At 41.4% G+C, this 57,671-nt stretch carries 53 protein-coding genes, 1 tRNA gene and 1 pseudogene (2 of these 55 cut by a window edge); 32 read left to right on the top strand and 23 right to left on the bottom strand.

Annotation, left to right across the window (positions count from 1 at the left end; genetic code table 11):
- The 7 genes in view from ABEB05_RS11895 to ABEB05_RS11865 are tightly spaced (at most 58 nt apart) and all read left to right on the top strand, a layout consistent with a single transcriptional unit that may run on beyond the window.
- Positions 1-272, top strand: partial view of a flagellar basal body L-ring protein FlgH gene (locus ABEB05_RS11895; RefSeq protein WP_265790408.1) — the final stretch only. It extends 337 nt beyond the left edge of the window; only the last 272 of its 609 coding nucleotides appear in the window; its start codon lies off the left edge, out of view; its stop codon occupies positions 270-272.
- A 21-nt stretch (positions 273-293) separates the two neighbouring features.
- Positions 294-1,430: a flagellar basal body P-ring protein FlgI gene (gene flgI, locus ABEB05_RS11890; protein WP_265790407.1), complete on the top strand. Its 1,137-nt coding sequence runs from the start codon at positions 294-296 to the stop codon at positions 1,428-1,430.
- A gap of 58 nt (positions 1,431-1,488) precedes the next feature.
- Complete coding sequence (locus ABEB05_RS11885; protein ID WP_265790406.1) at positions 1,489-1,785, top strand: hypothetical protein; 297 nt, start codon at positions 1,489-1,491, stop codon at positions 1,783-1,785.
- 29 nt (positions 1,786-1,814) lie between these two features.
- Positions 1,815-2,330 (top strand): hypothetical protein, encoded by a 516-nt coding sequence (locus tag ABEB05_RS11880; protein ID WP_265790404.1) that lies wholly within the window; start codon positions 1,815-1,817, stop codon positions 2,328-2,330.
- Between the two features lie 3 nt (positions 2,331-2,333).
- Positions 2,334-3,704 (top strand): flagellar hook-associated protein FlgK, encoded by a 1,371-nt coding sequence (gene flgK, locus ABEB05_RS11875; RefSeq protein WP_265790403.1) that lies wholly within the window; start codon positions 2,334-2,336, stop codon positions 3,702-3,704.
- Positions 3,705-3,711: 7 nt separating this feature from the next.
- Positions 3,712-4,596, top strand: coding sequence for a flagellin N-terminal helical domain-containing protein (locus ABEB05_RS11870; protein WP_265790402.1), 885 nt, complete (start codon positions 3,712-3,714; stop codon positions 4,594-4,596).
- Positions 4,597-4,631: 35 nt separating this feature from the next.
- Positions 4,632-5,984, top strand: coding sequence for a tetratricopeptide repeat protein (locus ABEB05_RS11865; RefSeq protein WP_265790401.1), 1,353 nt, complete (start codon positions 4,632-4,634; stop codon positions 5,982-5,984).
- 33 nt (positions 5,985-6,017) lie between these two features.
- Here ABEB05_RS11865 and ABEB05_RS11860 read toward each other — a convergent pair whose 3' ends face one another.
- The 5 genes from ABEB05_RS11860 to ABEB05_RS11840 all read right to left on the bottom strand — a co-directional run bounded on the left by ABEB05_RS11860 (position 6,018) and on the right by ABEB05_RS11840 (position 10,358).
- Positions 6,018-7,454, bottom strand: coding sequence for a sigma-54-dependent transcriptional regulator (locus ABEB05_RS11860; RefSeq protein ID WP_265790400.1), 1,437 nt, complete (start codon positions 7,452-7,454; stop codon positions 6,018-6,020).
- A 404-nt stretch (positions 7,455-7,858) separates the two neighbouring features.
- The gene (locus tag ABEB05_RS11855; RefSeq protein ID WP_265790398.1) at positions 7,859-8,206 is read right to left on the bottom strand and encodes a hypothetical protein; all 348 of its coding nucleotides are present in this window, start codon (positions 8,204-8,206) and stop codon (positions 7,859-7,861) included.
- Between the two features lie 44 nt (positions 8,207-8,250).
- On the bottom strand, positions 8,251-8,589 hold the full coding sequence (locus tag ABEB05_RS11850; protein WP_265790397.1) for a hypothetical protein: 339 nt from the start codon (positions 8,587-8,589) through the stop codon (positions 8,251-8,253).
- A 13-nt stretch (positions 8,590-8,602) separates the two neighbouring features.
- Positions 8,603-10,000: a flagellar filament capping protein FliD gene (fliD, locus tag ABEB05_RS11845; RefSeq protein WP_265790395.1), complete on the bottom strand. Its 1,398-nt coding sequence runs from the start codon at positions 9,998-10,000 to the stop codon at positions 8,603-8,605.
- Between the two features lie 31 nt (positions 10,001-10,031).
- Positions 10,032-10,358 carry a flagellar protein FliS gene (locus ABEB05_RS11840; RefSeq protein ID WP_265790394.1) on the bottom strand — a complete coding sequence of 109 codons (327 nt, stop codon included), beginning with the start codon at positions 10,356-10,358 and terminating at the stop codon, positions 10,032-10,034.
- 445 nt (positions 10,359-10,803) lie between these two features.
- Between ABEB05_RS11840 and ABEB05_RS11835 the strand changes: the two genes are divergently transcribed.
- The 16 genes from ABEB05_RS11835 to ABEB05_RS11760 all read left to right on the top strand — a co-directional run bounded on the left by ABEB05_RS11835 (position 10,804) and on the right by ABEB05_RS11760 (position 30,890).
- Positions 10,804-15,846, top strand: a complete 5,043-nt coding sequence (locus ABEB05_RS11835) for an FkbM family methyltransferase (protein ID WP_265790393.1) — start codon at positions 10,804-10,806, stop codon at positions 15,844-15,846.
- A gap of 3 nt (positions 15,847-15,849) precedes the next feature.
- The gene (gene rfbA / locus ABEB05_RS11830) at positions 15,850-16,734 is read left to right on the top strand and encodes a glucose-1-phosphate thymidylyltransferase RfbA (protein ID WP_265790392.1); all 885 of its coding nucleotides are present in this window, start codon (positions 15,850-15,852) and stop codon (positions 16,732-16,734) included.
- Positions 16,721-17,131 (top strand): sugar 3,4-ketoisomerase, encoded by a 411-nt coding sequence (locus ABEB05_RS11825; protein ID WP_425558411.1) that lies wholly within the window; start codon positions 16,721-16,723, stop codon positions 17,129-17,131. Before rfbA ends, ABEB05_RS11825 begins: the two co-directional genes overlap by 14 nt.
- Entirely contained in the window at positions 17,121-17,567 is a 447-nt protein-coding gene (locus ABEB05_RS11820; RefSeq protein WP_265790388.1) for a sugar 3,4-ketoisomerase, read from the top strand. Before ABEB05_RS11825 ends, ABEB05_RS11820 begins: the two co-directional genes overlap by 11 nt.
- Complete coding sequence (locus ABEB05_RS11815) at positions 17,545-18,405, top strand: class I SAM-dependent methyltransferase (RefSeq protein ID WP_265790387.1); 861 nt, start codon at positions 17,545-17,547, stop codon at positions 18,403-18,405. The genes ABEB05_RS11820 and ABEB05_RS11815 overlap by 23 nt, the downstream gene beginning before the upstream one ends.
- Before the next feature lie 2 nt (positions 18,406-18,407).
- Complete coding sequence (locus ABEB05_RS11810) at positions 18,408-18,980, top strand: acyltransferase (protein ID WP_265790386.1); 573 nt, start codon at positions 18,408-18,410, stop codon at positions 18,978-18,980.
- Positions 18,977-20,098 carry a DegT/DnrJ/EryC1/StrS family aminotransferase gene (locus tag ABEB05_RS11805; protein ID WP_265790385.1) on the top strand — a complete coding sequence of 374 codons (1,122 nt, stop codon included), beginning with the start codon at positions 18,977-18,979 and terminating at the stop codon, positions 20,096-20,098. The genes ABEB05_RS11810 and ABEB05_RS11805 overlap by 4 nt, the downstream gene beginning before the upstream one ends.
- A gap of 5 nt (positions 20,099-20,103) precedes the next feature.
- Positions 20,104-21,372 carry a CDP-glycerol glycerophosphotransferase family protein gene (locus ABEB05_RS11800; RefSeq protein WP_265790384.1) on the top strand — a complete coding sequence of 423 codons (1,269 nt, stop codon included), beginning with the start codon at positions 20,104-20,106 and terminating at the stop codon, positions 21,370-21,372.
- Between the two features lie 41 nt (positions 21,373-21,413).
- On the top strand, positions 21,414-21,668 hold the full coding sequence (locus ABEB05_RS11795; RefSeq protein ID WP_345694287.1) for a hypothetical protein: 255 nt from the start codon (positions 21,414-21,416) through the stop codon (positions 21,666-21,668).
- Positions 21,669-21,672: 4 nt separating this feature from the next.
- The gene (locus tag ABEB05_RS11790; protein WP_265790381.1) at positions 21,673-22,488 is read left to right on the top strand and encodes a formyltransferase family protein; all 816 of its coding nucleotides are present in this window, start codon (positions 21,673-21,675) and stop codon (positions 22,486-22,488) included.
- Between the two features lies 1 nt (position 22,489).
- A complete protein-coding gene (locus ABEB05_RS11785) occupies positions 22,490-25,600 on the top strand; it encodes a PEP/pyruvate-binding domain-containing protein (RefSeq protein ID WP_265790380.1) in 3,111 nt (1,036 codons plus the stop codon).
- Positions 25,597-26,268: a gamma-glutamyl-gamma-aminobutyrate hydrolase family protein gene (locus tag ABEB05_RS11780; RefSeq protein WP_265790379.1), complete on the top strand. Its 672-nt coding sequence runs from the start codon at positions 25,597-25,599 to the stop codon at positions 26,266-26,268. Before ABEB05_RS11785 ends, ABEB05_RS11780 begins: the two co-directional genes overlap by 4 nt.
- Entirely contained in the window at positions 26,268-27,044 is a 777-nt protein-coding gene (locus tag ABEB05_RS11775) for a phosphocholine cytidylyltransferase family protein (RefSeq protein WP_265790377.1), read from the top strand. Before ABEB05_RS11780 ends, ABEB05_RS11775 begins: the two co-directional genes overlap by 1 nt.
- A gap of 596 nt (positions 27,045-27,640) precedes the next feature.
- Positions 27,641-27,964, top strand: a complete 324-nt coding sequence (locus ABEB05_RS11770) for a hypothetical protein (RefSeq protein ID WP_265790375.1) — start codon at positions 27,641-27,643, stop codon at positions 27,962-27,964.
- Between the two features lie 401 nt (positions 27,965-28,365).
- Positions 28,366-29,325, top strand: a complete 960-nt coding sequence (locus tag ABEB05_RS11765; RefSeq protein ID WP_265790374.1) for a flagellin — start codon at positions 28,366-28,368, stop codon at positions 29,323-29,325.
- A 605-nt stretch (positions 29,326-29,930) separates the two neighbouring features.
- Entirely contained in the window at positions 29,931-30,890 is a 960-nt protein-coding gene (locus ABEB05_RS11760) for a flagellin (RefSeq protein ID WP_265790374.1), read from the top strand.
- A 268-nt stretch (positions 30,891-31,158) separates the two neighbouring features.
- On the opposite strand, the gene ABEB05_RS11755 is transcribed toward ABEB05_RS11760, so the two are convergent.
- The 3 genes from ABEB05_RS11755 to ABEB05_RS11745 form a co-directional block, all read right to left on the bottom strand.
- Positions 31,159-33,288 carry a 3-hydroxyacyl-CoA dehydrogenase NAD-binding domain-containing protein gene (locus tag ABEB05_RS11755; RefSeq protein ID WP_265790373.1) on the bottom strand — a complete coding sequence of 710 codons (2,130 nt, stop codon included), beginning with the start codon at positions 33,286-33,288 and terminating at the stop codon, positions 31,159-31,161.
- A gap of 40 nt (positions 33,289-33,328) precedes the next feature.
- Positions 33,329-34,624, bottom strand: a complete 1,296-nt coding sequence (locus ABEB05_RS11750) for an acetyl-CoA C-acyltransferase (protein ID WP_265790372.1) — start codon at positions 34,622-34,624, stop codon at positions 33,329-33,331.
- Between the two features lie 853 nt (positions 34,625-35,477).
- Positions 35,478-36,518: an SMP-30/gluconolactonase/LRE family protein gene (locus ABEB05_RS11745; RefSeq protein ID WP_265790371.1), complete on the bottom strand. Its 1,041-nt coding sequence runs from the start codon at positions 36,516-36,518 to the stop codon at positions 35,478-35,480.
- A 241-nt stretch (positions 36,519-36,759) separates the two neighbouring features.
- On the opposite strand from ABEB05_RS11745, the gene ABEB05_RS11740 reads away from it, so the two are divergent.
- Positions 36,760-36,832: transfer RNA gene (locus tag ABEB05_RS11740), tRNA-Arg, on the top strand.
- A 198-nt stretch (positions 36,833-37,030) separates the two neighbouring features.
- Here ABEB05_RS11740 and ABEB05_RS11735 read toward each other — a convergent pair.
- The gene (locus ABEB05_RS11735) at positions 37,031-38,986 is read right to left on the bottom strand and encodes a hypothetical protein (RefSeq protein WP_265790370.1); all 1,956 of its coding nucleotides are present in this window, start codon (positions 38,984-38,986) and stop codon (positions 37,031-37,033) included.
- Positions 38,987-39,124: 138 nt separating this feature from the next.
- On the bottom strand, positions 39,125-39,703 hold the full coding sequence (locus tag ABEB05_RS11730; RefSeq protein WP_265790369.1) for a Mom family adenine methylcarbamoylation protein: 579 nt from the start codon (positions 39,701-39,703) through the stop codon (positions 39,125-39,127).
- Positions 39,704-39,764: 61 nt separating this feature from the next.
- On the opposite strand from ABEB05_RS11730, the gene ABEB05_RS11725 reads away from it, so the two are divergent.
- Complete coding sequence (locus ABEB05_RS11725; RefSeq protein WP_265790368.1) at positions 39,765-40,784, top strand: hypothetical protein; 1,020 nt, start codon at positions 39,765-39,767, stop codon at positions 40,782-40,784.
- 266 nt (positions 40,785-41,050) lie between these two features.
- Here the strand turns inward: ABEB05_RS11725 and ABEB05_RS11720 are convergent, their stop codons facing one another.
- From ABEB05_RS11720 to ABEB05_RS11665, 12 genes are all read right to left on the bottom strand, one after another.
- Positions 41,051-41,815: a hypothetical protein gene (locus tag ABEB05_RS11720; protein WP_265790366.1), complete on the bottom strand. Its 765-nt coding sequence runs from the start codon at positions 41,813-41,815 to the stop codon at positions 41,051-41,053.
- Positions 41,808-42,791 (bottom strand): HNH endonuclease, encoded by a 984-nt coding sequence (locus ABEB05_RS11715; RefSeq protein WP_265790364.1) that lies wholly within the window; start codon positions 42,789-42,791, stop codon positions 41,808-41,810. Before ABEB05_RS11715 ends, ABEB05_RS11720 begins: the two co-directional genes overlap by 8 nt.
- A 2-nt stretch (positions 42,792-42,793) precedes the next feature.
- Positions 42,794-43,141, bottom strand: coding sequence for a nucleotide pyrophosphohydrolase (locus ABEB05_RS11710; protein ID WP_265790362.1), 348 nt, complete (start codon positions 43,139-43,141; stop codon positions 42,794-42,796).
- A 114-nt stretch (positions 43,142-43,255) separates the two neighbouring features.
- Complete coding sequence (locus ABEB05_RS11705) at positions 43,256-43,501, bottom strand: hypothetical protein (RefSeq protein WP_265790360.1); 246 nt, start codon at positions 43,499-43,501, stop codon at positions 43,256-43,258.
- A gap of 397 nt (positions 43,502-43,898) precedes the next feature.
- Entirely contained in the window at positions 43,899-44,291 is a 393-nt protein-coding gene (locus ABEB05_RS11700) for a rolling circle replication-associated protein (protein WP_265790358.1), read from the bottom strand.
- 182 nt (positions 44,292-44,473) lie between these two features.
- Entirely contained in the window at positions 44,474-44,602 is a 129-nt protein-coding gene (locus tag ABEB05_RS11695) for a hypothetical protein (protein ID WP_265790356.1), read from the bottom strand.
- A 9-nt stretch (positions 44,603-44,611) separates the two neighbouring features.
- Positions 44,612-44,887 (bottom strand): helix-turn-helix domain-containing protein, encoded by a 276-nt coding sequence (locus tag ABEB05_RS11690; RefSeq protein WP_265790354.1) that lies wholly within the window; start codon positions 44,885-44,887, stop codon positions 44,612-44,614.
- 109 nt (positions 44,888-44,996) lie between these two features.
- Positions 44,997-45,746, bottom strand: coding sequence for a hypothetical protein (locus ABEB05_RS11685; protein ID WP_265790352.1), 750 nt, complete (start codon positions 45,744-45,746; stop codon positions 44,997-44,999).
- A gap of 2 nt (positions 45,747-45,748) precedes the next feature.
- Positions 45,749-46,987: a site-specific integrase gene (locus ABEB05_RS11680; RefSeq protein ID WP_265790350.1), complete on the bottom strand. Its 1,239-nt coding sequence runs from the start codon at positions 46,985-46,987 to the stop codon at positions 45,749-45,751.
- Positions 46,988-47,376: 389 nt separating this feature from the next.
- On the bottom strand, positions 47,377-47,700 hold the full coding sequence (locus ABEB05_RS11675) for a hypothetical protein (protein ID WP_265790348.1): 324 nt from the start codon (positions 47,698-47,700) through the stop codon (positions 47,377-47,379).
- A gap of 10 nt (positions 47,701-47,710) precedes the next feature.
- On the bottom strand, positions 47,711-48,847 hold the full coding sequence (locus tag ABEB05_RS11670) for a serine hydrolase domain-containing protein (protein ID WP_265790345.1): 1,137 nt from the start codon (positions 48,845-48,847) through the stop codon (positions 47,711-47,713).
- A gap of 64 nt (positions 48,848-48,911) precedes the next feature.
- Positions 48,912-49,241 (bottom strand): hypothetical protein, encoded by a 330-nt coding sequence (locus ABEB05_RS11665; RefSeq protein ID WP_265790343.1) that lies wholly within the window; start codon positions 49,239-49,241, stop codon positions 48,912-48,914.
- 58 nt (positions 49,242-49,299) lie between these two features.
- On the opposite strand from ABEB05_RS11665, the gene ABEB05_RS11660 reads away from it, so the two are divergent.
- Complete coding sequence (locus tag ABEB05_RS11660; RefSeq protein ID WP_265790341.1) at positions 49,300-50,178, top strand: hypothetical protein; 879 nt, start codon at positions 49,300-49,302, stop codon at positions 50,176-50,178.
- A gap of 287 nt (positions 50,179-50,465) precedes the next feature.
- Positions 50,466-50,654, top strand: a pseudogene (locus ABEB05_RS17130) (IS30 family transposase); the annotation flags it as partial.
- 68 nt (positions 50,655-50,722) lie between these two features.
- Here ABEB05_RS17130 and ABEB05_RS11655 read toward each other — a convergent pair.
- Positions 50,723-51,148 carry a DoxX family protein gene (locus tag ABEB05_RS11655; protein WP_265790339.1) on the bottom strand — a complete coding sequence of 142 codons (426 nt, stop codon included), beginning with the start codon at positions 51,146-51,148 and terminating at the stop codon, positions 50,723-50,725.
- 137 nt (positions 51,149-51,285) lie between these two features.
- Here ABEB05_RS11655 and ABEB05_RS11650 point away from each other — a divergent pair, with 137 nt between their 5' ends.
- The 5 genes from ABEB05_RS11650 to ABEB05_RS11630 form a co-directional block, all read left to right on the top strand.
- A complete protein-coding gene (locus ABEB05_RS11650) occupies positions 51,286-51,513 on the top strand; it encodes a hypothetical protein (protein ID WP_265790337.1) in 228 nt (75 codons plus the stop codon).
- A gap of 189 nt (positions 51,514-51,702) precedes the next feature.
- The gene (locus ABEB05_RS11645) at positions 51,703-52,191 is read left to right on the top strand and encodes a YciI family protein (RefSeq protein ID WP_265790335.1); all 489 of its coding nucleotides are present in this window, start codon (positions 51,703-51,705) and stop codon (positions 52,189-52,191) included.
- Positions 52,192-52,550: 359 nt separating this feature from the next.
- A complete protein-coding gene (locus tag ABEB05_RS11640) occupies positions 52,551-53,687 on the top strand; it encodes a tetratricopeptide repeat protein (RefSeq protein ID WP_265790334.1) in 1,137 nt (378 codons plus the stop codon).
- Positions 53,688-54,068: 381 nt separating this feature from the next.
- Positions 54,069-56,429 (top strand): TonB-dependent receptor, encoded by a 2,361-nt coding sequence (locus ABEB05_RS11635; RefSeq protein ID WP_265790332.1) that lies wholly within the window; start codon positions 54,069-54,071, stop codon positions 56,427-56,429.
- A 26-nt stretch (positions 56,430-56,455) separates the two neighbouring features.
- Positions 56,456-57,671: the 5' portion of a DUF4374 domain-containing protein gene (locus tag ABEB05_RS11630; RefSeq protein WP_265790330.1), read on the top strand. It continues 8 nt past the right edge of the window; the window shows 1,216 of its 1,224 coding nt (coding positions 1-1,216); it begins with the start codon at positions 56,456-56,458; the stop codon falls past the right edge of the window.

Raw genomic sequence — 57,671 nt, 5'->3', positions numbered from 1 at the left:
CCAATGGTGGAAATCTTGTGATAGAAGGTCGCCGGTCGACAGAAATAAATGGGGAACGCCATACCATGGATTTAAAAGGCATAGTACGTCCCCGGGATATTAACGGTCGGAATCAGGTCTTGTCGTATCAACTGGCAAATGCACGTATAAATTATGAAAAGGATGGAGATGTACGGGGGGTCACTAAAAAGGAAGGATTTTTTAAACGAGTGGCTCTGACAGGAGTCGGGATTGCACTGGGTGCCGCAGTCCTTCTTAAAAGTATGAACTAATTTTTAACAGTTGAAATGAAAATGATTAATACGAAATATGGACTGTCGTTCTTCTGTATATGTTTACTGATATCAACCGCATTTATTTCTGAGGCCGAGGGGCAAAGCCGGTTAAATAGCTTAGTAAAGGTGCAGAACGCCCATGCTAAAAAAATAGTGGGCTATGGACTGGTAACAGGCCTGGACCGAACCGGCGACCGAACTATTAGTCGGCGGGGAGCTGAATTCACGGTTCAGTCTATTGCTAATATGCTCGATAATTTTGGCATTACCGTTAATCCGGATCGTCTGCGTACCCGCAATGTAGCTGCCGTAATGGTTACGGCTGTTATCGGTCCCTATCATGCCTCAGGAAGCGAGATTGATATTACGGTTTCTTCCCTGGGAGATGCGAGCAGCCTGGAAGGGGGTGTACTTTTAGAAACACCCTTAATGGATCCCTCAACCAAAGAAGTCTTTGTGGAAGCACAGGGCCCACTGGTGGTAGGCGGCATAAAAGAAGAAATAGGAAGTTCCCGTATGTCAAGAAATGGATCTCTGACCGCAACTATCCCGGGAGGCGGAATTGTACAGCAAAATAATGATTTTCAACTTGATCCGGATCAGCCACTGGGGCTGGTGTTGGACGAACCGGGATTTATTAATGCGCGTCGTGTTACAGAAGTGATCAATAATAATTTTGATGAAGAAATTGCCTCGGTATATAATCCGGGATTGGTACAGGTTGAATGGCCGGCTGCTTTTCAGGGTCAGGGCACTAGAAATATATTTGTAAGCACCATCATGGAACAGGAGGTTACACTGGATAAGCCGGCGCGCGTTGTAATTAATGAACGTACAGGTACGATTGTAGCAGGCGGTGATGTGACGATTGACAATGCCATGGTTTCACATGGAAGCGTACAGGTTAGAACACAAGTAACTCCTTTTGTTAGTCAGCCTCCTCCATTTAGTGGCGGAGATACTGAAGTTATTCCGGTGCCCGATATAGGAATAAGCGAGGAGTCGGCTCAGAATGTAGTTTTTGAGTCAGACACTAATGTCCAGCAACTGGCCGAAGCCCTTGATTCTCTTGGAATGAGCCCGCGGGATATTATTTCCATTTTCCAGGCTCTTGATCGGGCCGGGGCATTGCAAGGTGAGCTTATAGTCATGTAAAATATCCAGGGATTTTCTAAGAAAATTTTATCCAATAAAAATAGGTTTGATAAGCATTATGGAAATTAATTCTGCTATGAATGCGCTGCAAGGTGAAATCAGTAAAAGTCGCAGTGATGAAATCAAAAAGGAAGAAATTGCTACTGATTTTGAAGAAATTTTCGCTCGTAAGTTAGTTAGCGAGTTAACTAAAGATTCTTTCAAAATGGGCGATAACAATGGTGTGCTTGGACAATCCAATAATTTGTATCGCCGGCATATAACTGAAACAATTGCTAATGAGATAGCTAAGCAGGGAAAACTGGGAATGGCTGATATGATTAACGAACATTGGAAGAAGAGAACATCGTTTTAATGGAAATAGACAGTAAATAACTAAATACCATGCAATCAGAAAAAAGGGTACGTGAGTCATTTCAAGAGATGGGAAGCATTATAGATGAACTGGAACATATAGCCGAAAAAATGTTAGCGGTTATGGATAAGCAAATTAATGCAATTGTTGCTGCTAATAATGAAGAGATCGAAAAGTATACGGAAGAATATTCCGATCTCCGGGGACGGTTTAACGAACAGGAAGAGAATTTTGTAGAACAGTTATACCAGATTCTGAACTTACCCGAAGGGGCAGAGCAGGAGGTACAAATGGACCAATTAAAGAAACTATTTCCTAACGCCACATCCACTATTGATGAATGGAAACAACTAATTGAGGAGCAAGCCCTGAAGCTTAAGAGAAAGCATAACCGGGTGGTGGACCTACTGGATTTTGCTCTAAATAGAAATGCGAGTCTAATGCATGCTATTTACAGTTTAAATAACCGCAAGAATACACATTATAGTCCAGGTGGCCGAAAGGAAGATATTTCATCCGGAATGGCAGTAAATAAAGAAGCATAATTTATGAGATCATTATTTGAAATAGCGAAAAGTGGCCTGCAAAGTTCGCAACGATCTTTGTCGGTTACCTCAAACAACATTGTTAATGCCGACACACCCGGTTATAGCCGTCAGCGGGTAGAAAAATCGCCCAATGGTATGCAAATAGATGGCTTTCACGCAGGACTTGGAGTAAACATAGACGATGTAAGCCGCCTGCGCGATGGAATGAATGATGTATTGCTCAATAAAAAGCAGCAGGATTTGGGCTACCTGGAGAAAAAGTCAGAAATATATGAAAAACTGGAAGCAACCATGGTTACCGACTATGGAGAGGATCTGGATAGCCAGATTGGGGGGTTATTCGATAATTTTTCGGAGCTTGCAAGTAATCCACAGGATGTAAGTGTAAGAAATAATCTTATCAATGAAACCCAGCAGTTTAACAGCAAGCTGCATGAGATGAGTCGCAGTATTGATGAAACAGGTAATTTGGTGCAAAACTTCGCGGGTAAGACGCTGGATTCTATCAATAGTCTGTTGAATAATATTAATGAACTAAATCATTCAATCAAGCAAAGTGAGGCTAAAGGACAGCCCGACCATAGCAGTATGGATTTAAGAGTGGCAAAGTTACAAGAGCTTTCTGAGCTGGTTGACTTTGAAAGCCAGGTAACGGATACGGGAGCAGTTCAAATTGAGATAGGGGGCCATAAAGTTCTGGATGAAGATCAGGCCTATAATATCCGGGCCGAAATTGATGACGTAAATAAGAAATTTCGGTTGCGGTTAAATAATGGTTACGTGATAGAGCCCCAGGGAGGAAAAATAGGAGCGGAGATTGAGATGTATGAAGAGGGTATTCCTGAGATTAAGAAAAAGCTTAATAATATCGCTTCTACGGTGGTAACAGAGATTAACAATCTCCATAGCAGTGGTTATGGACTTGAAGACAATACTCAGCGGGCATTTTTTGATCCCGCCGGTACAACAGCTGAAAATATCAAGCTTAATCAGGCTATTGTCGATAACCCGAGACATCTGGCAGCATCAGATACGGCCGGAGAAGAAGGGAATGGAGAAGTAGCCTCTCAAATAGCCAACCTGAGAAATGAAAAGATTATTGGTGACTCTACGACTAATCAACGTCTTACAGAATACACAGTGGGAATTATAAGTAAGCCCGGTGAAGAGCTAAGTGCTCTTAGCTCTGCCATAGAAGCCCGGGATTCGGAGATTCAGATGCTGAAAAGACAGCAGGAAGAAACAGCAGGAGTTAACATCGATGAAGAACTCAGTCGAATGATCAAGTTTCAAAATGCTTATCAGGGAGCGGCTAAAGTTATGAGTTCAGCCCAGCAAATGTACGACACCTTAATCAGTATAGTCAGATAGATTTATTATGCGTATTACTCAAAAAACAATGTTTGATAGTTTTATGCGGGATGTGAATAAGAATCGTCGAGAGATGGCCGGAATACAGTCCGACCTGTCGAGCGGACGTAGTGTTCGGGTTCCGTCTCAGGATCCGGTTTCTTTTCAAAGCAGCAGGATTATAGAAGGAAATCTTAAGAAGACCGAGCAGTATCAGAGTAATATTAATAGTGGACTGCGCCAGGGCCGGCTTGCTCAGGATACCATGAATGGCGTAATCGACAGTCTTATCCAGGTTAAAGATATAATGGTGAAGGGAGCCTCGGACACCGTTGGCGAAAGTGAGCGGGAATCAATGGCCGATGAGATTTCTGGTATCCGCAGACGCATCGTGGATAGTCTGAACTCCCAGTATGGTGATCGTTATCTGTTTGCCGGTACGAATAGTGGGGACAAGCCATTTGAGCTAGCCGGTGGTGTGGTTACAAATAACAGTAATAATAAAGCACCCCATATAGTTGCAGCAGACGGCGTTGAAATTGATATAAGTATCACGGGGCAGGAGATTGCGAATACAGACGCCGGTGATCTCTTTGATATCATCGGAAATGTGGAGGACGCTCTGAGAAACAATGATGATGAAGCCCTAAATGACTTATTACCTGATGGGGATGAAACCATAGAACACGTAACTAATTTGACCTCAAAGCTGGGGGATAATATCAATCGAATGGATTTTATGTTTGAACAGTACGAATCCACAAAGATTACACAAGAGTCGGATGTAAGTGAGCTGGTAGATACAAACTATGCCGAAGCTTTTTCTAAGTTGCAGCGAAATCAGGTGGCTTACGAATCTGCAATAGCGGCACACAGCAAGATGTTTAAGAATGTTCTGCTTAACTATATCTGATTCTATAAATTTATTTAATATAAGAATATCGTTTTATGAAGTATCAACTTACCTCCGCTTTAACTAAAAGAGAAGAAGCGATAAGCTGGGCCGACTTGGTTGTGTTTTTATCTGATTTGAAGTACCTGGACTGTCAAAAAATTAAGGATTGGGCTCAAAAGTTTTGTAATGTCACGGTTGCCGGAAAAGGAAAGCGGCCTGCCAGACTACCTAAAGAAGTTGCCTGGTATTCTTATGCTAATGATAATAAAAAACGTTCAGAAATATGGAACCGATTGGTCAGGAGGGCGGAAAAAGAGTGGGTGTTGTTTGTAGAAGATGATGAGCAAATACGCTTTAGTGATTTTCCAAAAGAGGAGTCATTAGCTTCTAATGTGTGGAGCCCCGCCTTAATTCGTCAAGTCGGCGGTGGTAGCATCAGGCAGTTTTACCAAATGCGGCTGGTAAATACGGATATCGACGGAGAGTCATTATACGAAGGACAAAATTTACCGGATTGTACCCGGTATATCAGGGAAAAGGATATAAAGCTGTACAATCGACCTATTTTAATCGAAAGAGAAAGCAGCCCCGTTGCACATATTGATGTAGAGGAAGAACTTTCGGTGAAAAATTATGCTCCCAAGCTATACCTTGTGCAGGGAGACCGTTATTTCCAGGAGAAAAAATATGTCCGGTCGGCAGCCCAGTATCGTCAGCTGTTAAAGAAAAAGAAACTTCTTCCATTCGACAGGTTAGCAGCCGTTAACGGGTTGGCAAGTTGTATGGCAGAGCAACATAAGTGGACAAAAGCGATGACCCTTACCCAGGAATCCATAAAGGCGGAACCCTTGCAGTCGCTTCCCTATCTTATTCAGTATAAAATTCATAAGCTCCAAAAGGAATGGCAGAAAGCGCATGCGGTATTACGGAGATACTTTGAGCGGCAGTCGCTCTATTCCAGAGCCAGCTTTGATAAAATTATGAATGGTGAAATCACATTAGTCAATCTAGCCAATATCGCCTTAAAGGCCGGAAATAGACAGAAAGCTTCGGACTATTTTGAAGAATTATTTACATATAAGAGGGGAGATGTAGATCGATCGCTTTTATATAAAGTGCTGGTCTTGTCTATTGAACTATCTGATTTTGAACGATCGGTTCACCTGTTTAATCGTTTATTTAAAAATGTATTGCCTGATCAGCTTGATGAAAAGCAGAAAGAAGAGCTGAATGATATTATGGATATGTTTATGGCGCAGGAATGGTATGGTTTTGTTGCTGATGTCTATAATAAACTGCACAATGCCTATCCGGAAGATCAGACTTTTAAAAGGCGTTTAATAGTTGTGCTGACCAAAACGAATCGCTTGGATAAAGCCCGGAATATCGTTGCGAATATTGTATAAGAAACGCCTTAGTATTCTGTCTGATTAGCCATTTTATTGACTTTCTTCATTATTATCATTGGAAGAAGCTTTTTTTATCTTATTTCGGATGGTACGATCCGTGATGCCCAGTATTTCAGCCGCTTCTTTTTGATTACCTTGGGTATGTTCGAGCGCTTTTTTGATCAACTGGAGCTCCATATCCTCAATAGACATAAGGGGTAAGTCAGAAAGCACTTCCTCACTTACTTCCAGATCCAGTTTGGCGAACATATTTTGTTCGACATGATCCAGCGTAATAACATCGTTGTCTTTTGACAGGATTACACCGCGATGAATTTTATTTTCCAGCTCGCGAACATTGCCGTTCCATTTTCTATCAATAAGGACCTCCATGAGATCGTCAGATACCTCCTTGGATTCCAGCCCATATTTTTCAGTATACCGGTTGATAAAATAATCCACCAATAATGGAATGTCCTCCTTTCGTTCTCTAAGGGGAGGAATAGAAATAGGGAAAACATTCAGCCGATAGTAAAGGTCTTCACGGAATTTCCCGTCGGCTATGGCTTCCGCAATGTTACGGTTGGAAGTTGCGATGACTCGCACATCGCATTCAATAGGCTTTTGGCTGCCTACCCGCCGAAATTCCTTCTCCTGCAGTACTCTCAAAAGTTTGGCCTGTATCTGGATATCGATTTCAGTAATCTCATCAAGAAGTATAGTGCCTCCGTGGGCTTCTGCAAAAGCCCCTTTTTGATCGGATATTGCTCCTGTAAACGCCCCTTTAACGTGGCCAAAAAGCGTGCTTTCTACCAATTCCCGGGGAAGATTTGCACAATTAATCTTGATATAGGGAGCATCAGAGCGGTTGCTATTCTTGTGAATAAGGTTTGCAAAAACCTCTTTCCCAGTACCACTTTCCCCCTGGATCATTACAGGCGCCGTGCTCGTTGCAATTTTAGGGAGAATATCCATCAGCTGATTGACCTGCCTGTTTTCTCCAATAAATCTTTTTTCGGCCTGTTGGATAACCTCTTCCGAAGACTCCTCCGCCGTTTTCTTAGGTTCTTTTTGCTTTTTATCCTGGGTAAAGGCATTTATTTTGTGCTGCTTATTAAAAGCAGAGCCGGCTTCAAAATAGCGATCAATCCGGAAAATAATTTCCTTGGCCTTGAAAGGCTTGGTAATATAATCGAAGGCTCCTTTTTGCAGCGCCCGGACCGCATGGGTGATGTTCCCGAATCCCGTCATCATGATAACGCCGGTCTCCTGATGGTTCTCCAGTACATGTGAAAGTACTTCGTCCCCAGTCATGTCATCCATTTTAACATCGGTGAGAACAAGATCTACACCGTTATTTTCAAGGAATTCAATAGCTCCAGTTGGGGATTCAAAGGCGGTTGCTTTATAACCATTAACAGATAAATTTTCCTCGAGGAATTCGAGGAGCATTTCATCATCCTCAACTATCAATACGTGGTTTTTCATAGATAACTCATTTTGTTTTCCGTTCAGGGAAAACTGGAAGGGGAGATAATGATCGTCTGTAGATTTATCTGGTTATCCCCCGATATAAACGTTTAATTAATATTAAAAGCTTTTATCAAAGAAACTCGAAAGAAAAATAGTGTTTTTGAAAGTAATATAGGCCGTTATAATAGCACAAATCCCAAAATTATATTTATAGCCCTCAAAATACAAAAATAGTACTAGAACTAACACTCTAAATTAGGAGTAAGTAGTCTTGAATTTATTTAATAAGGAAAGGAAATGAGGATTAATCCCCGGGAAGGTCCAAGGAGAAATGTTTAATCGAAAGAAAGGGATTCGATTCTAAAAGTCGTTAAAGAAAGTACTTAGGAAAATGATAGAATTTAATCGAAGAATCCTATTTATTGCAGGATTTTATGTGCTATATCTTCCCAAACAGAAGGATCGTTAATTTTCTGTCCCAAGGCTGTTTCGTTTGAGGCTTCGCCAGCTTCCTTAAATTCCTTTAATTGCGTTTTTATTTCTTGCAGGCGTTCTGATGAAGATTCGTTTAGTTTTTCCAATTCAAGTTTTGCAAAAAGTTGATCATTATTCCTAAAAGGATAGTCGCCCAGAGAAACCTTGTCTTTTGGTGAGTCTCCCGCTTGGGATTTTCCTAGCGTACTGGGAGTTTCCTGTCCTTTTGATGCAGCATCTGTTTTGTTAAACTTACTGCCACTGATCCGGTTTTCAATTTTATTGATATCCATAATGCTGTTATTCAGTTTTAGAATTAATTTACTGAATTATCTACTTATTTTAAAGATTGATAGCCCTCTTCTGCCTTTCGGCGCTTAATAGCATCGCCCAGATGATCACGTGAACTCTTAACAATATGATCGAGCGCATTCTGTATCTTTTCTGCCTGGTTTCCAAACTTCTCAAAAAGAGTTTCGATAGTAGCAGATTCTTCATCAGAAATATCGACTTTGTTAATTTCAGGAACTAACTCTCCCATCTCTTTAATATGTTTCTCGCGTTCTTCGAAAGCTCCGCGTATAGTGTTTGTGGAAGCTTCATCTTTGTTAAGCTCATTCAATATTTGCCTGTTAATTCTTACAAGCTTGCGTAGATGGAAGATAATTGACTTCATATATTAAATATTATTAGAAGCCCAAGGATGATTGATAATTCATGATTGCATTAAACTGTCGCTGTCCATCATCCTGAATTTGTTGGAGTTCAGCAAATTCTTGCCGCTGGCGCTCCTCATATTTTTCCAGGTATCGGTTTTCAGAATCGATTCGATTATCAATGAAGTCTATCTTTTGGTCCAGCCCGCTTTCCAGCGAAGAGATGACTCCATTGGTCTGGGTATAAATTTCCGCCTGATTGTACATAGCCATGACTGGTGAAGTATCATCGGTAAAAAGTTTTTGAACTTCTTCCGGGCGATCCGTGAGTGCTTTTTCAAGAAGGTCGGCGTCTTCAATCTTCATGGTTCCGTCATTTTCAAATCCAAGCCCAATATCCATCAGATTATCCAGTTCGCCATCTGCTGCTGCAGTCATATCCGTCAGTGCCGTTTGGCGCAAGTTAATTGTCAGGTTTCGGATAGATCGCATTCCCTGCAGGGGACCTTTATTCCCGGTTTCTCCATTAATAAAGGTATTGTTTCGGATTTTCTTATTCATCTCATTAAAGGTAGAGATGAAATCGTCAATATTATCTTTGGCTGTTTCTACATCTTTCGTTACAGAAATTTGTTCCTGCGTACCCGGATCATCCAGAAGCGTGAAGGTCATGCCCGAAATGGCATTTTCTACAGTATTCTGTCCTCGGGTGAAGGTAATTCCATCAACCGTGAATTCGGAATCCAGATTTTGGGTATTGGTTTCGAGGTGTGTCATATTACCGGTGACTTCTGCGAGAACCCCACTAGCATTACTGAACTGTATGCGTTCATCATAGCCGGTTTCAGTACTTTTAATAGAAAGCTGAACATTGCCGTCATTATCGATCTGGAAAACGTCGCTGTCCGACTTTTCACCTAATAAATCATTGATAGCAGTAGAAAATGACTCCAAAACTTCCTGGTTCGTTTTGGTGGTCCCGTCATCATTAGTAGTCGTGACTGAAATCGTTTCGGTTTTGTCCCCAATAGTGATATCTACTGATCCGTCTCCAAATCCAGCAAGATCTGTTGCAGTTCCGTCTATGACATTCGAAAGCATAATATCTTTGGTTGCTTTCCGGTTAACCGTAATGTCATAATTATTTGGCTCGGTCATCCCCGAGATGGAATCTACTCGCACTACGCTTTCGTCACTTGAAGTAGCTTTTAGCGGATTAAAGCTATTTGAAGTGGCACTGTTAAGTTCGTCAATTTTATTAGTAAAATTAGAGATAACAGAGCTGACGTTACTTAAGGCCGACTGCTGTTTGTTTAGCGTACTTCGCTGATCTTCCAGCTTGAACTTTTTTTGGCTTTCGATCATTACCAGCTGTTGTACAAACTGCTCGTAGGGATTGGTTTGCTGTATAAGACTGCTAATAGAATTCATGGCCAACCTGTTTATTCGTTAAAAAGTTTTCTTAAGCCGAGATACCGTTTCTACTTCCCTTTTCTTTGTTTGCAGCCTGATCCCAGGCATCCCGCAGAGGTTCCAGTATCTCCCTGATTTCTCCATATTCCTTTTTTCGGGCAAGATCCTGACAATATTTATAAAGCTGAAATAACTCATCAGCAGGCTCATAATCAAAATTTAAACTTTCTATAAGTGTTGCAAGAATATCTTTAACACGCTCTTCATCCTCGCGGTATGTAGCCTGTAGTACTAGGTCATACAGTTTGACAACCAGCTGCATGGGGGAGGCATTCTTTACGGCTTGTCGTTGATAAACTTTTTGTGGATTCTGCATAGGTCTATTGGGTTACAAGAATATTTTTCAATACCAAGTATCTGTAGTTATCGGCTTTTACCGGAAAAACTTAAATAAAATCCTCATTAGGAGTTTTTAATACTAAATGTACATGATACCCGGTATATAAATACACTCAAAGAATATGCCAGATTTCGGTAATTATACTGCTTATTGTAGCTGAGGTCATTTCATATTATATAGATCCGCTGTTCGATCTATTTTGATGATGAAGTGAGTATAACCAGAGGTCGTCAAGCTTTAATGTATTTCATTTGTCCTGCTAATTATTCCCTCTTGCAAGAAATTATTTCCGTCTACCAACTAAAATAAATACGCATGTATCTCTTTAGAAGTTATTTAGGAGCGTTGATAGGTGCTGGCATTTTATTTGCGAATAGAAAGGGTGTGATACCAAACTGAACGCTAATAGACAGTTTAGCCGGTGAAGAAAAAAATTGAACAGGCCCAAAAATATTTAAAGTGGCAAAAGCCCAATCAGGCTATTGCCGAACTGCGTCCTTTGTTGCGAAATCATAATAGTACACCGGAATATGCATGGATACCCAACCATATGATGGGTATCGCGCTTTCCCAGAAAGCGGAATATGAATCATCCGCCAAGTATTTTGAAAAGGCCATTAAGAGAGGATCAGTAGAACCGGAAACCTATCATATGCTTTCGGTCAATTATTATAATTTGGGTCAGTTCGAAAAGGCTGAGCGGTACGGGAAAGAAGCAGTTGAGCGGAAAACTGATTTCCTGAAAGCGTGGCTGAATCTGGGATCGGTGTACCGCTCGCAGGCCAAGCTTGATGAGGCCCTGCGGTGTTATCAGAAAGCCAACCAGTTGGATCCCAAAAATGCCGGAGTTGCTTTTAGAATTGGTGAAATTTACCGGGATCAGGGTGATTTGGGACAAGCTCTGAAACTATTCGATATAACTTTGAAGATCGAGAAAGACCATAAACGTGCTATTCTGGAGAAGGCTGATATCTATAAAAAGAAAGGGAATTATAAGAAAGCCCATAAATGGATATCTGAAGCAAAAGATATGTATAGTGACCTAACACCTATTGAAATCAGTGAAGCAGAACTTTATAAGTCGGAAGGAGATTATGACAGGGCGATACAGTTATACGAAAAACTACTCAAAGAAAAGCCAGATTACGGAGCTCTGCGAGTAAACTATGCACTTTGTCTTCAGGAAGTGAGTCGGTTTGAAGAATCCGAAAAGCATTACCGCCGCGCGATTGAGGATACTAACAGTAATTTGGCAGCTATCTCTAACTATCTGATGGGATTACATTACAATCCCAAAAATAATAGAGAGCATATTTTTAAAGAACACCTCCGGTTAGGAAAAAAGTTCATTTCCCAAGATAATATAGTAAGGGCTTTACCTGATAGCAAGGCTGGGAATAAACGGTTAAAGATCGGTTTTGTCTCCGGAGGATTTCGCAGCCATCCGGTGGGATGGATGATTTCGGGGGCGCTGGAACAGTTGTCGGAAGATCATTTTGAAATCTACTGCTACACGACTAATAATAAATTTGATTTTGTAACCCGTCGAATTCACCAAAATATTGAAGTATGGCGGTCGGTAGTAGGATATAGCTCCAAAATCATTGAGAGAATTATTCGTGAAGACGAGTTGGATATATTGGTGGATTTATCTGGACATTCAGCCGAAAATTGTCTTGAGGTAATGGCCCATGAACCAGCGCCTATTATCGTAAAATGGGTAGGCGGATTGTTTAATACTACCGGACTGAAAGCCTTCGACTACCTGATCAGTGACTGGCACGAAAGTCCGGAGGGCGAAGAACCGTTCTATACCGAAAAATTAGTGCGCCTGCCGGACGATTACATTACCTTTACGCCCCCGGCTTACGCTCCGGAAGTAGGGGAGCTGCCGGCTAAGAAGAATGAGTATATTACTTTTGGGTGTTTTAATAACCCTACCAAGGTTAATGAGGTAGTATTGAAACAGTGGGCGGAGATTATGCATCAAGTGCCCCAAAGTCGGTTATACCTGAAGAGCAAGCAGTATGATACAGCCTCATTCCGAAAGCAAATCCTGGAAGTTATGAAAGAAGAGGATATTGCTGAGGATCGCATCGAATTTGAGGGGCATACTTCCCACGATGATCATTTAGGCGCTTATAATAAGGTTGATATTGCGCTTGATCCCTGGCCATATTCAGGAGGTTTGACCACTTGTGAGGCTCTTTATATGGGCGTACCCGTTATTACCATGCCCGGACCTACTTTCGCTGGACGGCATTCTACCACACATTTAATTAATGCGGGATTAGAGCAATGGGTTGTCGACAGTTGGGATGATTATACACGAAAGGCTATTGGTTTGACCAGCAATTTGGAAGAGTTAAAGGAATGGCGGTTTAAACTTAGAAACCAGTTGCTAAATTCACCGGTTTGCGACGGTAAGCGCTTTGGAGCTCACCTCTCGGTAGCTTTCCAGAAAATGTGGGAGCAGTGGGTAGATGGATATGAAAATGAGGTGGAAGAATGGCAGGATCACATTGAGATTGAACCATTACCTCAAGAGATGATTGAGAAATTGACCGATGGACCTGATACCACCCCTCTTATTACGATAAAAGACGAGGATAATACAAACTCTGTATTAGGAGAAGAATCAAACAAAACACCATCCGAGGATATACAACAACCTATAGCGGCAGAAGAAATGATAACAAAGACACCGGCGAATGGTCAGCAAGTCACAAAGGATTTGAATGGTCAACAAAACAAGACCTATTATATAGAAACCAAAGATGGTGTGACGGTCTGTACGCCTTCTGATCTTAAGATGCTTACCCCGTACGTACTGCTGGAGCAAGAGCAATGGCTTGAACCGGAACTGGATTTTATCCGACAGTACCTGCAACCCGGCATGCAGGTAGTAGATGTGGGGGGCTCATTCGGTGCTTATGCTTTGCCTATGGCAAAAAAGGTAGGCGGTGAGGGAGCAGTATATGCTTTTGAACCCAGTGCGATAGCTAGTCAGTACCTGGAGATGAGCAAGTCAGAAAATGGATTTACCCAACTTGAGATTATAAAACGGGGGTTGGGACAAGAAATTGGTAAAGGTAAGTTAAAGATAGCCGAAAGCCCCGAATTTAACACTATTGATAAGGATGGGGAAGAGGATGTTTCGATAACGACTCTCGATGCCTGGTGGAATTTTGCGGGGAAACCGGAAATACACATCATGAAGATAGATGTTAATGGCATGGAGGCGGAGATGCTGCAGGGGGCTGCGAAAACACTTGAAACAGCTGAACCCATCATATTGGCGTCTATTGGAGAGAATAAAGAAAGTCTGGCGGTATTGCGAGAGCAGCTGACTAGTATGGGGTATGTTCTGTTTGAATATATCCCGGGACCCGGAGTATTATCTGGCCATGACCCTGAAGCAGGGGTTGACCCATATACAATGAATATAGTCGCGATTAAAGAAAGTCGAATTAATGAATTTAAAGAAGCAGGATGGATTTTCGATGAAACGGCGACCCCCGAAAACCCGGAGAGTACATTATGGAAAGAAATATTGAGCACCTTACCATGGACTGATTCCCTGATGGAGGGCTGGAAAGAGAAAGTCGCCTCCGGAGACCATGAAGAATATATGCTGGCCCTAACCATGATTTGTGCTGCCGAGCAGATGGAGGTAAGTGCAGGTGATGCTCAATCCCAGTCGCGCAAAGGAGCGACCATGCTGGCGGCTGCCCAAAAATTGATTGGCTTATTTAATAGCGGCCAGGCAGGGATCTCCGCTGCTATGACCTATGTTCGCGTAATGAATCAGTTAGGCAAACGAACCCAGGCCGTAGAAATGATGAAGGAACTGATGGAAACGGTGAATTCCGGGAAAGATATTTCAGTTGAATTGCCTTTTCTTCCCCCGCTTCAAGAGCAGGATGAGGCAGATATACAGACTGATTTTCCCAAATGGCTAACGGTACGCATTGTAGAGGCCTGGATTATGCTGAAAAATCCGTCGACTTATATGAGTGGAGAGCAGGAAAAACAGATGCTTAAAGCGTTGGAAGGAAATCCGGAGCTTAATAGTGAACTTTGGAAGAGTATTAGATTATCTAATGAAGAAAATGAAGAGGTTTTAGATATAAAACGGAATCAGTGGTTTTGGAGTGCAAGTGATAGTAAAGAACTATCGACTATTTCCGTGACCTCTAATGGTCACTCCACTACTGTAAATGGTCTTAAACATTTGTATTTGGGTTATCCTGGCAAGAAGGGGGGCGCTCATGGTATTCATGAGATAAGGACCCGGAAAGTAGCTCAGGAAATCGAGAAAAAGGGAATCCAAACAAGCCTTATTTCTTCTTCAGGCCCCGAATTCTTAGATGCCCTATCCAAAGTAAAAGATAATGATGGCTATGCCTGCTATTCAGGCGTAATGGGATATGACCTGAAAGTACATGCTGATATGGGAGTTTCCGGAAATATTTTTGACCTGTTGGATATACCCGTTTTTGCTTTCCTAGGAGATCACCCTTATACCGATTTTATGTGGAGCAGAATTGTAAATAGCGCAGATAGAACAGTTTTCCTTACATCAATTCCTTCATTGAAAGAAGAGATGGAGCAAATTTTTCCTAATACTGCTGTAAAACAGATAGGCAATCTCTTTCCCTTGTCGGTACAAAATGGTGATCTTAAGTCAATAGGTAGCCGACCTGTTGATGTGCTTGTTCCGTGGGGTTTGCACAAGTTTTTTGGTAATCAAGAATCCCTTGCACAGCAGTTGCAAGCAATTGGACGAAGGCAAAAAGACCTTGGAATGGCATTATATAATGAGGCTGTTGGGAATTATCGCACATCTATTTTGACCATTTTTACCGAGCTTTATCAAGCGGAATTCGGAGGCCAATACCCATTCGGGAACACTAAGACAAAAGAAGATTTTCGCTGGCTTAGAGTTTTGAGTCTGGTTGACTGGATGATCCGAAAAGATCGCCGTATTAAGATGCTCAGAGAACAGCTTAGTTTTCTACCCGAAAAATACCGGGCTGTTATAACAGCAAATGAGAAACTGGCAGAAGTAATTCCTGAATTAAAAGGTAAGAATAATATAGAATGGGTTGGGCAAATCAGTAAGCAAAAGCTCAACCAGTTTTATCGCAATTCCAAGGTTGTATTCAATTGTAATCCCACTTACCTGGATAATATTCATCCTAGAGTATATGAAGGTATTAGTAATGGTTCTTTTGTGATTTCAGACTTTAACGAAGCATTGGAAACGACTCTATTCGGTCAAGATGCTATAGGGATTGTTGATCAAAAGTCTAACGAGAAGAACCTGGTGGACTATCTGGAAGAGGATTGGAAAGACCTTCAGGAAAAAGTGGATCGTGGATGTGAAATCATAGGAGCAGAGTTTACGGCAGAAAATCATGCTCAAAGTATAATTGAAGTAATAACCGAAGAAATGAAATAAGAAATGAAGGGAATCATACTTGCCGGGGGTAGGGGCACCCGTTTATATCCATTAACAAAAGCAGTATCAAAACAATTGATGCCGGTTTATGACAAGCCGATGATATACTATCCGCTGTCGGTATTAATGCTGGCTGATATCCGGGAAATATTGATTATAACGACACCGGAAGACCAGGAAAGCTTTAAGAGTTTGCTGGGAAATGGTTCCAGCTGGGGCATTGATTTGCAGTATGCAGTACAGCCTGAGCCCAAAGGATTGGCACAGGCTTTTACCATTGGCGAAGACTTTATCGGAGACGATGATGTAAGTCTGATTTTAGGGGATAATATTTTTTACGGTCAGGGATTCCAGCCTAAACTGCAAAAGTCCGTTCAGGGTGAGAGTGGCGCTACGGTTTTTGGGTATTGGGTAAGTGATCCTGAACGGTTCGGAGTTGTAGAATTTGATGAAAATAGAAAAGTCAAGTCCATAGAAGAGAAACCGGATACTCCCAAAAGTAATTATGCGGTTACTGGTCTGTACTTTTATGATAACAGGGTAGTTGATGTAGCTAAAACATTGGAACCATCTGACCGTGGTGAGTTGGAAATTACGGACATCAACAAACAGTATTTAGCGTGGGAAGATCTTGATGTTGAACTCTTGGGAAGAGGGTTTGCCTGGCTCGATACGGGAACACACGAGGCTATGAGTGAAGCATCTCAATTTGTGGAAACTATTGAGCGGCGTCAAGGCCTCAAGATAGCCTGCCCCGAAGAAATTGCCTGGCGAAAGGGATGGATTGCATCGGCAGACTTAGCCCAGATGGCTTTTGAATTAAACAAAAGTGGGTACGGCCGATACCTGCAGCAACTTATTCAAAAGGAAGAACATGCCTATGTCTGAAGTTGAAATTATAGAGTTGCCCAAAGAGAAAGACCCAAGGGGCAATCTCACTTTTTTTGAAGATGTAAATCAAATTCCCTTTGAAATAGAACGTGTTTTCTGGACCTACGATGTGCCCGGGGGACAAACTCGTGGTGGACATGCGTATTATGAACAACAGGAATTTATTGTAGCTCTGAGCGGTAGTTTTGACGTAGTCGTCACACAGCCGGATGGAAAGGAAGTACGTCATCGACTTAATCGGTCTTACTATGGATTGTATTTGCCGCCTAAGAAATGGCGCCATCTTGATAATTTTTCTACAAATGCACTCTCTTTACACGCTTCGGACAGGAAATTTACAGAAGATGATTATATCAGAGATTTTGATGAGTACAGGGGGCTTTATGCAAACTAGTACTGTTTATGACTCGACGTTAATACAATTGCCAAAAGTGTTTAATGAAAAGGGAAATATTACGGCCATAAATAACTGGGAAGGAATTATACCCTTTACTATTGACAGAGTCTATTATCTATATGATATCCCGGGAGGCGAGGACCGTGGGGGTCATGCACATAAAGAACTTGAACAGTTGATTATAGCGGCCAGTGGCAGTTTTGATCTGATGTTGAGCGACGGTACCACCAATAAGACATTTAACTTATCACGTCCCTATTACGGAGTTTATATGCCACCCGGACTTTGGCGTGAATTACACAATTTTTCTTCCGGAGCAATCTGCTTGGTACTTGCTTCAGAAAAATATGAAGAGACGGATTACATCCGTGATAAAGAAGAATTTAAGCGTTATAAAAGAAATATTGAAAATGCATTTAAAGAAATTAGTTAGGAAGCTAAGACACTACCGATTCTTTGAGCCTCTATTCTATATAGGGAAAAGTAAAAATGTGAAACGTTATCGTGAGATAAGAAAACGATTAGAGAAAAAAGATAAAGCCTATACAAAAGATCATCCCGAGTTAATTCCGCTGCATAAAAAGTTAAATAGACTTAAAAAGAAACAAATGGTGGAGTGGGAGTCCATTGTGTATTGTGATGGATATTTTTATCAGGGGTACAAGCGAATAGGAATAAATGGGATTAAGCCAACAGAAGAGAGAATAGAAAAGTATGGGATAAAAGAATTCTTTAGTAAGGATAGGGTGGCTTTAGATATCGGCAGTAATGCGGGGTTTTTGACCTGCTATTTATCAGATTTCTTTGAGAAAGTTGATGGCATAGAACTTAACCCCTATTTGATTGAAATGGGGGAGGCGACCAAGAAATTTTTAGAAAGAGAAAATATAGAATTTATCAGCAATGATTTTATAGATCATCAGTTTAAAAGTGAATATGACGTAGTTTTTTCATTGTCAAACCACCATACCATCGATGGCAACTTAGAAATGGGTTTTGAATCATATATCAAAAAGATATATGAGATTTTAGGAGAGGATGGGATATTGTTTTTTGAAAGCCATGACATCGATGGAGGTGATGCCGATTTAGAAGGAAAATTTAAAATTGCATCAAAATATTTTGAGCTGGTAGATCATAAGATGGTTAGAGCTTTTTTTGATGTAGACATTGATAAACTGTTTGCAATATTCAGAAGGAAAAAAGAAAAATCTGAATCAACATCGCTTGACTTTTCTTTAGAAAAAGCCCGAAGCAAATATCATTATTAATAATGGGAAGATTCAGTAAAACATATTACGCACATCCTTTATCCGATATCCACACTGAGGATATTGGGACAGATACTCATATCTGGCAATATGTAGTTGTTCTCCAGAATGCCCAGATCGGTTGCAAGTGCAACATTAGTTGCCATGTTTTTATTGAAAACAACGTGCGTGTGGGAGATGAGGTAACCATCAAAAGTGGAGTACAGCTCTGGGACGGACTACGCGTTGAGGATCAGGTTTTTATTGGTCCCAATGTGACGTTTACTAATGACAAAAACCCAAGGTCTAAACAGTATCCGGAGGATTTTCAGCAGACACATATTTATAATCATGCCTCAATTGGAGCGGGGGCGATTATTTTAGGCGGTACGGAGATTGGGCCGTATGCCATGGTTGGCGCGGGGGCACTGGTTACTAAAAATGTACCGGCAAGGGCGTTGGTCGTTGGACAACCAGCCAGAATTGTTGGCTGGGTAAATGATGATGGTACAAAGATGGAAGAACGTAACGGGTTTTGGATTGACAGCAACAAACAGAAATGGATAGAAGACAATAAAAAGCTGATTAAGGCATGAAGAATGTACCATTTCTAAATCTCAAAGATTATAACAAGAGGTACGAAGATGATATTCAGGCTTCTTTGAACCGGGTTATTAGTTCGGGATGGTACCTTTTAGGGGATGAGAAAAAGTCTTTTGAACTGGAGTTTTCTGATTTTATAGGAGTTGATTATACCATTGGGGTTGGTAGTGGATTAGATGCTCTGAAAATTATTTTGAAAGCCTATCAGGTGATGGGCCATTGTAAAGATGGGGATGAGGTGATCGTACCAGCCAATACGTTTATCGCCTCCATCTTGGCTATCACGGATTCGGATTTAAAACCGGTATTGGTTGAACCCGATGAGAAGACCTATAACATCGATCCAGATTTAATTAAAGAAAACATCACCCCGCGAACGAAGGCGATTATGATTGTCCATTTATATGGGCAAAATGCCTATTCGAAAAAGATTAAGAAATTATGTGATAAATATAACCTGAAGTTAATAGAAGATGCTGCCCAGGCCCACGGAGCACGTTTCAAGGGGCGAAGGATCGGCTCGCTGGGTGATGCCGCAGCCTTTAGTTTTTATCCGGGCAAAAATTTGGGAGCCATGGGGGATGCCGGGGCCATCTGTACAGATAACCAGGAACTGGCCGAATGTTGCCGGATGCTTGGAAATTATGGAGCCGCTTCGAAATATCGGTATAAGCATAAAGGATTTAACAGCCGGATGGATGAGCTGCAGGCAGGGGTACTCCGCGTCAAATTACAAGGACTGGAGGATGATAACCAGCGGCGTCGGGAAGTGTCGAATTTTTACCTGGAGAATATCAGCAATGAAAAAATAGAGCTTCCCGGGCAGCAAAATGCCACTACAGTTCTGAAAGATGAATCCCATGTGTGGCATCTGTTTGTCGTCCGGGTAAAAAATCGGGATCAATTTATTAATCATTTGCAAGAACACGGAGTGGAGGCCTCTATACATTATCCCATAGCACCCAATGAGCAGGCAGGTTATCCTAAGCTGCAGAATTTGTCATTACCGATTACCGAGCGGTTACACCGTGAAGTGGTAAGCTTGCCCATGAGTCCAGTATTAAAACGCGAAGATCTGCAACAAGTAGTGCAGGCGGTAGAAAGTTATTAGAAGTCATGGACAATATACCTGCTGCAAAAAGAAAATATACTGATATATCAATTGCGGATCAGATCCGGCAATATCAACAGCGGTATGAACAGGTTTTAAAAAGATTGAAAAATAAGTCTGTCATTACTGTGGGTTTCCAGGTGATTCATCGATCCATATGGAAGTATGATCGTATCTATCAGCTTATGGATCAGGATCCATTTTTTAACCCTGTTGTTTTTGTATGTCCCTATTTGCGGGAAGGAAAAAAGCAGATGTTGGAAGAAATGAATGATACTTGCGAGCTGATGGAGTCGAAGGGATACGAGACTATTAAGACCTATGATGAAAGAAATGATTCCTGGATTAATATAAAGGAGAAAGTCCAGCCTGATATTGTCTTTTTTTCGGTGCCGTTTGACTATACCGAAGATCAATATCGGATCCATCACTTTACGGATTCTTTATCATGCTATGTGCCATACTTTTTTACGACCAATGGTAAGGAGGGAGGAAACTACGACGGTCCGTTTCACAATTTGGTATGGCGTAATTTTTATGAGACGGATATTCACAAGCGGTATGCTCAAAAGTATGCGCGAAATAATGCAGAGAATGTGGTTGTCAGCGGCTATCCTCAGCTGGATAATTTCTTGTATGAATCTGCCGATTCCGTTTCGGATCCCTGGCCGTTTACAGACCATAAAAAAATTATCTGGGCTCCGCATCACACCATTGATGGACAGGGACAAGGGCTCAATTATTCGACGTTCAAGCAGTATCACGCTGTATTTAAAGATATGGCTCGTGAGTATGCCGATCATATTCAAATTGCCTTTAAACCGCATCCGATGTTAAAGGAGAAGCTTTATAAAGATGAGGAATGGGGTAAAGTGCGAGCCGATCATTACTACCAGTTTTGGGATGAGGTAGAGAATGGCTTGTTAGAACAGTCGGACTATACTGATCTGTTTTTAACTTCTGATGCTTTGATTCATGATTGCTCATCGTTTATGGCCGAGTATTTATCCACATCAAAGCCGGCTTTATATCTGTTGCATGATGATAATGTGGATAGCCGATTGCATGAATTTGGTAAGATGGCGCTGGATAATCATTATCACGCCAAAGATACCGAAGATATTCACGTATTTGTTAAAAGCCAGGTGTTGAAAGGACGTGATCCCATGCAAAAAGAACGCCTTCAATTTGTAGGCCAGCACTTAAAAGCAGGCAATGGCAAGCCCGCTTCTAAAAATATTGTCAATTACATTAAAATGATGATTAAAGGTTGAAATTTATGGTTGAAGTGATGGACATAATAAGCCCGATGCAGATGAGTGACAGTTCTGAATTGTGTGTATTTGAGAAGCTTATGCGAAGATTTGAATTAGATAAAAAAATGTTTTTCAGCTACGATGATGAGATAAAAAATCCAGTGGAAACGAAAGAGTTAACACGGGATGAATACTGTCGGCTGGCGATCAGTTTTTGTCTGCAAGCAGTAAAACAAGAAGATATCCGCTTTTATAATACTGCTTTAAAAATAGGGGACTTGGCAGATATGGAGTTACCTGAAATCAAATTGTAATATAATGGATAAGAAATTAGACGGTGTTTTATTATTGGCCACGGCACATAATATCACGAAGGCCTATATCAATAAATTAAGCAACCTGGGACTGCGTCCATCAAGAATAATACGATTGAACTGGCGCAATAGCAGTTATTCGAATAAGGTAGAAGGACTGTCCGATAAGAAGTTTTCTAACCTGATCAGCGGGATAAACAATAAATTGAAAGCAAGAGAAGTATTTACGGGTGACCTAACGCTTTCTACAGAGAGAGTTTTAGATGATTTAGGATGGGAACGTCAAAATATTACTATTGATCATATTAATGACGAAAAGCTAAAGGCTTTTTTGAGGGATTCGGTGGAAGAAAAATACACCATTTTCTGTGGAGGGGGGATCCTGCGACGACCAATCTTGAATTGTGGAAAGAAGTTTATCCATATCCATCCCGGTCTTGTTCCGGATGTGCGGGGCGCCGACTGCCTGCTTTGGAGTGCCCTGGTGCAAAACCAGATTGGGATGAGTGCTTTCTTTATGAATGCAGGAATTGATACCGGGGATGTGATTGGGCAGCGTAGCTATCCATTGCCACATTTTGATATTGATAGTAAGCAACTTGGACCAAATGTTACAAGAGACCTTCTCATAAACTATGTGGATCCTCATTACAGGGCTCATTTGCTGGGCAATCTTTTTGATAAAGCCCTTAATCCCGACAGCTGGGCCTCAACCAGCCAGGATCTCTCAGAAGGTAAATCATACTATTTCATGCATGATGCCTTATTGCCTCAGGCAATTAATAAGTTTTGTCAATTGAAAATGAAAATGGTGGGCTGATATGCAGGTTTTTATATTTGGCGCGGCACATACCAAAAGTACGCTGGCAGGTCCGGATGATCAGTTAGTGCTCGAAAAGCTCATCAAAGGGCAGCGAGTACTTGATTGGACGATCAATGGATTAAGGCAGGCAGGTATTGAAGGAGATTGTGTATCATTTATTGGAGGATATAAGATTGAGGAAGTGATTGAAGAGTATCCGGATTTACATTATACGGTAAATCCCCAATGGGCCACTACGCATGTTATCGGCTCTCTCCGTTATGCATTGGAATCGTGGAAGGGGGGTGATGTATTACTTACGTACGCGGATACTATTTTCCGCCCCCGGGTTTTTAATGATCTGTTGCAGTATAACAGTCCGGTGACAATCGGGATTGATACGGAGTGGAGAAAGCGGATTCAGCACGGCTATCTGCAAGAGCAGGCCGAAAAGGTACAGCTCAAAGATCATCAGCTAAAAAACATCGGTCGCCAAGAAATTGGTCCTCTACAGGCAGATGCCCAGTTTTCAGGATTGGTAATGCTGAAAAAGCATATTGTCCATAAGTTATATATGCAATTGGTGGAGAATGACCGGGGATTATTGTCGGATAATGATAGCTTATCCGATCTATTACAGTTTATATATCACCAATGGGATATCCCGATAACCACCCACGATCATCGTGGATTATGGGCAGAGCTCGATTCTGAGGAGGATTTGGCTCAGTTTGTGTTTGGTACGAAAGCAGAAACACTTGAGCGAATACAACCATTTGTTAGCAAGTCGCAAGTCTGTGATCAAATACATTTTCCCTTGGAGCAGTGGGAAAAAGAGAGCGATTCGCTGCTCAATGAAATTCAAAGGCAGTTTGCAGACGAAAAGCTCATTATACGCAGCAGTTCACTCGAAGAAGATTCATGGGAAGCTTCGCAGGCAGGAGCATTTTTAAGTGTAGCTGGTATTCAGGGAGCCGATACTCATGCCCTGGAGGAAGGGATTAATGATGTAATTACAGGATTTCAACAAAACGGATCAGCCCAATACAATTCCGATAACCAAGTACTTGTACAGCCCTTTATTACGGATGTGGCTATGAGTGGGGTAGCTTTTTCAAGGCATCTCGAAAACGCGACTCCCTATTATGTAATTAACTATGATGATGAAAGCAGCCGCACAGATACCGTTACTTCAGGTTCATCGGCTAATACAAAATCGATCTCATTATATAAAAATGGTGATTATGAACTGAAAGATGAACGTATTGTCAAAGTAGTTGATGCTATTGAAGAGCTGGAAAGAATTACAGGATACCGGTCATTGGATATTGAGTTTGTACTGACCCATAATGATGAGTTGTATATTGTGCAGGTGCGTCCGATAACTATTCATGATAAGCAATCCAATGACACTCACTTTACAGAGATGTTGGAAGGAGCTAAGCAAAAAGTATCTTCAAGGCTCAGAAATTATCCGCATTTGTTAGGGGAAACAACAATATTGGCCGATATGCCCGACTGGAATCCCGCCGAGATGATCGGGGTTCGTCCCAAGCCATTAGCTCTTTCGTTGTATCAATATTTGATTACGGATACCACATGGCGAAATGCCCGTGCCCAAATGGGATATAGGAATCCAGTTCCTGCCAAGCTTATGTATTGTATCGGGGGACATCCGTATATCGATGTGCGGAATAGTTTTAATAATTTAATTCCTGATGGTTTAAGGGATGATATCGCAGAAAAGATAGTAAATCATTATTTGCAGCGTCTCAATCAATATCCTGAGCTGCATGACAAGATTGAATTTGAGATCGCAATCACCTGTTATAGCCCGGATATTGAGCACCATCTCGATCGCCTGAGAGAGGATGGATTTAATGACTCAGAAATTGATGAGTTAAAAGATCATCTGCGGGTATTGACGGAAGATGCCGTGACGGGCAAGCATGGTCTATCAGTGCAAGAACTTGTTTCCGAAACCGAAGACTTAGACCCGTTTCGGGAGCATTTGCTCGAAGACGATTTTGTTCATCACGAAATTCCCGGACTCATACACACCCTCCTGGATGATTGTAAGGAGCATGGTACACGTCCGTTTTCAATTCTGGCGCGCTATGGATTTATCGCCTCATCTATGATGCGCGGATTTGTGCAGCGAGAGGTTATTACTGACCAGGAGCGATTGAAGTTTTTGAATTCCATAGAAACAGTGGCAGGTCGTTTTGTAGAAGCAATGGGAAAGGTGCAGAATGGGACGATTACACGGGAAGACTTCCTCGATGAGTATGGTCATTTGCGTCCAGGTACCTATGACATAACCTCTTACAGCTACGATGAAAATCCGGAACAGTATTTCCCAGCGGTTAAGCGTTCTTCACCGTCTGCCAAGAGTAAAGCCAGAGCTTCAGGTGGTTCGGGCTTTACATTTAATCGGGAAACCATAGAAGCCATTGATAATGAAATTAAAAATATGGGGATGGGATTCAGTGCTCATAAACTGTTGAAATATGTAGGGGAGGCGACCGCTGCACGTGAGTATGCTAAATTTCAGTTCACTAAGAATGTGAGTGCAGTTCTTAAGTTGTTGGCTAAATGGGGCGGAGAGTTAGGATTCGATAGAAGTGAGCTCTCATATCTTTTCATTGAAGATTTATTGAGGCTCAATACCCTGAGTGTGGAAAGACGTCCAAAGTTGTACACCAAACAGAAAATTCAGGAAGGAAAGCACTGGTATAAAGAAGTGAATAAAATCGAGACCCCGCATATAATTATTTCCACCAGTGATCTCGAGGTCATTGAACATCGTAGATCACAACCTAATTATGTTACGGAAAAGGTTATTACGGCACCGATTTGTAAACTTTCGGAAATTAAAGATAAAAAGGATTTAAAGGATAAAATTGTAATGACCGAAGGCGCCGATCCGGGATATGACTGGATATTCTTACACTCTATTAAGGGATTAATTACCAAATATGGTGGGGCGGCTTCACATATGACAATCCGATGTGCGGAATTTGGGTTGCCTGCTGCTATTGGTTGTGGTGAGCAGTTGTTTGAACAGTTAGAACGAGCAAGAAATGTAGAGCTCAATTGTACCAACAAACAAATAAAGGTGTTGGGATGATGAAAAAGATCGGAATAACACAGCGTGTTGTTTATCGTGAAGAGATCGATGAGCGGCGGGATGTTTTGGATCAGGTGTGGTATGATTTTGCCGAAGAAGTTGCAGTACAGCTGATACCTATCCCCAATAATTTGTCAGCACCGGTGGAATATATAACCGCATTAGATGTGGAAGGAATCATACTCTCCGGCGGCAATAATATCGGGATATCGGGGAAAGAGTTGATACCGGATAAGACGATCCAGAAAGATGATGTTGCCCTTGAACGGGACCAAACCGAAATGCAGCTGATCGAATGGGCCACTAATAATCAAAAACCGGTTATTGGTGTTTGCAGAGGATGTCAGTTTTTAAATGCTTATTACGGGGGAACACAATCGAGGGTAGACCCGGCCAAGCATGTGGCTACCAGCCATAAAATTGATATTGTAGAGAAAGAATGGCAGCACACCTTTGGCCCCTCAATGAGTGTAAATTCCTATCACAATTGGGGAATATCAGAAGATAATCTGTCAGGTGCGTTTATCCCTGCCGCCACATGTGAAAACTACATCGAAGGATTTCGAGATATTAATGGAAACCTGTCTGGTATTATGTGGCATCCAGAGCGTTATAATAAATTTAGAAGTGTCGATATCGAATTTTTTAAAAAAATGTTTATCAGATAATGAACAACGATTATACAGCAATTATTCTTGCAGCTGGCAAAGGGACCCGTCTTCGTCCGTTGACGAATAACACGCCCAAATGTATGGTCCCTGTAGATGGCAAACCCCTGTTGGGACGACAACTCGATCTATTAACTCAGCTTGGAATCGAAAAGAATATAGTGGTAACAGGCTATCTAGAAGAGAAAATTGCAGATCCGCGAATAACAAAAGTCCATAATACAGAATATGATACCACAAATATGGTTTATAGCCTTTTTTGTGCCAAGAATTACCTGTCGGGTGATGTCATTGTAGCCTATGGTGATATTATTTATTCCGAGCAAGTGTTACAGAAGCTTCTGCAGAGCGAGAAAGATATGGTTATAGCTTCTGACGAAGCATGGTTGTCTTATTGGCAGCAGCGTTGTGACGATCCGCTTTCGGATGCAGAAACGTTTAAAAAAGGGGCGGGTAATCGCGTAGAATCTTTGGGTCAAACTCCTTCCTCCACTGATGATATTGAGGGACAGTTTATAGGATTAATCAAATTCTCGGAAAATGGTTGCCAGCGTCTTAAAGAAGAGTATGCTACTGCAAATAAATCAGATGCATGGGAAAGCGGCCGAACATTACAAAATGCATACATGACAGATATGCTCAATTATTTTGCTCTTAAGGGAGAGTTGCATTATGTCCCTATCCAGCGGGGATGGTTTGAAGTAGATACGCCCCGAGACCTCAAAATAGCTAGTGATCAAATAAGTCAACCGTTTGCAGAAAACACAGGTCAATAAATTTAATAGCAATGAGTACTCTACATTTACATATAGTTTCCTATAGAACGGGCACTACATCTATTCAAAATACTCTTCACAAGAATAGCGATGTGTTAAAATCGTAAGGATATATCTACCCAGGTAAACAATCGAACCATCTTTTACCTTTTTAGCAACTGAGGCAGACCCGAAAGATAGGCCGCGTCAGTTTAACTCATACAGAGAAAATACCTTAATTTAAATTCGTCATAAGTATTTCACTAATCTGGAACGTGATTTTGAAGCTGATCCTGCAGAGTATATTATATCCACTGAGTACCTTTTTATAACAGAAAAATGCTATATCAAAAACTATCTAAATTATCTTCAGCAGTTTTTTGGTGAAATTAAGGTGTATGTATTTTTACGCGACCCTGTGGATTATTTTCGGTCAGCACAACAGCAGATGATTAAAGCCCGATCTTTTGTAGCAAACCCAATCAATTGGGAGATCAACTTTAGAAAAGTAACAGAGGTTTGGGAGGAATTTGTTGATATAGAGGTTGTAAAATACAAACAGGGAGTAGATTCATGTAAGATTCTATGTGAAAAAATAGGAACCAATTTATGATAGCTTGTCTAAGCCGTCGCGAGAAAGTAACACCTCGCTTTCGGTAGAGCAGATGTTGTTAGCAAAAGTACAGCGTCACCTTTACCAAAATCATGAAGATCAATTCAAAAACCATTTGAGCGTTATACAGCAGGTAAACACTTCATTTATCCATAAACCCAAACTTCAGGATTGGGTAAAACATGTTATCTACCAAAATCACCTCGATGATTTACAATGGCTCAAAGAGAAATATAGTATCGATTTTCTTCAGGATTATCCAACAACTGATGAGTTTTCTGATCTTCCCACCTTTGATAATGGCAAAGCTGCTGTACGTGATATATAAGGTAGAAGATGAACAATCTGTAGAAAAATATGAGGCTATGGTGGTTGATGCACTCCTCAAGAAGTTGTTGCAGGGAAGTCGCAACTGATCAAGGATCACCTATCTCCAGAACGTAATCCATCTACCAATGTAATTTTACATGGACATGTTCCTGTAACGGTTTTATTGCCCCCATGAGAGGACTAACAAAAAAAGATTCCATCAATTTTTATTTGTAGGGGGGATAAAATTGCCTATCTGTGATCGAAATGTCGATATTTTGTTCCAAGATAATCCCTACCAATATGTGGTTAAGATCAATAATATTTGAAAATTATTTAAGAATGGCTCTTCCACTCCGATAATCCAGTTGCAGGTAGGAAATAAACGATTTATTACAATTAACAAACGGAGAAAAAGTTATGGCAAGTTTTGGAGATTTAAACCGAGTAAACACAAACATACAGTCACTGGATTCCCAGCTGTCCCTGAATAAGATTAACAAGCAGATGGCCGAGAATCAGCTGCGGATGTCAACCGGTAAGCGGATCAATCGTGCGGAAGACGATTCGGCTGGGTATTCTATTGCTACTAAATTGCGTGCCCGGGTTGGAGGATTAAACCAGGCGATGCAGAACGTCGGGGATGCCAAGTCGGTTCTGGATATTGCAGAGTCTAGTTTTGGTACGATTATGGATAACCTGGTAGAAATGAAAGGACTGGCTACGCAGGCAGCCAATGATACACTTGGGCAAGATGAACGAGGCTTTATTGGGGATCAGTTAAAAGCCTTAGGTGATGACATTAATAAAATTGCTGATCAAACGGTTTACCAGGATTATGAACTGCTTAATGGCGCCGATTCTGGAAACACAGGATCTTTAAGTTTGACCTTCCAGGTAGGGGAGCGCGAATCGGATACCATTGAAGCTGATCTTAATGCAGTTAACGTGGGAGAATTATTCACAGATGGTGCTGATGCAAGTCTCGGAGCAGCAATAGCTGATGGAGGTGCAACTGCTGGTGGTGCTGCTATAACTGCTACAGCAGCAACTGCTGGTGGACAGGGAGCACTTACTTTTGCCACGAATGCCACTTCAGCTGATTATCGTGCATTCCTTTCCCATGTTGATGATGCCATTACCTCTATGTCAGGAAATGTGAACGACATTGGTATTACCCAGTCGTCACTGTCCGTTCGTGAGCAAACCCTTTCGGAAGCGATCAGTGCCAACGAATCGGCGAAGTCCCGAATTATGGACACCGACTTTGCGAAGGCGCAAAGTGAGTCGGTTCGACTGCAGATCTTGCAGCAGACGGCCACGTCTTCACTGGCGCAGGCCAACAACGGTCCGCAGTCGGTACTCGGATTTATTGGCTAAGACGCTTATTCTCATACATAAATCCCTTACAATCCATGCTGTCCTGACAGGCAGTATGGATTTTTTTATTATTGCAATAAGTTAGCAGTCCAATCGGCGGATTTGCCCTCACTCCGCCTCGTTCCTCGGCACCGCCACTTCGCTAAAGCTATGAGGCGTCAGCGACCCTCCCTGCACGCAAGGAGGGGTTATAGTAGAACCAGCAGCAGTCATGTTATAAGACCGGCAAATGAAATCAAAGCGTCTCTCCCTTCCTTGATTTTCAGGGAGGGGAGAACAAGAGGGATGGGTCAAAAAAGAAGAGTTTGCTATTTATATTATTACATACCCGCGGGAATGAATTCTCTAACAGGCGGCTTTAATGTGTTTATATTCACACAACTGGTTCAAGTTTGCAACTTGGACAGTTATTAGAGTTCCACACTGGAGCCGTGATAGATAAAATTTACCTATCATAATAATGCCAATGCGTATACTCTTCCATTTTTCAGAATTCTTGAATTATTTTTGATAAAAAATTTAAGAACCCTCATAGACCAACGATAATACCCTTGTCATGGAGATACTTTCAGAAACTAAACAACAATAAAAACGGAGAAAAAGTTATGGCAAGTTTTGGAGATTTAAACCGAGTAAACACAAACATACAGTCACTGGATTCCCAGCTGTCCCTGAATAAGATTAACAAGCAGATGGCCGAGAATCAGCTGCGGATGTCAACCGGTAAGCGGATCAATCGTGCGGAAGACGATTCGGCTGGGTATTCTATTGCTACTAAATTGCGTGCCCGGGTTGGAGGATTAAACCAGGCGATGCAGAACGTCGGGGATGCCAAGTCGGTTCTGGATATTGCAGAGTCTAGTTTTGGTACGATTATGGATAACCTGGTAGAAATGAAAGGACTGGCTACGCAGGCAGCCAATGATACACTTGGGCAAGATGAACGAGGCTTTATTGGGGATCAGTTAAAAGCCTTAGGTGATGACATTAATAAAATTGCTGATCAAACGGTTTACCAGGATTATGAACTGCTTAATGGCGCCGATTCTGGAAACACAGGATCTTTAAGTTTGACCTTCCAGGTAGGGGAGCGCGAATCGGATACCATTGAAGCTGATCTTAATGCAGTTAACGTGGGAGAATTATTCACAGATGGTGCTGATGCAAGTCTCGGAGCAGCAATAGCTGATGGAGGTGCAACTGCTGGTGGTGCTGCTATAACTGCTACAGCAGCAACTGCTGGTGGACAGGGAGCACTTACTTTTGCCACGAATGCCACTTCAGCTGATTATCGTGCATTCCTTTCCCATGTTGATGATGCCATTACCTCTATGTCAGGAAATGTGAACGACATTGGTATTACCCAGTCGTCACTGTCCGTTCGTGAGCAAACCCTTTCGGAAGCGATCAGTGCCAACGAATCGGCGAAGTCCCGAATTATGGACACCGACTTTGCGAAGGCGCAAAGTGAGTCGGTTCGACTGCAGATCTTGCAGCAGACGGCCACGTCTTCACTGGCGCAGGCCAACAACGGTCCGCAGTCGGTACTCGGATTTATTGGCTAAGACGCTTATTCTCATACATAAATCCCTTACAATCCATGCTGTCCTGACAGGCAGTATGGATTTTTTATTTAAATAGGTTTTGAGATATAAAGTAATATCGTTCCATACTTGTCATTAGTTCTTGGAATAGATTAAAAGTTCAATCAGCAGGTTTATGTCCCATCTCAAACCCTTCTCTCCACACAGAGAGGGGTTTTATGTACTCCACACAAAAGTGGCTGATACTCCAAGACCTGTTAGGTACCGAAAACAGACAGACCTCTTTTAGTTATTCATCGCTATGAAACTTCTTGTCTTCTTTGGCATACTCTTTGAGCACGTCCGCTGGCTTAAAACGGGCCCCGTGCTCTTTCTGGTAGCTTTCCAACCGCTCTACAATAGTTCCGGCGCCCTCGCGGTCTATATACCGAAACGGCCCGCCGAGGAAGGGGGGGAATCCGAGTCCCAGTACGGCTCCCAGGTCGCCATCGGTGGGATTGCGCAGGATATCCTCCTGCAGGCACCAGGCAGCTTCATTGATCATGGTGAGGGCCATGCGCTGCTGTACGGTTTCAGCATCCATTGACGTCCTTCGGGCTCCTCCGAAGTATTTATAAATCTCTTCATTGGGATTGGTTTTTTTGGTCTTGCCGTCCTTTTCTTCGTACTGGTAAAATCCTTTTTTATTTTTCTTTCCTTTGTAGCCCTTCTCAAAAAGCGTGGTCGGTTTTTGACTAGGTTCTATACCGCGTTCCCCAAACAGATCGCTAAGTACTTTGGTAATATGAGCGGCCACGTCGATGCCCACTTCATCGAAGAGGGCCGCGGGCCCTACGGGAAAGCCGAATTGCTTCATGTGATGGTCCAGCTCCTTAATAGCAATGCCTTCTTCCAGCAGCATGAGGGCTTCATTCATAAAGGGCGACAGGATACGGGTGGTATAAAATCCGGGTCCGTCATTGACCACGATTACGTGCTTGCCCTGTTGGATGCCCACCTGGCGGGCGGTGGCTGTAACCCAGTCCGCAGTTTCGTCGGTAGTGATAATCTCGAGCAGCGGCATCTTAGGGACGGGTGAAAAATAGTGCATGCCGATCACCTGCTCCGGACGTTCACTTGCTTTTGCAATCTTACGGATGGGGAGGGAGGAGGTATTGGAGGCAAAGATGCCGTTTTCGGGAAGCAGGGCTTCGGTTTCCTTTAAAATGGACTTCTTGAGATCCAGATCTTCAAAGACGGCCTCGATCACCAAATCTACATTTTGAAAACCCTTGTAGGAGGCGGTAGCCGTAACGAGACTCGCAATACGATCGCGCTCAAATGAGGAAATGATTCGTTTTTGGCGGTCGCTCTCCAGGTCCTGCCATATATGTTTTTTCCCTTCGGCGGCTTGTCCGGCATTCTGGTCTTTAAGCAGTACCCGGTAATCTCCCTTGTTGGCACTGACATTAGCGATGCCGGAGCCCATGAGTCCGGCCCCAAGCACGCCTATTTTTTGAACCTTAGCGGCTTGTTCTTTATTTGGATTCTTTTTTGCACCCTGCATGGCAAAGAAAAGGTTGACCATTGCTTTGGATTCCGGAGTAGCAGCCAGCTGACCAAACATCCGGGATTCCATTTTAAGGCCGGCACGCATGCCATTCTCATATCCCTCTGCTACGCAATCGATTATTGTAGGCGGAGCCGGATAGTTGCCCTTGCTCTCCTTTTGGGCCCGTTTACGCGCCTGGGAGTAGATGATCTTACGCAGGGGACTGAGTCCCTCCATGAGCTGATGGAGGACAGAGCGTTTGTCTTTGCGCTCAAATTTCTCATTGGAAAGCCGGTATACGGCCTCTTTGGCCGCGGTAAGGATGGCATCTTTGTGGGTCAGTTCATCTACCAGTCCGAGTTTATAAGCTTTGCGCGGGTATATATTTTTACCGGTAAGCAGATAGGTCAGAGCATTCTGTATGCCTATGAGCCGCGGCAGGCGCTGGGTGCCTCCGCCCCCCGGCAGAAGACCCAATTTTACTTCCGGCTGCGCCATAACCGTTTTATCATGTTCTGAAGCAACCCGGTAGTGGCAAGCCATCGCTACTTCAAGCCCCCCACCCATGCACGAACCGTGGATAGCAGCAACTACCGGCTTATCGAAGTTTTCCAGCTCCAGCAGGAGCTCGTTGCCCCGGCGGCTGAGGTCCTCGATTTCATCCGGTGCCTGCTTGTTTTTAAGCATCTCCACATCGGCCCCGGCAATAAAATTATTTTCCTTGCCACTGATAAGTATAATACCTCTTATGTCCTCCCCCTCTGCTTGCTTGAGGAGTTCCTGCACTTCTGTAATGAGCGCTTCATTAAGTTTGTTTACCTTTTCATTCGGCTGGTCGAGGGTTACAATGAGGATTCCTTCCTGCCGCTCGGTTGTTAAATAAGCCATAATGGTTTTGCTCTGTGTAAATACGGTTGTGATTATTTATCTATCCTTCATACCGTTCAAGGATCATAGCATGACCTTGTCCCCCGGCTGCACAGGCTGCTACTAAAGCAAGCTGTCCGTCTTCATGGTGGAGCCGGTTGGCAGCGGTTGTTACCAGGCGTGTTCCGGTGGCCCCGAATGGGTGGCCCAGTGAGAGAGAGCCGCCCCAACAGTTGAATTTATCCATCGGGATATCGCCTACCTTTTTATCCTTGTCCAGCTTCTCCCGGGCAAATTTATCCGAATTGAGGGCCTTGAGAACAGTCAATATTTGTCCCGCAAAAGCTTCGTGGAATTCAAATATATCGATATCGGAGAGGGCAAGTCCCATCCGATCGAGTACCTGTGGTGTAGCGTAGGCAGGTCCTAGTAATAGCTCATCTTTTGGATCCTGGGCTACAAAAGTGTATTCGCGAAGATATGCTTTGGGAGTACATCCGAGCTTACGGGCTGTTTCGGCTTCCATAATGAGCGAGGCCGAGGCGCCATCGGTTAAGAAAGAGGAGTTCCCTGCCGTGATGGTACCGTGGGGTTTGATAAATGCAGGGCTTAGTTTTTGGAGTTTCTCCATGGAGGTATCTTCCCGGAAACCGTTGTCCTGTTGGATTACCTCAAAATCAGGCGGTACCGCAGCGGGCAGCAGTTCTTGGTCAAGGAGTCCCTCATTAGTGGCTTTGGCGGCGAGCTGGTGCGAGCGCAGGGAGTATTCATCCTGTGCCTTCCGGCTAATACCGAAGTGAGCGGCCATGCGATCACAGCTTTCCCCCATGGTTTCCCCGGTGGAGAATTCGGCAATTTCCGGGATTTCCGGAAGCAAGTGGGAGGGACGCAGTCCTTTGAAGAAGGAGAGCCAGTCGCTGAGTGATTTGTATTTGCGGGCATCCAGCAGCTTTTGACGGAATTTCCTGCGGAAGCGGATAGGGATGTCCGACATGGTTTCTGTACCTCCGGCCAGTACCACTTTGGCTTGTCCCGATCGAACTAGATCGACGGCGGAGCTGGTCGCCTGGTTGGATGAAATGCAGGCCTGGGTAACGGTATGGGCCGGAATACGGTTGGGAAGGCCGGCGCCTAGTGCTGATTCTCGTGCTACGTTACTGGTATTGACATCCTGAATGACGGTCCCCATAATGACCCGGTCAATCATTTCTGGGGAAATGTTGGCACGACCGATGAGTCCCTCTATTGCCATGCGTCCAAGATCGTAGGACATCAGTTTTTTATATCCGGTGCCTGATCGCTGAAAGGGGATGCGGGCGCCGTCCACAATAACGGCTTCGGGTTGTTGGTTCGCCATAGTGGTTGAGTATGGATGAAAAATGAGTGTTGAAAATAATATAACAGATTTATTAATCTGTAAATGAATATAATAGTTAACGGTGTTAACCTAAAGTTTGGTGGTGAATCTGTTTTTAATTTATAAAGGGAAATAAGCATTTTATTTCCTGTCATTTATTCTGCCAGGGGTTTTGGAAATCCTGCTCATCACTCACTAGTCTTGTTCCATTTTTTGTCAGCAAAAAATAGACGAAAAAAACTGCTGGCCCCGTGGAATCCCGGCCAGACCCCGTTTCTTGACTTCACTACCCAACGTCGTGCCCTTTCAGGGCCAGAATTTATTCTTTTAAAGCGACAGAGCCCACCTCGGACCATTTCTGTCTGACGAGGGGCTGGCTGCAGACCGGATAAGCGATATGGTCGATAAAACGTCAGAGGGAAAAAATAAATTTTCCTCGTAAGGACAGAGGCCATGCGATAGTAAGGACAATCTCTCTGCTAAAGTATTACAAACATCTTGTGATACTAATGACAGGCACTTTGTAATAGCTTTACAATCTGTTTGCAATAGTAATGGCAATCAAAATGTCATATATATGGGAATCACTTTCCCATATATATAGGAGACTCCTTCCCATATATATGGGCGTTACCTTCCGATATATATGGGATTCTTCCTCCCATAGTAATGGGAAGCATCTTATCCTTTTAAGAGCACATTTCAGTGGTTTGTTATGTTTATTCCGTGGCATTACAGACCCGGTCCCGCACTCTCGCAGGGCAATCCTTGTTGATAAGAATACAGTCGATCAACGGCTTTTATTTGTCTCTTGCTAACCGTTTCCTGCGGGCTTTCAAGAAACATTTATTATTTACTTGAGAGGCAGTCTAAGCAGGTAGTCATCGGCTGTGATATACAGCATCTTACCGTTATTGCCAATGGTGCAGTTGGAGGTGGCTCTGCCCGTTCTGATGATCCCCAATACTTTGGCCTCGGGAGTAATCACCCAAACGCCGCCGGGTCCGGTGGAATAGATATTTCCTTCAGTATCCACATCCATGCCATCGGGACCGCCGGGCTCATTCACTACTTCTTTGGGATCCAGGAAAACGCGTCCATTCGAGGTGCTGCCGTCTTCGGCCACGTCAAAGGCCATCCATATAGGCTCCTCGGAACCGGAATTGCCTACATAGAGCGTCTGCTCATCGGGGGAGAGGGCCACGCCATTGGGACGATACAGCTCATCGGTAACCAATTCCACTTCGCCTGAGGGCGTGAGGCGATAGACCCCCTGGAAATCCAGCTCCTGGGCGGGATCGTCGCCCCGCTGTTCAAAACCGTAAGGCGGATCGGTGAAATAGATGCTACCTTTGCTGTGCTGCACCAGGTCGTTGGGTGTATTGAGCTTTTTATTGTTAAAGCTGTCAGCGAGCGTAACAAAGTTAGGTTGGGGATCCGTTAACGGGGCATCCATGCGTGCGATGCGCCGGTCTCCGTGCTGGGCAAGGATAAGAGAGCCATCCTGACCGATAATCAATCCGTTGGAGCCAAGTTCGCCGCCCCGTTCTTCTTCACCGGTGTAGCCGGCCGGTTTCAGATACTCAGAAACGCCTTCTCCTTCCTCCCACTTATGAATGACGTTATTAGGAATATCCGAGAACAGCAGAAACTGGTGCTCTTCCACCCACACCGGGCCTTCGGACCACTCATAGCCTTCGCCGAGTACCTCTAATTGGGCGTCGATATCCAGCAGCTGACTGAGTTCCGGTTCCATTTGTTCAATGCTGCCGACCTTTTTATAAGTGGTTGTATCCTGGACAGCTTGTTCCTGCTCCTGTTGTTGTGTTTGTTCCGATTGGTTTCCACACCCGATAAATAAAAACAGGGAGATAAGCGTAATGAATGATTTCATAAGAATAGTTTGATTGATTTTTCTAATAACATAATCCCGTGGCCTAAATAGTACTATTTTTTCTGTTCCATTGCCAGTGGCGGGATGTAGTTGCCGGATTCGGGATGTTGGATGCCAGATATGCAGGGGAGATTCCGGTATTGGGTATCTCGCATCCTGTATATTACCCTGTAAAAACGCTTCTTATTTTTTACATATATTCGTATTCTTGATGTGCTTAATACATCAGCTCTTGATTTTTGCCCCCATAGTTCAATTGGAGAGAACGGAGGTTTCCTAAACCTTAGATCCTGGTTCGATTCCGGGTGGGGGTACTCATAAAAAGCCCTAAGTTACTTTTTACTAATAACTTAGGGCTTTTTTATTTATATTTGGTACAACATAGGTAAAACAAAATACCTTTTTGTACCACTTATTAATTTTAGTCCAGGGCACATAAAACCCTTGTAAGTCTTTGGCTTGCAAGGGTTTTATTTTATAGGTACAAATATAGGTACAAACAAAATAGTTTATTATACCTCCTTATTTAATATTCCTTCGTCTAAATCAAATTGACTATAATAAACAGGAAGACTAAATTCGTTTCTTAAATACTTCAAATAATTTTTACTTATATAGTCAGGCGTTTGTGTACCTACAATAACTAATTTTAAATTATAATCTGGATATGGATCATTCCAATAAGCATATTCAAGAATCTGACCAAGAGCTTTCCTAATTACATTTCTAATATCAGGATAGGTTTTTATTTCATAAAGAATAGCATCTTTTCCCTTAATATATACCATGTCAATTGCCCTCCCATCTCTCCTCACACTTTCAGGTACAACTTCCTCTTTATCACTTTTAATATTGTTAAGATGTTGTTCTAACTTTTCACTAATCTTGTTATGCGTATTTTTCCTCTGATAAGAATTCGCAGAAAGGTTAACAGTAGTACTATCTCCTGAAGAACGATTTAAAGATTTTTGTCCTAATCCATATTCACTCTCGTCTTCTACAGGTTTTTTTATTCCAAGCATATCCCATATTGAACCATTATAGAGCTTATATCTGCCATATCGACTAGTATCCAAATTAACTTTAATAAGCTCACCATCGGGAGGAAACTCTACTTCTTCTAACTTAAAACGTACATTTATATATCGGTCGTAAAGAAATGAATTAATTCTCTCTCCAATATTTTTGCTATCAATAATTTCTTTTTTCTTCTTTTTGAGTTTATCTATAAAATCAAGTTCATTCTGAATTTGATTTATTTTAGACTCGCTTATTACTTCTAAATTATTAATTGTTGCAACCCAAAATGCATCAGTCCCCTCTTTAGTCCTCTTTAAGGTATATAAATCCAAATCTACAATTTTAGACTTTGAACTATCCTTCACACCTTGGATGAAACCATATTGAAAGCCATTATAATTTAACCCTTCGTTAAATAACCATTCCTCGAATCCTAAGCCGACTAATCCTTCGAATGACTCTTCAGAATCACTTTTACCTTCTGTTCCAGAAGGTGAAGTCCATCCATTTGTATTCCAACAAATTCGAGTAAATTTATTTCGGCTATTCGGGTTTTTTACCTCTTTAAGGATATTCTCATAAGTTTCTAAATTTTGCCCAATAAAATCTTTACTAACCTTTACTAATTTATCCCAATCATACTCAGGTAACTTCGTTATCGGTATTTTCTTAGTGTATCGGTATCGACCATGTTTATCAGTAATTAATTCATTTGCTTTTTTTAACTGACCTTTAGTAAGATTTTGAGGTGATTCATGTTGCCTATCTAGGCTAATATGCAGGTACTCTCCTTCCTGAACATGTGCACCTACAACAAAAAATATTTCATCAGTAAAAGCTTCACTTTCAAATAATCTTCCCCATGAATATGGTCTGAATTTAAATTTACCCGGTCCAGCCTGTTTATGCCAATTCATCCTAACAACACTTTCAAGTCCTGTAATATTAGATACAAGATTACACCAATGCTTTGTTTTTTTCCAAACCCCCTCTTTTAAATTCTCTGATGCTTTTTTATGAGACTCATCATCAGACCTGTAATCCTCACCTGCCCACTTTTTTAATATTTTCAAATCCTCTACTTGAAAAAAATCTATCTCACTAGAAATACTTTCTCGTATTGAATCTGCTATTTCTCTCAATTCTTTTCTTTTGTCATAAAATTCCTCAAATATCTTCCTATCTAACTTAGATCCTCCTGGCATCCCCTTACCATCATAGTCTGGATCAGAGGGCAAAAAGTTACTCAGCTTTAAATTCACTCCATTAGGATTTCTAAATGTATCGGGATTACTAATGTCATCCTCATCATGTATATCTAGACTATTAAGGAGCTTTGATAACTCAATTATCCTATCGTTGTCCTTACTTATTTCATTTGATTCTAATTGGAAATATAAATCTAATGCGAGGATGATTTCCTCTCTTGTCCAGTTAGGATTTTTCATTTTTTATGATATGATATTGTTATAATTAATTTACTAAAATAGTCGTCTCAAATTTTGATTTCCCTATCAGTTGTGCTTTATGATTTTGGAGTAGACTTGGCCAAAATAATCTTATTCATTTGTAAGGTAGTAACAAAACTATAATTCTTTTTCCCATCTCAGCTTCCTAGCTGAAGCCACATCTTTACCATTACTATCTTTTCGATAAAGCCTATCGGTGCCAGGTTTTTTATAATCCCTTTTTCGCTTTCTAGCCTTCGTAATATGACCTACTTCCCAACCAGCAGCTTTATATATAGTACCTTCATGAACCGAAGTATCTTGATATGAAATACATTTTTCTTTTTCCGGACAATTATCTCTGAAAAAATTAACCATGTGGGCCATAAAACGACTGGGAGTATTCTTAGGAGCATCATTGCTACAAGCTAATCTCCTAAGCTCTAACCAGTTATTAGGCAATGTCCGAGCGCTAGGATTATTCCACAAAGCAATAGCGAATGTAACCCCTCTAAAATGCGCTTTAAACGCGAATTGCCAGGGTTTTTCTTGCGAATTCGGCAATCTAGAATGCCATCTTTTATTAATATTTACAGCATAAATCTTATTGCATTCATCAAATTCGAGATGTCGGGCCTTTAGTCCATCTGAAGGTAATTTTATTGATCTCTTCTCATTGATTTCTGTTTTCTCAAACCTGTAAGACTCAAAAAGCATTTAATTGTAGGTTTTTTTTTATAACTTGGTTTTATAAATCTAAACATAATCTATTACAGTTTTGAGTAAAAAAGTAATAGCACTCTTTAGCTCTGATTATAGGGATCTGTATAAAGGTGATATCTTCAGAGTTTTATGCCTACCCAAAAATTATATTATAGAATTCAGATATAGAAAAGAACATCTTGACCAAGATATTCTATCAAAAATCAACGGGGATGAATTAATTGATAGGGACAGTATTATATTTTTTGTAAGCGGTAATGATTCAAATCTTACAAAAGAAGAGCGTTTAAGAAATATTGAATTTCACCCTATAAGAAAGGCTGAAATTAAAGAGATATATTATGATGAAAACGTTGAAATTGTAAATTTTTATCTCAAACTAAAAGATTTTACCGATAAGGACTATCATCCCAAAACGGATGAAAAAGATTTACCTATCTACAAAATGGTATCAGCTTTAACTCTCAAAGATGTTCCCGAAAAATCATGGATCAATAGAGTTAAGGATATTGAAAAAGAGTTTAATGATTCACTTTTTTTCCACATAAATAGTGTTAGGGATGGCGATAAAATCAAAGAACCAAAATATTCATCAAACAATCGTTCATCATATTATCAATTACAAGATGGTAAGAACTATCAACTTGACCTTTCGTGTTATGATCCGAAGTCTGGCTCTAAATTAGATGTATCATATTCGTCAGATGACATGAAAATTCATTCTTCAAATGGATTTATCATTGATGCTATAAGAAAAACGATGATTCTAGATTTAAAGACTAATTCCTTAGATGTTTCGTCTTCTTCAGCTATTACAACACTACAAGAAAATGCAAATAATAATAATAAACACTTCAGTGTTAATTTAAATTGGAGAATTAAAAAGTCATTTTGGAAACCCTGGGTGTTTGGCCTTTTAAGTGCGTTGATCTTAATTGGTTTAATAATTGCTAATGCTTCTTTACCTGATACAAAACCATTTTTGGAGAATATGAGTTGGAAGCTATTAGTACTTGGCCTTATTATGGTTGGTAGTGGATCTGGACTTTTGTTTTACCTATTTAATAAAAAATAATCATCTCACAGTGAGTTATGGGACTATAAACAAGCCCAATACTAGATGACATCTATCTTTTGAAAGAGATAAGATCTCAAGGACTCAAAACAGACTACATTTATGGCTGATTTTTTATGGAATTCCTTCTTTGCAAGACTATGAAAGTGCCTAGCATGAGAAGTCAATTCCCTCATGTCCGAAAACCCTTTCACACTTTGACACGATAATTTTTCCAATTCAGTTTCTATAATTTACCGTTTGCAGATAATGAGAGAAATAATGAGCTAAAGTTTGTAAACGTCTTCAATAATATCTCTAGCATCTAAAAGAATCTGATATACTTCTTTACCGTTTGTAGAGTCATAATTGTCGAGATTGTGGACTGCTGAATTTCTAGCCTTGCCTATATTTTTTAATTTCCTTTCTGTCTCGTAGGAAATCACATCTCTATCTCTAGCTATTTCAATAAGCTTGCTCATTGGATAGTCATTATTTGACCTGACCTCATCGCCATTGGAGATATAAAGTTTTTGACACAATTCTGGTACAGATTGGCATAATGAGTTTCTTACTGCTTCTTCAAGTACCGAATAGATCATGATGAGCGCTGCATTATCTAGCCCGTGAGTCCAGGCCTCCATAGCTTCATTGAAATACTTCCTGAAATCGTTACTATGGTATCGGGTTGAAATAAATGTTGGAGTAAGTTGAGAAGCTCTGTTGATGTAAGCGTAGAGTGTATTCATTAAAAAATCAAGATTATGTCCACCAACTAGTGCATCAAAGGCTTCCCTTTGATCAAGGTTCTTACCAAATGTTTGAAATATTCCTTCAATAGTTTCTCGGTCCTCACTGGGCTTTAAGTAGATGAGTGCACCTGGATTATTTACGGTGTGTCTCTCAACAGCCTTTATCTTATCGGTAAACTCTTCAAATAGTTCTTCTTTCTCTTCGCCAGTTGCTTTTTTAAGCCTTGCGATATTTTCATCGGAAAAGAAAGAGTTTATTTCTTTGACTGTTTTTAAAATCCATCGATTCTTGTTATCCATTTTGAAATAAATGGTTATCGGTTATTTCAATTTCACTTCCCTTCTCAAGCACTTGTTTATTTTCCACGTCAATAGAAATTAATCCGCGGGTTTTCTTTCTATGACAATTAGGGCAAAGTACCCAGAGGTTGTCAATTTCTTCAGTTCCACCATCTGATTTAGGAATAATATGGTCAACATCAATTATGTAGCATTTTTGACCATTTAAGTTTTGATATTCACATCTGAAACCACAAACTTGGCAAGTATAATCTTCGATTTTGGCGATACGCCTTTTTTGTTTTTCATTTTCTCGTCTTGTTTTTGAACGGGAATTATTTTTTTCATCGTATCTGTCCTTGTGCGTATAATTACGGGCTTCTTCCATCAACTTATTTAGATTATCTGATAAACTATCGTCAATTAACTCAGAATAATCTGTTTCAATAAGATCCTCATATTTATCTTTATCGAATTCTGCCGACTGCAGAATTAGGTCCTCATAAATATCTTCAAATCCAGAAGCAGAACCATTAACTGGAAAGTTGGGATACTCTGGATCAATGGATTTTGCCATTTCACTTAATTTTGAAATAGAAATACCATCTTGAGTAATAGTTTTAATTTCTCGTCTTATTTCATTTACTGATTTTTCATGGATCAATCTGTTACGATTGATGGAATCAACATTTGAGAACCATTCTATTGATTTAAATGGCACAACATATTTCCATTCATTTTTCCCTGTTTTATGTTCCTCTAACCACCAGAGTTCACTTTTAGTGCGGATAGAATTATCTATTATTCCAAATCCTACTATAGATGATTTAGCACTACTAACGACAGAAGAACTTGCAGTTGAATGGAAATATACAAGGTCACCTGGGGATAGTTTATCCCAAATATTTTTGTTTGTTTCCGTTAATCCCCAAGCATTTCTAATTAGTGTTGTAATCCAATGTTCGGGAGGCCCGGTCATTCTCCAGATGTTAGACATATTTAAAGATCCGTATATTTTGTGTGTTTACCTTTTGCTTTTTCAACAGGATACTTCTTAGCATTTAACTTTAATTTCTCTTGAACAGCGGACTCAATATCAATATCCAGATCATGACTTATCAAAAGTACCCAATAAAGAATGTCAGCCAATTCTTGACTAATTGAATCTTTATTTTCAGCTATATACTCTTCAATTTCTTCGTCTGATTTCCATTGAAAGTGCTCAAGTAATTCTGAGGCTTCTAAATTCAAGGAGATTGCCAAATCTTTCGGATTGTGAAATTGTTCCCAATCTCTTTCCTCTCTAAACTCCAGAATATTCTTAATAATCTTTTCTAATCTATCCATGAAAGGAATTCTGGTATATTTTTCCCATTAACTTTTACGATTATAATCTTAATAAATATAAAGGACATTTTTGGAAATAGTTTTATCTCCACGTAAAGCCAATGGCAACTTGAATTAACGGGAATTGCCAAGGGTGATAATGGTAGCTAAGAATGCACCGATACCACCTACTATTTTCCAGCCCATATTCACATTGTCTTCTTCTTGCTCTATAAGCTGAATTAATTTCTCTTTTTCGATCTCATGTATATGCCGGGCATGAGAAGTTAATCCTCTCATGTCCTTGAACGCTTTTCCACACTCTGGGCACGTTAATTTCTTCTCCTTTTCCGTGTTTCGGGGTTCTCTTTCTTCATCCATAGCATTAAATTTTTAGTAATTTTTTCATTTTCTCGGTCATAAAGGCTGAGAACCCATTTCAGCCGGGTAATTATACCCAAATATTTTGGGTTTGCCGGGCTTCGGAACGGCACGGCTTTTGGGTCCTCATATCCTTTTATAGCCTTTAAATGGCATTTTAAGTGTTAAATTTTTGATTCGTTTCGATTTAACATACTAGTGATGCATTCTTTGTGGTAGTCATAATGTTCATTGCCGGCTTCATTTGATATACACACGGTAATTCTAACATTATTTTTGAATGCAATTCCACATTTTGAACATCTGTTATTCTCAACGCCACCACACCTGGTAGGAATGTCTTCTTTCCATAATCCCAGATCGCGATAATCCAGTGCCAACCGATCACTTTCCGTAATCATATCACAATGAAGGTTTCATCCTTCATCTGTTTGGTTACGTACTTACAGCAATAGTTGGAGACCGCTTCCCGGGATTCAATCGTTTCCACTCGGGCACGGCCATATTTATCGAACCATCGCTTCCAAATAGTTTGAGCTGTTGGCCGTTGATCAAAACGGAAACGTAACAGGCCGTGCAAATGGACTTTGCCGTAGAGTTTTCCCGATTCGATGAAAAGAACAATAAGTTCTTTGGTCGTGAAACCGCGAAAAAATCGTTGAGCGGCCCGGCGTGCGCCGTTTGGAGAGATATCTTCGAACCGGAATGTTCCGGTGAAGAAATAGTCCCATTTTTCGGTTGACAACCAATTTGCGTACTGTTCTCTTTGTTCATAACTTTGTTTATCCATTACGGGTTAGTTTTAAAGTGTTATGCTTTAATTAATCTGATAGGCGCACAGGGTGCTTCGAACACTCTGTCCGCCTTTTTTTATTCCCATTCATTGCTTCTTAGGCGTACCGGGGGGATAAAGATTGACCTCCCCGGTACGCCAGCAAGAGCCTTTTCCACAGCAAATGCCAGTAATAGAGATCATCCTATGAGTTTATCCACACAGAGAAAGGAGTAAGAGAATCCCGGGAAGGATCGTTTCTCCCCGGGCTTTCTCCGTGTGGTCGGGGTGCTCTCCAGCATGGCCCGAAAATCGTATAGTTCTCCCATTAGTTGATGTTATTCTACTTTATGGCGGTTTAAAAAGGCTTCCACATCTTGGATGTGATACCGTATTGTCCGGCCATTTTGAGAGTATGGGAGTTGCTTACTATCCCTTAGATACTGGACGTGCCTACGGGAGCATTGAAGCATTTCCATTACTTCATCCGTAGTTAACCATTCTTTCCGGGTGGCTTTGCGTATCGCACCGGGAAGAACTTCGTTTACCGTCTCTTTAACTTTTCTGGAAATAATATCTTCCAGATCTTCTTTTGTAGGGATAAAAACGTTCATGACTATTTAGGCTTTTGAATTTGTCTTCGCCTATAGAATAATCAGAACGCAACTTTTTCATTTTTTCATCAATGAAAAAGATTCTATGAAAAGGTAGATAGGTGAACTATTACATTCTATCGTTGTACCTCAAAACTGTTGACTTATCTATATTAAGCCCAAATTCTTTCTTGTAGAGTTCTTTAACCGCTATCGCGGTTTTGTTTTGAGATGGCTGTTTGGATTCTTGCTCTTCAAACTTTTCTATTATCCATTTTCTATTTTTTTGATGTTGTCCGTAGCTTCTTCTATCATCTTTCTCGGATTTAGAATATTCAGATTTCAAAAGTTTTTCTAATTCCTCTATTTGATATAGACTAACTGTACTAACAAAAACATGATTGGCTGACCTGGTGTTATCTGCAGGTGTTTGTATTGTGTTATGTAAATAAGTCCATCCCATTCCATCTGAATTATTTACCATTGCATATGCTTTATGGCCTATACCAACTTTACTCCAATTGCCTTCGTAAACTTGTTCTAGGATATGATTGGAGGCACGGTCAAGTTCCGATTGTAATCTGTTTATTCTATTTTGAATAAATTCAGCAGGTTTGTAAGCATTTTCTAATCGTTCTAAAAATTCATTCAAAAAAGATTTATAAGCATTCTCTACCGACTTGTCGAAAATTTCTTTCTGTGCTTTTTCAATTTTAGAATATTCCTTATCAGTTATAAAACCCTGCTCATGTAACTGTTGGGGCAAATACCCTACCCCATACAGGTTTTGGTCATTAAACCCTTCAATTTCTTTATTGGCGTAATCCTTTTCTATTTGTCCGGATTTCCAATCCGCAAAAGTATATTTCCCTTTACTCATTTTTAGAACACTTTTTTCATTGCTTTATCTGCCAATTGTTCATCCAAGCCTTTCAGGTATTTTTGCGTAGTTTTGATCTTAGAGTGCCTAAGTGTTTGCATTAACTCGTACATACTTAATCCCTGTTCAACGGCATACTGGGCAAAGCTATGACGTGCTACGTGAAAAGAAATATTATCAAGCCTTGGAATGTCAGAATCTTCTTTTTCCAGCTCTTCATTTACTTTGTCAACAATCTTTCCTAGCCACTTATTGATAAGAGCATTTTTACTGCTAATTCGTTTTCGCAAGAATATAGGATCAGAATAATCTTTGTGATTATTCAAAATTGGAAAGATAAAGTCTTCCGATTTTTTATCGGTAGAATAATAGTCTAATATTTCTTGCTGGTACTCATTAAGCTCAATCGTAAATACCTTTTCGTTTTTGTTCATCTGATAAGATAAACGGTCGCCTTTTATGTCCTTCCATTTTAAGCAACATAAATCTCCAAACCGGATACCACCACTATAAAATGAAAACATAAAGTAGTTTCGGGTATGCCAGAGATTAGAAAACTCCTCAAAATCGTAACTTTGAATTGCTTCAATCTGTTTTACAGAAAGCTTTGTCTTAGGTTTAGGTTTACCCCGTTTCGCACCTTCAAAATTAACCAGGGGATTAATCGTAATGAGGTGTTTTTTTAATGCCTTTCGAATAATCCCTTTGATAGGCCCAAAGTTCTTACTTATCGTATTGGGATGGTTATCATATTCGTCTTCCAAAAACCGCTCAAAACGTTCTAAATATTCAGTATCAATATGCCTTAAAGGTAAAGAACGAGAACCTTCAAAAGCTTCTACCTTTCTAATAGCGACTTTGGCATTCTTATGAGTATAATGACTTCCTGATTTTTTAATCTCCTCTAAATATTCATCCGCTAAATCAAAGAAATCTCCGGTTTGCTGATGTTTTAAGCGTTTCTGAATAGCCTTTGCTGAATCCTTCCCATGCTTACTTAATTCAGCCTGGACAGTTTCGGCCTTATCTTGTTCCCGATCCAAGATACTGTTTAAACTCTTAGAATTTCTGTGACTCTTTCTAACCTCTTCTTTTTCTGGATTCCAAAACCTGGGCTTAACATAAACACCAGTGCTAACATACCGGGATTTACGGTTTTGAGTTATCCTTAAATAAATAGGACACTCTCCGTTCTCTCTCTTTTTATCTTTGCGTAAATAAAAGTGATAAGTTGTTGCCATATTGTTGTACCTAAATTATAATGGTACAACAAAGGTACAACATTTTTTGAATTTACCAACATTTAAACGATGAATAAGACACACATATATGCTATTTAAAGCATATATAGTACTATTTACGCCTAATACATGAATGAAAAAGAATAGAGATAAAGTCCGGGTGGGGGTACTTTAAGTATATAAGTTAATGGAGCCCAAAGAGAGAGCAATTATAATTTAAACTCCATTCTGTTTTCATTAACCCTCCTTCTCCATCCACTCCCGGGTGGTTTGGTCGATGGGCACGTCGAAAAGGTTTTTGAGCTCCTCCAGTCGATCGGGGTTCACCTGCAACGCCACCTTTCGCCCTTTTTTGATGGATTCCATCAGTCCGGTATGGCGCAATTATTTTACCTAAAGTTCATCCATATGGCAATGCCAATGATGATATTGGCGATCGTTCCAAATTTGGCATCGGGCCAGTATAAGAAGATAAGTACCTGGGAAATGACAAGGGCGATCATCCCCAGTATCCACCACCCATCGATCTTAAGGAGATAGCCTCCGGCGGTAGCCTGCATTAGCAGGCAGGCCACCAGCCAGAAGATCCCGGATACTTTGGATATCGGGAGATTGAGCTGTTCAATTTCTGCCAGCTGAAAAGCCTTCAGGAAGCCCATCAGGTGAATAAGTCCATGGATTACCGTGATAAGAGGAATAAGTATGCGCAGCATGATGGTGAATTTAGTTAAGTGGTTGTTGGACAGGCTCCATACTTCGGAGCAGGGTGAAGCTCAGTGAATCAATATGGGCCGCGTGGCTGTGTCCCGCCGAGATATTAGACAAGACGACCACTCCTTTTTTGCGGTCCAGATCGAGTGCCATGGAGGAGCGATAGCCACCGGTGCCCCCGTTGTGCCAGTGCCAGCGTGTGGTGGAATCCTGTTTCAGGATAAACCAGCCCAGGGCGATATCCATCTTTTCGTCTATACCGAAAGTTTTCTGCTGCTGTAGGTTCAATACCTTATTACTGGTATCAAAATTGGCTGATCCAAACCGGGCCATATCCACGGCCGTAGAGAGAAGGGCTCCCGCCCCGGGTATTGCTCCGAGGTCCCAGTTGGTCGCGATATTTCCACGCTTGGTTAATCCGGGTACGAGTTTCTCCGCAACCAATGTTCGCTGTGTTGTTGTCTGAGGCATATCCAACGGCTGAAATATCCTCTGTTGCAGCATTTTTTCGTAGGATTGATCTTCAACATGGGTTAACACATACCCAAGGATGCCGGCTCCGATATTGGAATACTGAAAGTGGGTGCCCGGAACATGATCCAGCTCCATTTCATTGCGCATATAATCACGGAGTTTTTCCTCGTCATAATCTTTATAAGGATTATCCATGTGCCACATCGATTCCCAGATAAACCCGGATGGGAGACGGGGCAGGCCAGAGGTGTGGTTCGCCAGGTGCTTGAAGGTAATCCGGAGACTGTCATTGACATTGAGAGGAAAGTCCAGCTGCTCCTTTATGGGCTGGTCGAGCGCCAGCTTATTTTGATACGCCAGATCCGCAAGCAGCGCAGCGGTAAATACTTTCGATAGGGAGCCGATTTCAAAAACAAGGTCTTTATTATCGGTAATCCGTAAGGTATCGGCAGCACGAACGGCGCCATAGAATACGGCGGAGGTATCATCAATAAACGCAATCGAAAGCTGGGTCTGGTTGGGATAAAAACGGAGGGTATGGAAGATACGATCAGTCTGCACCTCCGATATCCCGGATTGACTCTGAAGTTGGTTCACCGCCACCTCGGGATTGCTTACGCTGCCACAAGCTGCTGTAGTAGCTATGATAAAAAGGAAATAGTAAAGCCGTTTCATACACCTGAAATATTAAAGCTTCTATTGTGGGTCAAATTTTTCTGTGAGACACCCTCAAGATATATTAAGGATGCAATTTTTGTACCCAAAAAGGAAGGAGGGTAAGGGATTTTTGAAATAGCCTTTCAATGACCGGTATTGCCACTATTCTTGATGAGATCTTTCCGGATCGTAATGGGAATACTGCATCGCTGCAAATATCAGCGAGCGGATGATGCAGGATTGCAGTAGAAGTGGAATGGATACAGTCTTTGTTTCGGTTCCGGCTCATCCCTATTTGTGAAAGAATACGTGATATTCTCAATGCAGGGATATTTTTAGCGGAGTATGAATTACGGATAAGGATTGGCACGGTTATTTCATCTTTAAAAATAGAATGGAAGTGGAAATCCATTGGGATATCTTATTAAAGGAGAGCTGATAAATTAATTTAACAACGGGAGGTATCTATTATGAGGTACAAAAAATCAGTAACGATCCTGTCGGCGGTTATCATGGTGCTGGCCATTATTGCCGCATCAACGGGTGCTTTTTCTTCGGGTGGACCGGGGACCTACGAGATAGAGAGTGTCCGCGGAGAGGTAGTCACCGTGTATGGGGAAGGAATCTACAAGCATATGTCGGTTGATGTGGCGCCACAGGGCATCGCCCAGGATTATATTACATTATTTGTAGCAGTTCCCCTACTGTTGATATCTCTTCTATGGGCTAGAAAAAATTCAGTGAGGGGACGGTTTCTCTTGGCTGGGACCTTGGGTTATTTTTTAGTGACGTACCTATTTTACTTGGTGATGGGCATGTATAATATCCTGTTTCTCATATATACGGCCCTGCTTGGAATCTCCTTCTTTGCTTTTGTTCAGACACTGCTTTCTATTGATTTGAGTAGTCTTTCTGAACGTTTTAGGGCCTCGACCCCGGTTAAATGGTTGGGAGGTTTCCTTATTTTCAACAGCATGGCCATCGGAATGATGTGGCTGGGAGTGGTCGTTCCTCCACTGCTGGATGGTTCGGTCATACCGGTCCAGGTTGAGCACTATACCACGCTGATTGTACAGGGACTGGACCTCGGCTTGCTCCTGCCACTCTCCTTTGTAGCGGGACTATTATTCATGCAAAAGAGGCCATTCGGATACCTACTTGCCCCGGTCTATTATATATTTCTCTCCATAATGATGGCGGCTTTGACGGCGAAGATAATCGCTATGGGGATGCTGGGGCAGAGTATCATGCCGGCAATCGTAATTATCCCGCTGGTTAGTATAATCGCTATTGTTGGGTCTGTCCTGATTCTGAAAAATATAGCGGAGCCCGGGCATACCCATCCCTGAATATTTTGTTTTATGGACTGGCGGTATTATCGGTGAGCAGGCAAGGGGTATCCTCTTGATGGGGTAATACTTACCGGGCCTATCACGGCGCCAACGTTATAGGTAAGATTTTTTTGGAGCCCAATCCTTACAAAAAATTTTAAAAAAGCGAATATAACATGCCGTAGTTATGTAAACATACTATCTAAAGACAATATGTAAACAGATGGACCCAAGATGATGGCAGCTCTCGTTGGTGAGGCAGATCAATCCAAAGAGATGACGGAAGTCTGGCATTTATGTCCGATACCTACTTTACCCGCCCCTACACTTAGCAGGATAAGGGAACTGTCGAGAATCGTATTTGAGTTATTCGGCGATTCTTTCCGAAAAGGACCGACCTGCGCAAGATCCCTGAGGAGCAAATAAAAACAGTGGAAGGGTATCTCAACTTTCGGCCTATACAAAAATTTGACTATCTTAATCCTATTCAATAATCATTAAAACACCGCGCTGTTGCACTTATCATTTGAACACGGCCAAAGATAATTTTATCTCGTAACTCTCATCTATGATTTGGGAATAATATTTTATCAAGTGAGTACTTGCCTCCACCAAGGAGAGTAAGAGTAATAAAAATGGTTAGAAAGAGTACTGCATCCTCTATGTCTCCAAACGGATCCCCTGCGTGGGCAACAAAGACTATAACGATAAAATTAATAACCAGGACAGCGGAAGCCAGCCTTGTACCCAGACCCAGCATAACCAAAATACCACATATTCCTTCTGCAAAGGCTACAAGGATCAGTGACAATGTTGGACCGAGCCCGATTGGATCTCCAAATTGAAAGTTACCCGAAAAAACATTCCCAAGCTTCCCGAGACCGTGATTAAAAAAAATAGCAAATCCTGCGACTAGTCGTAATACTAATATCGGCAAGCTGGAATTTGTAAGGCTATTAATATGTATGGAAAGTGCTTTCTTTATCATAAAGTTGTTTATTCATATTAATAATTAAATAATATTTATTATCATACAAAAATAATTTAGGAAAATTAGAATAAGGTCGTATTGTTTTAAATACTTTAACATTAGGAAAAGGTCTTATGAAAAAGAGCATTTAAATTATGAAGCGCATATTTTTCACCTTCTTTCTTATTTCTGTTGTTGCAATTTCTAGTTCCGTTTTTGCCCAATCCTCTGACGAATTATCCACCAATGGAGACAACATTAAAAAAACTAAAGTACTTGTCTTAGCTACTCATCACATTATTAACCATGAAGATAATTTTTCTCCGACGCTTGTTGATTCTTTAATCAATGTTTTGGAAGACTATTCGCCCACTATTATTTAACGTTCAATGCCTATACCTTTTCTGTGTACCTCACCAGTCAGTTTAATGCACCGGTTATTTGCTAGGCTGGTCGACCTGTGGGCCTTTTTTAACCTTATTAAATGTTAAATGGGAATACTTCTCTTGTTTTTGAATGCCGGAAGTATTTAGATTGAATAGTAAATATTCTTTTGAACAAAATTGGTTGGCATGAAATTTTTAAAATCAGTTACAGTTTTACTTTTATTGTCTATAGTTGCTTTAGGATGTACAAATGAAGCAAGTCAGGATGGAAATAATATATCCGAAGAGTTGAGCTATGATCAAGAACTAGCTGCTGAATTGGGGGCAGATGAATATGGGATGCGCAGATATGTTGTGGCCTTATTAAAATCGGGCCCAAACCGAGAGCATGATGAAGAAACAGCCCAAAAACTCCAGGAAGGTCATATGAGCAATATCCGGAGATTAGCCACCGAAGGTAAATTAATTGTGGCTGGCCCATTTTTGGGGGATGGAGAATTACGAGGGATTTATATCTTTGATGTTTCTTCAGTCGAAGAAGCGAGGGAGTTGACAGAAACCGATCCGGCCATTCAAGCCGGCCGATTGGAAATGGAACTGCATCCCTGGTACGGATCAGCAGGTCTCAAAAAGGTGAATGAAATCCATTCACAAATCAGTAAAGAAAATCCATAATGTCTCGGAGACTAGTCTGGAAGGGTCGGTAAGTCATGCAAAAGATTGCCCGGGATGGTTTCATGTCTCGGACATAACACGGAGGATGAATGGATCTGAGGTTTTTGGATTCCCCGGAAAACTAGTTGCAGACACAATTAATATTCCTCAACAAACGGTTCCCATCTGTTAGGTCTGCAGGTTAATCGGAGCCATATTGATTTTGCAAATGGTATTGAAATATATACCCGCACATTTTCTATCTCCTGAAGGGTAAACCAATGCTTAGGATAAATTAATTAGAATCATAAGTATTTATTTCGTAGCGTCATTTATCAGGTGGTATTCCACCATATCTTAAAATAAATGGGAGGGTAAAAATGAAAAAATATTACTTAACGATTGGACTATGTCTAATCGCAATGGGGGTTAATGCACAGTGGCTGACCGAAACGTCATGTAATGAGCAATCGAACAAAATCACAGACAAAGCAATTGCTCATCTTGTAAATCTTGAATCATCTGTAGCAGTGGGCATGGCCAATGCTGCTCTTATGATTGATGAAAAATGCGGTGCGGCCAAGTTGGTTAAGGTCAATGCTGCGTTGGGAGGACAATATGGGTCGCGTGATCAACAGGTGAAAGATCTTGATACACAAAATTTTACCGAGCAGGAAAAAGCCTGGCATAAGATACTGGCAGCTCCGGATGAAGAAGAGTCAGAGATTCGAATAGAAATGGCTGAAGCGTATCCAAAGGTTCCGCTTTTTTCTTTATTGGCAAGCTTAAGTGCTGAAGATGGTGATAGATTAACCAAGTATGTGCAGGAGTTTCCCGAATATGCATCTTCAGCTTATAATACGATGTCATATTATTACGCACAGGGAGAATATGGAGAGCCGGACATGGAGAAAGCTCTTGAAACTGTTAAAAAGGTTTTTCTCACCCATGATGGCCCCAATGCTCATGATTCGATGGCCGAGCACTATGCGTTGATGGGAGATTATGAGTCTGCCTTTAAGCATCAGGTTATGGCGCTGGATTATGCCGCAATGGGTGGATCGGGTTATGGTGTAAATGCAGGTATATATTTACGTCAGAGTAATAAGGTGGATCTGACAGATAGCCTGAAAACTATGACCAAAAAAAGAATAGCATTCCAGATGGAAAATGATATTGAAAATCTGGCACAGTTTTATTCAGAGGATGTAGGAATGATTGCCTGTAATTCTGATATGGAACCATGCGTATTCTATGAAACACTTGAAGAGGAAGATCTAGGTATAGTATGGAATCGCTGGGATGTGAGCGACTTAAAAGTTTATTTCAGTCCGGATATGAGGGTTGCGGTTACAACCTTTAACAACGACGGAGAATATACTGTAAGTGGAAGTGATACACCAGTAGCTTATAAAACCCGTGCAAGTGAGGTATGGACGCTGGATAACGGATGGAAATTGATGCATTCCAATTTCGCACCTCTAGCATTTGGCTCAGGAATCCCCAAAACGGAATAGGATGTTCGGAAAATATTTAGGATTACTTATCGGTTAAGTTGGAGGGGCACTTTTTGAGTGCCCTTTTTTTATTTCTGTCATATGTGAATTGCTATTTAAATATCAGGAAGGAGGCATTGATAAACTCTAAGAACGAAGCCTTTTGATGAATAGTGTCGCCAGCATTAAACAAATGTATATGAATCTGTCAGCAGGGATGTCCGTGCTAATCTTGTCTTATTCTTAGAAGAGATGCGTTTTCTCTTGAAGCACTTCTGGGTGGGATTATCTAGTCAAAATATCTATTTATAATTAATCTAAATAAATGTTGAGCTTTTGTAGTAGAGAAGGTATATTCTGACCATTATTAAGAACTGATCTAAACAAATATAAGCAAGTTTCGTGTCATTCGAAAAGAAAGTCTCTCTATTATCGCTCATTATTGTACTTGTCGGGATGAGTGGACTCTTTGCCCAGAGTAAAGAGGGGAAGATAACAGGGCATGTACAGGATATTGAAGGCGAACCGCTGGTTGGCATTACGGTTCAAATAAAAAGCATAAACAAAGGCGATGCTACGAATCAGGAAGGTTATTTTGAACTGGATGGATTGACTCCAGGTGAATATACACTGACTATTTCAGCCATAGGATATATTTCCCAGGATCGAAAAGTCGTTCTAAGGGAAGGAGAAAAAAGAAGTATCCAAATAACGCTGCATGAAAATACCCTGATCATGGATGAAGTGATGGTTCAGGGGAAGTCGCAGACTAAAATTAAGCGGGAAGAGGCTTTCAGCATTGCTTCGATTAGTACCAAAAGCCTTGAGAATACGAGTTACAATGTTGACGAAGTCTTGCAAACCAATCCGGGTATACATATTCGAAAGGAGGGTGGACTCGGTTCGAAATTCAATTTGTCGCTCAATGGTCTTTCCGGCCGGCAGGTACGTTTCTTTATTGATGGGATGCCGATAGAAAATTATGGAAGTACGTTTGGCATCAATAACATACCGGTGAATCTGATTGAGCGGGTGGAAGTATATAAGGGAGTCGTCCCGGTATACTTGGGCGGAGATGCTCTTGGCGGGGCGGTTAACCTAGTGACGGAGCAGTCGCCGCAACATTATATTGATGCTTCGTATACGGTGGGTTCGTTTAATACTCACAAACTGGCGCTCGATGGCCAGTATGTACATCCTTCTTCTGGTTTCGTCCTGAAAACCAACGGCTTTTACAACTATTCTGATAACAATTATACCATCGATGTGCGCATCCCTGATCCGGAGACGGGAACCTATGGCGAGGAGCAGGAGGTCGAGCGATTTCATGATGCCTATGAATCGCGGATGATTAAAGTGGAAACGGGATTCCGTGGATTAAGCTTTGCCGACGAAATTATGGTCGGCTTGTCACTGGCTGACAATTATGACGAGGTGCAGCACGGAGTGAGCATGGATCGGGTCTTTGGCCGCGTCCATACTACAAGCAATACGAAGCTCGGTTCCCTGACCTACCGTAAAAATCTGCAAAATCTGAGTATCAAGGTTTTTGCTTCCTATTTGAACGGGAACTCGGGTGTTGTTGATACTAGTGCCGTTTCGTACAATTGGCTCGGTGAGTTTGACCGTAAGAACAATCAAAATATCGCAGAGTCCAGCTGGGATCAAACACTGTTTGAGTACAATGATGAGGCTTTCCAGAATAATCTCAATTTGAGGTACCAGTTAAATGATACGCACGAGGCGGTGTTAAATTATACCCAGAGTTACATCAACCGCGAGGGACATGATCCAGTCAGTACAAATCCTGTGGCTTTTGCAGATCCGAATACGCTAAACAAGAAAGTGCTTTCCGGGAGCTATAAGCTCAGCCTGTTTGACGATGTCTGGAATACTACTGTTTTTTCAAAACTGTATTTCTTTAACTCAAGCGTTATCGACGTTGACTGGGACGGTGAACGATCTGAAATTAACAGCAATATTTTTAAGCCGGGTTATGGAGTTGCCACTACCTACCATCCTTTTGAAGGGTTACAGGTGAAATCTTCTTTTGAAAAGACGTACCGTTTCCCAGATGGATATGAAGTATTTGGAGATGGACTGCTGCTGTTATCCAATCCCCAGCTGTCTCCCGAGAACAGCAACAATTTTAATCTTGGTATACAATTCGACCGACTCATGGGCAATCACCGGCTGATGGCAGAAACCAACTATTTTTTGCGGGATGCCGAAAACTTGATCCGTATAGAAGCAACCGGCCTTACCAGTCAGTATATAAACCAGCGTAAGGTTATTAGCTCAGGCATTGAGGCGGGTGTCCGCTATGAATATAAGCGCTTGTTTTTTGGTGATATGAACATCACCTACCAGAATATCTTAAACAACTCAAAATATGAGGACGGACGAACCAGCCATGTTTACCGTGATCGCATTCCCAACATTCCCTACCTGATGAGCAGTCAGGGCGCAGGGCTTAAGTTTGATGCACTCTTTGTCCCCGATGATAAACTGTCTTTGACATGGAGAGGCAACTTTGTAGAAGAATATTATCTGAAATGGCCAAGCCTGGGCTCAGATGACAGCAAGCATGTTATTCCGCGTCAATATGTGCAGGATCTTCAGCTGGGATATTCCCTGGAGAACGGCCGGTATAATATCAATCTGGAATTCTCCAATATTACAGATGCGAAGGCTTATGACCATTTTAGGCTGCAAAAACCCGGACGGGCATTTCAAGTAAAATTTCGATACCTCTTTAACTAATAATCCAAAAACTCTAATTAAATACGATGAAGTTAAACAGAAATTTAATTTTAGCGCTGAGCTTATTTGCTGCTTTGGGAACTGCCTGCAGTGATATTGCCGGCTCAGAGAATGAAGAAGAGCAACAGCAACCAACAAATTATACTGTAGCTTTTACAGCACAGGGCTCAGAAAATGAATCGACCGACTATATCTTCAATACCGAAGATCTGATGAGCGGATCCCTCTCTGCCGAAGGAATAGGTATAGAGCAAACCGGATGGCGTTATATGTACGAACAAAATAACACACTCTTTAGCGTTGGATATTTTGATGACAACAACGCTATTGCTTATGAACTCGATGACGAGGGAAATATTACTGAAAAAGGCCGTTTTGTTTTTGAAAATACCCTTGACTTATTTGGAAAGGCCGATGACAATACGGCACTCGCCATGGAAGTACCCCGTATTGATTTTGCGGATCGAGTTCTGCACAAAATCGATATCAATTCGGTTTCTATTCAGGGGAAAGAGAATTTGCGTATCTGGGAAAGTAAAGAGGACTCGCTGGTCGCTTGGCCAACAGATCTGGAAGTCCGTGGGGGAAAGTTGTTTGTCCCTTTTTATAAAATACATGCGCGTGGAGATTTCTCTACTCCGCAGACCGATACGGCATATGTAGCCATGTATTCCTATCCCGAGCTTGAGTTTGAAAAATACATTACGGATACCCGTATGGGTCCGATTGGAGTATATGGTCTTTTTAACGGCATGATTGCTGATGAGAATGATAACCTGTATGCCTATTCCTCTGCTTCTTTGGCAAACGGTTTTACGACCCAGTCAAAATCCTCTGGAATTCTGCGCATCAATAACGGAGAAACCGAGTTCAATGACAGCTACTTTTTTGATGTGGAAGAAGAAGCCGGTGGTAAGATTAACTTCATTGAATATGTAGGTAACGGTAAGGCAGTGGCCAACATTGTCACGGATGATTCCCAGCTTTGGGGCTCATTTTCAGCAGGCAATGAAATCCACAAATTGGTAGTGCTGGATCTTGAAAATAAAACATCTACGGAAGTAAGTAATATGCCTCTCCACGGTGGTTTTTATGGAAGTCCCTGGTACGTGAATGACGGAATGGTGTATATGAGTGTTACCACTTCCGAAAGTGCACATGTTTATAAGGTTGATGTAGAAAATGCTACGGCTACAAAGGGAGCGGAGATTCTGGGTAACAAATTGAAAGGTATTTACGACC

The organism is Fodinibius salicampi (genome assembly GCF_039545095.1).
In the GTDB taxonomy this organism is placed as follows: Bacteria; Bacteroidota; Rhodothermia; order Balneolales; family Balneolaceae; genus Fodinibius; species Fodinibius salicampi.
This window is presented reverse-complemented; position numbering and strand designations above follow the sequence as displayed.

What these genes read in the sequence shown, in the direction of transcription:
- ABEB05_RS11665 (WP_265790343.1), bottom strand. Translation starts at nt 49,241, where the DNA reads ATGGATTTCCACTTCCATTCTATTTTTAAAGATGAAATAACCGTGCCA.
- ABEB05_RS11760 (WP_265790374.1), top strand. Translation starts at nt 29,931, where the DNA reads ATGGCAAGTTTTGGAGATTTAAACCGAGTAAACACAAACATACAGTCA.
- ABEB05_RS11815 (WP_265790387.1), top strand. Translation starts at nt 17,545, where the DNA reads ATGCATTTAAAGAAATTAGTTAGGAAGCTAAGACACTACCGATTCTTT.
- flgI (WP_265790407.1), top strand. Translation starts at nt 294, where the DNA reads ATGATTAATACGAAATATGGACTGTCGTTCTTCTGTATATGTTTACTG.
- fliD (WP_265790395.1), bottom strand. Translation starts at nt 10,000, where the DNA reads ATGAATTCTATTAGCAGTCTTATACAGCAAACCAATCCCTACGAGCAG.
- ABEB05_RS11825 (WP_425558411.1), top strand. Translation starts at nt 16,721, where the DNA reads ATGCCTATGTCTGAAGTTGAAATTATAGAGTTGCCCAAAGAGAAAGAC.
- ABEB05_RS11680 (WP_265790350.1), bottom strand. Translation starts at nt 46,987, where the DNA reads ATGGCAACAACTTATCACTTTTATTTACGCAAAGATAAAAAGAGAGAG.
- ABEB05_RS11670 (WP_265790345.1), bottom strand. Translation starts at nt 48,847, where the DNA reads ATGAAACGGCTTTACTATTTCCTTTTTATCATAGCTACTACAGCAGCT.
- ABEB05_RS11685 (WP_265790352.1), bottom strand. Translation starts at nt 45,746, where the DNA reads ATGAGTAAAGGGAAATATACTTTTGCGGATTGGAAATCCGGACAAATA.
- ABEB05_RS11870 (WP_265790402.1), top strand. Translation starts at nt 3,712, where the DNA reads ATGCGTATTACTCAAAAAACAATGTTTGATAGTTTTATGCGGGATGTG.
- ABEB05_RS11800 (WP_265790384.1), top strand. Translation starts at nt 20,104, where the DNA reads ATGGACAATATACCTGCTGCAAAAAGAAAATATACTGATATATCAATT.
- ABEB05_RS11885 (WP_265790406.1), top strand. Translation starts at nt 1,489, where the DNA reads ATGGAAATTAATTCTGCTATGAATGCGCTGCAAGGTGAAATCAGTAAA.
- ABEB05_RS11710 (WP_265790362.1), bottom strand. Translation starts at nt 43,141, where the DNA reads ATGGATAGATTAGAAAAGATTATTAAGAATATTCTGGAGTTTAGAGAG.
- rfbA (WP_265790392.1), top strand. Translation starts at nt 15,850, where the DNA reads ATGAAGGGAATCATACTTGCCGGGGGTAGGGGCACCCGTTTATATCCA.
- ABEB05_RS11645 (WP_265790335.1), top strand. Translation starts at nt 51,703, where the DNA reads ATGAAATTTTTAAAATCAGTTACAGTTTTACTTTTATTGTCTATAGTT.
- ABEB05_RS11720 (WP_265790366.1), bottom strand. Translation starts at nt 41,815, where the DNA reads ATGGATAACAAGAATCGATGGATTTTAAAAACAGTCAAAGAAATAAAC.
- ABEB05_RS11695 (WP_265790356.1), bottom strand. Translation starts at nt 44,602, where the DNA reads ATGGGAGAACTATACGATTTTCGGGCCATGCTGGAGAGCACCCCGACC.
- ABEB05_RS11660 (WP_265790341.1), top strand. Translation starts at nt 49,300, where the DNA reads ATGAGGTACAAAAAATCAGTAACGATCCTGTCGGCGGTTATCATGGTG.
- ABEB05_RS11795 (WP_345694287.1), top strand. Translation starts at nt 21,414, where the DNA reads ATGAGTGACAGTTCTGAATTGTGTGTATTTGAGAAGCTTATGCGAAGA.
- ABEB05_RS11700 (WP_265790358.1), bottom strand. Translation starts at nt 44,291, where the DNA reads ATGGATAAACAAAGTTATGAACAAAGAGAACAGTACGCAAATTGGTTG.
- ABEB05_RS11850 (WP_265790397.1), bottom strand. Translation starts at nt 8,589, where the DNA reads ATGAAGTCAATTATCTTCCATCTACGCAAGCTTGTAAGAATTAACAGG.
- ABEB05_RS11640 (WP_265790334.1), top strand. Translation starts at nt 52,551, where the DNA reads ATGAAAAAATATTACTTAACGATTGGACTATGTCTAATCGCAATGGGG.
- flgK (WP_265790403.1), top strand. Translation starts at nt 2,334, where the DNA reads ATGAGATCATTATTTGAAATAGCGAAAAGTGGCCTGCAAAGTTCGCAA.
- ABEB05_RS11805 (WP_265790385.1), top strand. Translation starts at nt 18,977, where the DNA reads ATGAAGAATGTACCATTTCTAAATCTCAAAGATTATAACAAGAGGTAC.
- ABEB05_RS11655 (WP_265790339.1), bottom strand. Translation starts at nt 51,148, where the DNA reads ATGATAAAGAAAGCACTTTCCATACATATTAATAGCCTTACAAATTCC.
- ABEB05_RS11780 (WP_265790379.1), top strand. Translation starts at nt 25,597, where the DNA reads ATGATGAAAAAGATCGGAATAACACAGCGTGTTGTTTATCGTGAAGAG.
- ABEB05_RS11880 (WP_265790404.1), top strand. Translation starts at nt 1,815, where the DNA reads ATGCAATCAGAAAAAAGGGTACGTGAGTCATTTCAAGAGATGGGAAGC.
- ABEB05_RS11765 (WP_265790374.1), top strand. Translation starts at nt 28,366, where the DNA reads ATGGCAAGTTTTGGAGATTTAAACCGAGTAAACACAAACATACAGTCA.
- ABEB05_RS11755 (WP_265790373.1), bottom strand. Translation starts at nt 33,288, where the DNA reads ATGGCTTATTTAACAACCGAGCGGCAGGAAGGAATCCTCATTGTAACC.
- ABEB05_RS11705 (WP_265790360.1), bottom strand. Translation starts at nt 43,501, where the DNA reads ATGGATGAAGAAAGAGAACCCCGAAACACGGAAAAGGAGAAGAAATTA.
- ABEB05_RS11735 (WP_265790370.1), bottom strand. Translation starts at nt 38,986, where the DNA reads ATGAAAAATCCTAACTGGACAAGAGAGGAAATCATCCTCGCATTAGAT.
- ABEB05_RS11675 (WP_265790348.1), bottom strand. Translation starts at nt 47,700, where the DNA reads ATGCTGCGCATACTTATTCCTCTTATCACGGTAATCCATGGACTTATT.
- ABEB05_RS11855 (WP_265790398.1), bottom strand. Translation starts at nt 8,206, where the DNA reads ATGGATATCAATAAAATTGAAAACCGGATCAGTGGCAGTAAGTTTAAC.
- ABEB05_RS11775 (WP_265790377.1), top strand. Translation starts at nt 26,268, where the DNA reads ATGAACAACGATTATACAGCAATTATTCTTGCAGCTGGCAAAGGGACC.
- ABEB05_RS11715 (WP_265790364.1), bottom strand. Translation starts at nt 42,791, where the DNA reads ATGTCTAACATCTGGAGAATGACCGGGCCTCCCGAACATTGGATTACA.
- ABEB05_RS11730 (WP_265790369.1), bottom strand. Translation starts at nt 39,703, where the DNA reads ATGCTTTTTGAGTCTTACAGGTTTGAGAAAACAGAAATCAATGAGAAG.
- ABEB05_RS11865 (WP_265790401.1), top strand. Translation starts at nt 4,632, where the DNA reads ATGAAGTATCAACTTACCTCCGCTTTAACTAAAAGAGAAGAAGCGATA.
- ABEB05_RS11690 (WP_265790354.1), bottom strand. Translation starts at nt 44,887, where the DNA reads ATGAACGTTTTTATCCCTACAAAAGAAGATCTGGAAGATATTATTTCC.
- ABEB05_RS11810 (WP_265790386.1), top strand. Translation starts at nt 18,408, where the DNA reads ATGGGAAGATTCAGTAAAACATATTACGCACATCCTTTATCCGATATC.
- ABEB05_RS11790 (WP_265790381.1), top strand. Translation starts at nt 21,673, where the DNA reads ATGGATAAGAAATTAGACGGTGTTTTATTATTGGCCACGGCACATAAT.
- ABEB05_RS11860 (WP_265790400.1), bottom strand. Translation starts at nt 7,454, where the DNA reads ATGAAAAACCACGTATTGATAGTTGAGGATGATGAAATGCTCCTCGAA.
- ABEB05_RS11650 (WP_265790337.1), top strand. Translation starts at nt 51,286, where the DNA reads ATGAAGCGCATATTTTTCACCTTCTTTCTTATTTCTGTTGTTGCAATT.
- ABEB05_RS11750 (WP_265790372.1), bottom strand. Translation starts at nt 34,624, where the DNA reads ATGGCGAACCAACAACCCGAAGCCGTTATTGTGGACGGCGCCCGCATC.
- ABEB05_RS11840 (WP_265790394.1), bottom strand. Translation starts at nt 10,358, where the DNA reads ATGCAGAATCCACAAAAAGTTTATCAACGACAAGCCGTAAAGAATGCC.
- ABEB05_RS11745 (WP_265790371.1), bottom strand. Translation starts at nt 36,518, where the DNA reads ATGAAATCATTCATTACGCTTATCTCCCTGTTTTTATTTATCGGGTGT.
- ABEB05_RS11820 (WP_265790388.1), top strand. Translation starts at nt 17,121, where the DNA reads ATGCAAACTAGTACTGTTTATGACTCGACGTTAATACAATTGCCAAAA.
- ABEB05_RS11785 (WP_265790380.1), top strand. Translation starts at nt 22,490, where the DNA reads ATGCAGGTTTTTATATTTGGCGCGGCACATACCAAAAGTACGCTGGCA.